This window comes from Ralstonia condita (assembly GCF_958405655.1).
GTDB lineage: Bacteria > Pseudomonadota > Gammaproteobacteria > Burkholderiales > Burkholderiaceae > Ralstonia > Ralstonia condita.
Window position 1 is genome coordinate 114,645 of sequence record NZ_CATYWO010000003.1, and the last position, 55,315, is coordinate 169,959.

Here is a 55,315-nt window from a genome sequence, read left to right on the forward strand (position 1 = left end):
TCGACACCGGCACCGGCGGCCAACAAATCGGCGCACGAACTGGTGCTCTTCAAGGGTGAGGTCCGCATCATTGACGTTCCGGGCACCATCAAGCGCGTCGCCGTGGGCGATGGTGCCCTGGTCAGCAGCACCGTGGCCGACAAGAAGTTGATCCTGCTGGCGGAAAAGGCCGGTGTCACGAACATGGTGATCTGGAACGAAGCCGGCATCGCCATGAATGTGCGGCTGCGCGTCACCGATCAGGACCTGAACGACATTGCCGAACAACTGCGCAGCACGCTTTCGCCGTTCGTACGCAAGCTGGAGGTCACGCAGCGAGGCAACTCGATCGTACTCAACGGCTTCATTCATCCGGATCGGGCTCCCGACCTCAAGCAGGTGACGGACCGCTACCCGATGGTCACCAACCTGATCCGCTCCGAAGATGGCGGGCCTCTCAAGAAGGCGGTGCACTTCAAGGTCCAGATCATGGAGATCACCAAGACAGGGCTGGAGAACATCGGCATTGCGTGGGACCAGCAGATCAATGGCCCACAGGCGTCCTTCGCCAACAGCCTGGCCCGCACGGGCCGCTACGGCACGCTGCCGCCGCTGATCGGCAGCCCTTACGACAGCGTGCCCGGCAGCGTCAATGGTGCCGGCAGCGGATTCTTCGTCGGGATCGCCACGTCGATCTTCTCCAAGATCAACCTCGCCGTGAGCAAGGGCGAAGCCTATGTGCTGGCGGCGCCCGAGCTGAATACGCGCAGCGGTGGCAAGGCCGACTTCCTGGCCGGCGGTGAAGTCCCGATCCCGATTGCTGGCGCATTCGGCTCGCAGACGGTGATCTACAAGCAATACGGCATCAAGCTCGAGGTCAAACCCGCGGTCGATGGCGATAACGTCATCACGACTTCGCTGGGCACCGAGATCAGCCAGATCGATCCGTCCGTCTCGTTCGGCGGTTACCCGGCGTTCCTGACGCGGCGAACCTCGTCTGAGCTCACACTGCGCCCGGGCGAGACGATCGCCATCTCGGGGCTGGTGTCTTCGCAGGCCAGCAACGCGATCGACAAGGTACCGCTGCTCGGCGAGATCCCGGTGCTGGGCCAGCTGTTCAAGTCCACCAACTTCCGCAACAACAAGAGCGATCTGGTCATCTTCGTCACGCCGATGATCTATGACCCGAACCTGCCACCTACCGACAACCTGCTGGACCGTGCGGAAAGCATCAACCGGAACTATCGCCACGAAAACGGCGACCCGAGCCCGCTGGCAGAAATCGACAGCCGCCGCGAGAAGGAAATCGAGCGCCGCGAAAACCACGAGCGTCTGCTGCAGCCGTCGCCCAACAGCCTGAAGAGCGACGTCTACCAGGGCGGCTGAGGAACTTGCCATGCTCAGACTCACCATTACCGGACGCGACGGCAGCAGCGAGGTCCGCCAGATCGGGCAAGCGTGCACGATCGGCAAGGACCCCGGCTGCGACATCGTGCTCAAGGGTTTCCTGATCGGCAAGCGACACGCCCAGATCATCAACCGTGACGGCCGCTACTACCTGGAAGACGAGGGTGGCATTGCATCCACGCTGATCAATGGCAATCCGGTCACGTCCTATGGTCCGCTGACGCCCTCGGACAAGATCGAAATCGGCAGCTACCTCCTGTCGGTCGCGCCGGAGAACGGCCAGCGAGCCGAGTCCGTCCCGCCTCCCGGCAGACCTGCTTCGGCCGATCGCGTCAACGGTATCCACGGCACGAATGGCCGGGGCAATCTGGCCGAGGGTCATGGCGTGCCTGCCGGCCGCACCGAGCAGACGAGCACGCCAGCCGCACCGATACCCGTGCGCCAAGAGCCGGCTGCGCAGGCCATCGCGGTCCCGGCGACGCCATCGGCAAACGCTTCGGCGCCTGCCGTTGCCGACCTTCCGCGGCCGGCGCCGGTTGTGCGCGCCCCGCACCACGCTGCCCGCGAAGACGTGCTTTCCCCGATCAACACCCCCCACGGTGTCGAGCTGCGCAAGGCCGCACACCAGGCGCTCATCAATGCGATGGATCTGCGACGCGTCAATGTGGCTCGCATGGAGGAAGAGGAACTGCGCAAGATCGTGGGTGGCCTGCTCGACGAGATCCTGGCAGACGATCCACGCTACAACACGCCGAGCATTCCGCGCGATGTGCTCAAGAAGAGCGTGTTTGACGAAGTCATCGGGCTCGGGCCGCTTGAAGCCTTGCTGGAAGACGAAGCCGTGACTGAAATCATGGTGAATCGGCATGACGAGATCTTCGTCGAGCGCAGCGGCCGGCTGACCCAGTCCTCGGTCATCTTCACCGATGACCGTGCCGTCCTTGGCGCGATCGAGCGGATTGTCGCGCCGCTCGGACGCCGCATCGATGAGTCATCGCCGATGGTCGACGCCCGCCTCAAGGACGGCTCGCGCGTGAACGCCGTGATTCCGCCGCTGGCGCTCAAGGGCCCCAACATCACCATCCGGAAATTCTCCAAGCGCAAGCTGCAGGCGAGCGACCTGGTGCATTTCGGGTCGATGTCGCCCCAGATGGTCGAGTTTCTTCGTGTGGCCGTGGAGCGCCGCGCCAACATCGTCATCTCCGGCGGTACGGGCTCCGGCAAGACCACGCTGTTGAACGTGCTCTCGAACTTCATTCCCGACGATGAGCGCATCGTCACGGTCGAGGACGCTGCCGAACTGCAGCTCACGCAGCCCAACCTGGTCTCGCTCGAAGCCCGCCCGCCCAACATGGAAGGCAAGGGCGCCGTGACCATTCGCGACCTCGTCAAGAACTGCCTGCGGATGCGCCCCGACCGCATCGTCGTGGGTGAGTGCCGTGGCGGGGAAGCACTCGACATGCTGCAGGCCATGAACACCGGCCATGATGGCTCGCTCACGACGGCACATGCCAACTCTCCGCGAGATTGCCTGTCGCGCCTCGAGGTCATGACGCTGATGGCGGGTCTGGACCTGCCGGTGCAGGCGATCCGCGAACAGGTGTGCTCGGCGGTGGACATCATCGTGCAGCAGACACGGTTCTCTTGCGGCTCACGGCGCGTGACGTACATCACCGAAGTCAGCGGCATGGAAACCGGCGTCGTGCAACTGCAGGATGTCTTCGTCTTCAAGGAAGAGGGCTACGGCAGCGACGGCAGGGTCAAGGGCCGTTTCGTGTCGACCAGTTACATCCCCGACTTCTACCAGGACCTGATTCGGCGCGGCATTCCGGTCGACACCAGCATCTTTGGCGAGCAGCCGTAGGAGCGGGCGATGGAAATCATCGTAGTGATGGCGTTGGTGTTTGCGGTCATGATCTTCCTTGCGTGGGGGGCTCTGCTCCACGGCAGGACCTGGTTCATGAAGCGCACGCAGCGGGTGGCCTCGGAGGTGGAATCCAACCTGGCCGACCTGTTCATCTTCATCAATACGCAGCAGGTTGCCGGGCTGAGTGCATTGGCCGTATTCGTCCTGCCGCTGGTCGTCTACCTGGTGTCGCAGAACGTTCTGTTCACCGTCGTCTCGGTGCCGCTGGCGTTCATGTTGCCGCGCCTGTGGGTAGGACGGATGCGTACCAGACGCCTGCGTGACATCGAAAGCCAATTGCCGGATGCGCTGCTGATGATGTCGGGCGCACTGCGCGCGGGCGCGAGTTTCCCGATCGCGCTGGAGAGCGTCGCACAGGAATCGCGGCCACCGATCTCGCAGGAGTTCGACCTCCTGCTGCGCGAGATCCGGCTGGGCGTGGATCTGCCGGTGGCACTGCGCAACATGGAGCGCCGCATCCCGGTATCCGACTTCCTGATGGTGACCGCAGCCATCTCCATCTCGCGCGAGGTGGGCGGCAACCTGGCGGAGACGCTTGAATCCGTGGCGCGAACGCTGCGCGAGAAGCAGCAGATGGAAGGCAAGATCCGCTCCCTGACCGCGCAGGGAAAGATGCAAGGCTGGGTGATGACGGGGCTACCGATCTTCCTGATCTTCGTGCTGCGTCACATGGAGCCCAAAGCCATGGCGCCATTGTTCGATTCGCCGATCGGCTGGGGCGTCCTGCTGGTCATCGGCGTGATGGAATTCATCGGCTACCAGGCGATCAAGAAGATCACCCACATCGACGTCTAAGAACGAACGGATGAGAACATGCAGGTGTTAATGATCTTCGTGATCTGTCTGGCCACGGTGCTGATGTTGGGTCTGTTGACCCACGCCATGACGCGCCTGACGCGCGCGGTCCCCAGCGAAAACCGCGACTATCTCGACCCGCTGCCCAAATCGCTGCGTACCCTGTGGCCGGCCGTGCAGTTTGTCGAACATCACTTTCTGTGGGTCGTTCCCAAGCCCGTGCTGGCGCGCTCGCAAGAACAACTGCGGCTGACCGGCATGTCGTTCCTGATGTCGGCCCGGCAGTTCATCGCGCTCAGCATGGTGTCAGCGCTCCTGTTCGGGCTGCTGCTGTCGCTGATGATGCTCGGGCTGGACATGTTCTCCATGCCCACCTTGCTGCTGGCGGCGCTGGGCGGATTCTTCTACCCGCGCCTGTGGCTGCGCGAAGTGCGCCGGCGCACCATGACGCAGGTCATCAAGCAACTGCCCGTCTTCCTGGACTTCCTCACGCTCAGCGTGGAGGCCGGCCTCAACATCAACGGCGCCCTGACCCAGGCCGTCGAAAAGGGGCCGGACGGGACCTTGCGCCGCGAGTTCGAGCACGTCCTGCGCGACCTGAAGGCCGGGCTGAACCGGTCCGATGCCCTGCGCCGGATGGACGACCGCCTGCGCATGAAGGAAATCACCAACTTCGTCGGCGCCGTGATCCAGGCGGAACGCATGGGCTCCGGACTGGCGTCCACGCTGCGCTTTCAGTCCGAACAGCGCCGCACAGAGCGTTTTCAGCGCGCCGAGAAGCAGGCGATGGAAGCCCCGGTGAAACTGATCTTCCCGCTGGTGGTGTTCATCTTTCCGGTCACGTTCATCGTGCTTGGCTTTCCGATCGTGATGAAGTTCATGCAGGAGGGCCTGCTGTGAAGCGTGGCACCCTGTTGCGTGAGCGTGAGCTGCTGTGCGCCCGAGCGGAACTGGCGGACCGGCCGCTGGAGCGCCTGCGTGGGCTGCTCGGACGCGACGGCCTGAGCGCGCAGCAGGCGCTCTGGATCGCGCCATGCAACGCTGTGCACACCATCGGGATGCGCATGCCGATCGACGTCGTGTTCCTGTCGCGCAACGGCACGGTGCTGTCGGTGCATGACACCGTCCGGCCGAACCGGTTCCGCCTGCACTGGCGAGCCGCAGCGGTCGTGGAGCTGCGCGCGGGCCTTGCCAGCGGCCTGGGCCTACAGCCAGGACAGCAGCTCCGATTCGAAAGGGAGCATGGATGAAGACGATCGCCCATCGCAGATGGCCTAGCAGGCGCCGCGCGACCGGCGCCAGCATGGTCGAGTTCATCATCGTGCTGCCGATCCTGCTGCTGCTTTGCCTCGGCATCTTGCAGTTCGGTTTGCTGTACCAGGCGAAATCCACGCTCGATTACGCCGCGCTGCAGGCCGCACGTGCCGGCGCGCTCAACAACGGCAAGAGCGCAGCCATGCGCACCGGCCTCGCGCGCGGGCTTGCGCCGCTGTATGCACGCACAGCGAGCCTGGCAGGTCAGCAGCAAGCCTTGCTGGCGACGAACGTCGACCTGCTGAAGCCCGGCGCATACCAGATCGATGTCATCAACCCCACCAGTGCGGCGCTGCAGGATTTCGGCCGCACCGGCGAATATGCCGGCTCGAACGTCATGCAGATTCCCAATGACACGCTGATGTTTCGCAACACGTCGGTTGGCGCGAGCTCAGGCCTCACCATCCAGGATGCCAACCTGCTGAAGATTCGCGTGACGTACTGCTACGAGATGTACGTGCCGTTTGCCAACCGCACCATCTTCTCGCTGATGAACAAGATCAACGACATCTACAGCACCGGCGCGCCCGGCGCCGAGATTCCGCTCGCGCCCAATGCCTGCTACGCGCTGTCGGCTGTTGAGGGCAGCTGGCGGATTCCGCTCGAATCCGAGGCGATCGTGCGGATGCAGACGCCATACCAAGGGGGCTGAATGATGGTGCGCGCGATCTTCATTGCCATGCTTGGCGCGCTGGCGCTGGCGCTTGCGCTGTCGGCTGCGCACGCCGCCATGGACGTGCGGCACAGAGAAGGCGTCGAGATCATCATCGGGCGCCGGACCATGGCGACGCCACCGCCCAGTCGTGCAGCAGGGATAACGGCCAGCGGACCCGGCAACGCGGCCCGCACCGCGGCGCCGCAGTCCTCACCGGCGAGCACGCGCACGGACCCGCCAAGAGACAGCGTGGCGGAAACGGCGCCTGCGCGCCCGCAACCGGACGGGGACCGTGCGGAGAACGGCCGGCTCGATGACCGCCTTCCCGCGCGCGACAACGTCTCGATCCTCCCGGATACGGCGGGAGAGACCGGTGACGACGGCAGGCCCAAGGACGGCGCCGCCCCTGTGCGCAAACGCCTGCGTGTCACCGAAGCGGTGTTGCAGGACCAGATCGCCGCATACAATCGTGCGCTGCTCGGGGCGTCACCGCCCGAGACGCTGGCCCCGCTGGAAGAGGCCATCAGCCGCACGCTCGACCAGATTGACGTGCTGGTACGCAATACGCGTGTGCCGCAGCCATAGCCTGTCAACGGAAATCCGCAGCGCATCGGTATTGGATGCGCTGTCGTATCACTCAAGGAGCCTGTCGTTGTCCATCGCCCGCCCCACCTTGTCCCGTCAGCTCATCGTGCTGGCCGCCATCGCCTTCGCCGCAGCGGGCATGACCGGCTGCAAGAAGAAAACGACGCTGCAACCGGCTGCCGAAGCCAGCGCCCCCGCCGCGGCAGCCCCGTCCGCAGCACCCGCTTCCGCCGCTGCCGCCGCGCCCACGCAATCAGCCTCGACACCTGAGACGCAGCCGCAACTGGTGAACGTCGCCGGGCTGTCGCAAGGCGCGTTCGTCGTCAACAAGCCACGTGATAACTCGGCCTGGGTTCCCATGCTGAATGAAATTCCGGACTCCGTCGGCATGCTGGTCAACGGCGACACCTACGAAGCCATCATCGCCCTCGCGGCACCGGCCACGATCCGGGCGCTGCGCTTTGACAGGCTGCCCGAAGCGGCGTCGGCTCGGCACGCGCAGGTACAGGTTTCGGAGCAGGGCCCGAACGGACCGTGGCAGACGCTATACGACGCCGATCTGCCCCCCGTCAGCGGCAATAACAGCGTGTCGAATGCCGTCAAACTCGACAAACCTGCCGCCGCCGGCTGGATTCGCCTGGTGGTCTCGGGCGGCGGTGGCGGCAGCATCAGCCTGCAGCAGTTCGCGGCACTGGCGGAACCCGCACAGTCCACACCGACGACACGCGACGTGACCGGGGTCTACCAGTTTGGCAATGGCTTCGACGTAAGCGGGTTCGTGGCGATGAAGCAGGAAGGCGCCACCGTGCGCGGCTGCTATGGCGACGGTGACGTCAGCCACGGCAAGTTGAAGGTGCGCCAGGTCAGCGGCACGTTCGAGGGCGGCTTGGAGCCGAATGGCTACTTGCGCTACACGCGCGCCAGCGGCAAGCAATCATGGCGCGGCGTGGTGAGTTTCAATCCCGACGGAGACCGCGCGGCAGTGCTGGAATTTCCGGCCAACGCCACCGCCCAGACAACGGTGTTCAGGAACGCAGTGTCGAGCGTGGGCTGGAAAACGGCCGCCTATCAGAACACCTGCCCGGGCCTCGATCAAGACCCCGTGAGCAGCGCCCTGGAACAGGACAAGCGCGTCACGCTTTATGGCGTGAACTTTGATCTCGATGCCGACACCTTGCGGGCAGACAGCCGACCCGCGCTGGACAACGTGACCAAGGCCGCCAAGGCGCACCCTGACTGGAAGCTCACGATCGAAGGCCATACCGACAGCTCCGGCGGCGATGCGCACAACCAGGACCTCTCGCAACGTCGCGCGGCCAGCGTGCGGCAGTACCTGATCGACGCGGGTATCCCGGCCGATCGCCTGACCGCGCAGGGGTTCGGTGCGAGCCGCCCGGTGGCGCCCAACACCACGCCGGCCGGCCGCGCGCAGAACCGTCGCGTCGAGATCGCGCGCCAATGATGCTGGGCATCGACGTGGCCCCTTGCTCCACCGGTCTGGTGATCCTGGGCGTGTGCCTTGCATGTGGCACGTCGGGGGCGCAGGCTGGAGTCGAAACGGTCCGCGCGGCGGGCGTGGTCTGGCTCAGTGGCGGCGCAGCGGCGACCGGGGTGCAGTCGGGGCCCGGGCGCGCCAGTCTGCAACCGTCACGGGGCCGGTTTCACCGGCGTCAGGACCCGCCCGCGCCCATTGGCCTGACTGAGCTTGCCGCGCGACAACCGGGCGACGCTGCAGTCGATGCGCCCGCCATGCCGTTCGTCGGTACGCCTGCAGCGCTGGCCACGCTCGGCCGCGGGGCCACGTACGGCTGGCGCGACACGCCGCGCCGGCTGCTCGACATGGGCCCCGTATTGCCGGTCGTCGAACAGGCGGCCAAGGCGCATCGCCTCGATCCCGCGCTGCTGCTTGCCGTGATTCATGCCGAGTCTGGATTCAACGCTCAGGCCCTGTCGCCCAAAGGCGCGGTCGGCCTGATGCAACTGATACCGGCCACCGCAAGCCGCTACGGCGCAGGCGATCTGCGTGATCCCAACCAGAACGTACAAGCGGGGGCAGCGCACCTGCGTTATCTGCTCCGCCGCTATGGCGACCTGAGGTTGGCCTTGGCGGCCTATAACGCTGGGGAAGGCGCGGTCGAACGCCATGGCATGCATATCCCGCCCTATGCGGAGACGCAGGACTATGTGCCGCGTGTGCTCGCGCTCTACCAGCAGTATCGGCAGCGTCGCGAAGGAGCGGACACAGGGGAGGCTCCTGTGCCCGACAGCTCCAGAACGTGGCCCGCAGGCTCACGCTCTGCGGCAACGTCGCCGCATGCGGCAGCGGCAAGCCTTCGCGCATACGCCGCAAACCTGAACTGATTCAGGATCCAACACCCATCCGAGGAGAAGACAATGGATTCCAACCGCCTGCGATTGACCTGCGCAGCGCTTGCCCTGGTGGCACTACTGGGTGCCTGCACCAAGAAGGAAGACGTCGCCAACCACGACGTCACGGCCCAGGCCGTCGGGACAGACACCGATCTGCCGAAGGAATGCGTGGAAGCTGAACAGGCTCACCGGGCCTGCACGGAAACCATGGCGGCAAACATTGAACGCGCGGGCCAGCCCGACGCTGCGCAGCGACTGCGTGATGCGCTTCCCAAGGAAATGGAAGGCGTTCGCGCCCGCTGGCGAGCCAACCCGAATCGGGATGGCCTGGCCCAATCGTGCGCCGCCACCCGCGACGCCCTTCGCGCGCAGCCGCAGTGCCGTCAATAAAAGAGAGCAACGCAATCGATTGCCGAGAGCGGCCCGCACAGACAGCAGCGTCGCATCGGCATACAGGCCACACCGCATCATGCGTGGCGCACGTGCCAGCACGGCGGCTTGAAACGCGCAGCGCAGTCGCTCACAAGAGAGGTTGGAATGGGTCATCAGATTCTGCTGATCGATCGAGATCAGGCACAACTCAAGCAACTGGCGCTATGGCTCGAGGCGAGCGGCTACCGCGTACTGCGTGCGGGTGGGTGGGGGCAGGCGCAGGCGTTGATGCGATCCGCATTGCCGGACGTACTGCTGGGGGCCAACTGGCTGGAAGTCCAAGCCTCGTGGCTCACCACGCTGCGTTCCGACCCGCACACGAGCAAATTGCCCGTGATCGTGATGTCGCATCAGGCCGACCCGCTGTTCAAGATCGCTGCACTGGATGCTGGCGCAGACGATTATCTGGTCACGCCTTGCGATACAGGCGAACTGCTGGCGCGCATTCGTGCCGTGATGCGGCGTCAGCAAACCCGGCAAGCGGACGACATGGTGCGAGCTTACGGACTTTGCATGGACCCGCTGACGCTCGGCGTCGAAGCCCAGACCCTGCATGGGCCGCAATCCATCGTGCTCAGCCCGCTCGAGTTCCGTCTGCTGCATTTTCTCGCGTCACACCCTCAGAAGGTGCACTCACGCACCCAACTGCTCGATCGGGTATGGGGCAACAGCGTGTTCGTTGGCGAACGCACCGTGGACGTCCATATCCGTAAGCTGCGGGTGGCGCTGGCAGGCACCCTGTGCGACGGGCTCATCCAGACGGTACGGGGCACCGGTTATCGCTTGATGACGCAGCGAGACAGCGACGGACAGCCCACGACGGCACCCGCCCTTCGAACGGAGCCTGTCGAAGGTCCGCGTCGACACCCCCATTACGGCGCCCTGCGCCCGATGCCCCCGGTGACACCGTCGCGGGAAGGCGCGGCCTCGGCTTAGCGCTTGACGATCGCCACGCGCCAACCTGGGTGACACGCGGGCGGGTTGCGTGCACGGGAGCACCCTCCTGTTCAGCATGACGACCCAGGCGCGCTCAATGCGGTCGACGTTGGGTACGAATGCGCCGGCGGCAAGGCTTGCCAGATGGGTGCCCTTGGGCTGCGCGTAGGGGAAGCGGAAAAGCAGACGCCGCTGATGAGCATCAGCGGCAAGCCCGTGACTTGCCGCAGGGAGGCGACCGGACCGCGCAGGCAGCGCGGCCGTTATTGTTGCCGGCGCCCCGCTCAGCGCTGGCTTTCACGCCACCGGCGGAGCCAGCCAAGCCCCTCGCTCGTCCCCGCGCGAGGACGATACTCGCAGCCAACCCAACCGTCGTAGCCGAGCGTATCGAGCAGCGCAAACAGATACGGATAGTTCACCTCACCCTCGTCCGGCTCATGACGATCGGGCACCCCGGCGATCTGCACGTGGCCGACGCCGCCGATGGACTGCCTGAGCTTGACGGACAGATCACCTTCCATGATCTGCGCGTGGTACAGGTCGAACTGCACCTTCAGGTTGGGCGCGCCGATGTCCTTGCACACCGCGTGGGCCTGCGCCTGATGCGTGAGGAAATAGTCCGGCATGTCGCGCGTGTTGATCGGCTCGAGCACGATGGTGACGCCCGCCCCAGCCGCCTCACGCGCGGCATGGGCGACATTCGCAACGTACGTTGCGTGATGACGAGCACGGTCGGCATCCGCGGGCAGCAGACCGGCCATCACGTGCAGGCGCGCATTGCCCAGCACCCGCGCGTATTCCAGGGCCGTCGCAATGCCGCGCTTGAATTCGTCCTCGCGTCCCGGCAGCGAGGCAATGCCGCGCTCCCCGCTGGCCCAATCGCCCGGTGGGGCATTGAACAGCGCCTGCGTGAGCCCGGCATCGACCAGGCGGGCGCGGATATCCGCCTTGTCGAAGTCGTAGGGGAAGAGGAACTCCACGCCCTCGAAGCCGTCCTTTGCCGCGGCGGCAAAGCGGTCGAGGAACGCGTGCTCCTGGTACATCATGGAGAGATTGGCGGCAAAGCGCGGCATGGCAGATCCTTACGTCGACGGTGTTACTTGTTGACCAGTTGCGCAGGTGTGCGCAGCACGGCAATGCTGCCAAGCACGAGCACAGCCGCCAACGCATACATGCCTGCGGCGTTGCTGCCGGTCAGGTCCTTGAGCGCCCCAATCATATAGGGGCTCACGAAGCCCGCAAGGTTACCCACCGCATTGATGGCGGCGATGCCTGCTGCGGCGGCCGTACCCTGGAGAAACGCGGTCGGCAACGACCAGAACAACGGCGCGCAGGTCAACACGCCCGCAGCGGCCAACGACAGGAACACGATGGACAACGCCACGTTGTGGCCCGCCGTCGCTACCACCGCGAAACCGACGGCGCCCATCAGGGCCGGCACGACCAGGTGCCAGCGGCGCTCGCGGCGCACATCGGCACTGCGGCCGATCAGCACCATCGCGATCGCAGCACACAGATACGGAATCGCCGAGAGCACGCCGATCATGAAGGTATCCTGCACGCCTGCATTCTTCACCAGCGTGGGCATCCAGAAGGTCAATCCATACTGGCCCATCACGAAGGCAAAGTAGATCAGGCTCATCGCCCACACACGCACATCGGAGAACACCTTGCCGATGCCGGGGTGTTCGACCTTGCCGTGGTTGTCGGCGGCGATGTTGGCCTCGAGGATCTGCTTCTCGTCTTCGCCCAGCCATTGGGCTTTGCGGATGCTGTCATCGAATTTCCACAGCACGAGCAGCCCCACCAGCACCGCCGGAATCGCCTCGATCATGAACATCCACTGCCAGCCCTGCCAGCCGGTGCTGTCATGGAACGCGCTCATGATCCAGCCCGACAACGGATTGCCGAAGATGCCCGAGATGGGGATCGCCGCCATGAACAACGCCACGATGCGGGCGCGCCGGTGCGACGGATACCAGTAGGTCAGGTACAGGATGATGCCTGGATAGAAGCCGGCTTCCGCCAGCCCCAGCAGGAAGCGCATCACGTAGAACTGCGTCGGCGTCTGCACAAACGCGAACGCACCCGAGATCAAGCCCCACGTGATCATGATCCGCGCGATCCACACGCGTGCGCCGATCTTGTGCAGCAGCAGGTTGCTCGGCACCTCGAACAGGAAGTAGCCGATAAAGAAGATGCCCGCGCCGAGGCCATACACCGTCTCGGAAAAATTCAGCGCCTGCGACATCTGCAACTTCGCGAAGCCGACGTTCACACGGTCGAGATACGCGACCACGTAGCACAGCATGATGAGCGGGACGATGCGGCGCGACACGCGTGCGTACACGCTGTCTTCCTTCGAAATGGCGCGCGCCGGCAGCGCCGCCGTGGTGGCGGAGGTGTTCATGTGGTCTCCAATCTAGGTTTTATATGGGCCGCAGCGACTTACCAGCGGGCCCCGAACGTCTGGCGCAGTGCGTCGATCTGCGCGTCTGACAGCGGTGCGGGCTTCGGCTCGGTCATCAGCCAAAGCTTGGCGGTCTCTTCCAGTTCTTCCAGCGCATGGGCCGCTTGCGAGACCGAGCCGTGCCAGACGACAGGGCCCAGGCGATCGAGCAGCACAGCACGCACGTCGTTGGCCAGCGCGGCAATCTTCGCAGCCACATCCGGATGCCCCGGACGCTGGTACTCAATCAACGGCACGTGGCCGACCTTCATCACGTAGTACGGCGTGATGGGCGGCAGGACGTCCGTTTCGCGCCAGACGCCGGCCAGCGTGAGCGCCACCAGGTGCGTCGAATGCGTATGCACGACGGCATGCGCCTCTGCGTTGCGATCGTAGATGCCGCGATGCAGGGCGAGCGTCTTTGAAGGCTTGTCGCCGCTCACCCACTCGCCCGTCGCCAGCACCTTGGCGATGCGCGCGGGGTCCAGCGTGCCGAGGCACGCATCGGTGGGCGTGATGAGCCAGCCGTCGGGCAGGCGTGCACTGATGTTGCCCGCGGTGCCGACCGTGTAGCCACGCGCATACAGGCTCTGGCCGACGCGCGCGATCTCTTCGCGCAGGGCGTTTTCGTTGGCGGCGCTCATGCCATCGCCTCCGTCATGGCGTGCGCCAGTTGCGCGAGCGCCTTCTCGAAGAAATCGACCGTGCCGAAGTTGCCCGACTTCAGGGCCAGCGCCACCGGCTCGTTGCCGATAGTCGCCGTCCATGGCACGCCAGGATCAATCTGCGGGCCGATGCGCAGCGCGCGCACGGCCAGGGCTTGCACCACCGCCCCCGACGTCTCCCCACCTGCCACCACGAAGCGGCGCACGCCGTCGGCATGCAGCGCGCGGGCAATGCAGCCCAGCGCATCTTCGACCAGCTTGCCGGCGCGCGCGACGCCCAGGGCCTCCTGGACAAGCGCGACGTGTTCGGGCGCGCTCGTGGCATAGACGAGCACGGGCTGGCCTGCGTGGCGCCGCACAAAGTCCAGCGCTTCCTCCACGACTGGCTTGCCCTGCGCGAGCGCCAGCGGATCGATCTGGAACGCTGGCCGCGATGCGCGCCAGTGCGCCACCTGCGCATTGGTCGCGCGCGAGCAGCTGCCCGACAGCACCACGGCGGCATCGTCCACCCGCGGCAGGTGCGCCGCGTTGCCCTGTTCGATGATCAGCCCCGCGCGGCGGTATTGCGCAGGCAGGCCGAGCGCCAATCCGGAGCCGCCGGTGAGCAAGGGCAGATCGGCAAACGCCTCGCCCAGCACGATCAGATCGTCATTGGAGATGGCGTCGGCAATCGCCAGCTTCACGCCCGCGCGGCGCAACTGCGCGGCCTGATCGCGGCAGGCCTGCACACCGTCCATCACAGCGTCATAGCGCAACAGGCCAACCTTGCCCAAGCTCTGGCGCGCAAGCACCGAGACGAGATTCGGATCGCGCATCGGCGTAAGCGGATGGCGCTCCATGCCCGACGCGTTGAGCAGCACATCACCGACAAACAGATGTCCGCGATACACGGTGCGGCCGTTTTCCGGAAATGCCGGGCACGCGAGCGTGAAGTCGGTGCCCAGTTCTGCCATCAGCGCTTCGGCGACCGGGCCGATGTTGCCGGCATCGGTTGAATCGAAGGTCGAGCAGTACTTGAAGAAGAAGCGCGTGCAACCGCGAGCACGCAGCCAGCGCAGCGCGTCAAGCGACTGCTGCACCGCCTCGGCCGCGGGCATCGTGCGCGACTTGAGCGCGACGACAATCGCATCCGCATCGGCAGCGCTCGCCTCTTCGCCCGCTTGTGGCACGCCGATGGTCTGCACGGTGCGCATGCCGGCACGCACGAGCATGTTGGCCAGGTCCGTTGCGCCGGTGAAGTCGTCGGCAATGCAGCCGAGCACGGGGCGGGATGTCGATACCGTGCTCATGCGGAGGGGCCCTCCGGCAAGGTGATACCCGGGAAGATCTTGATGACGGCGGCGTCGTCTTCCTTCGCATGACCGGCGGTGGACGCCTGCATGAACATCTGGTGCGCGGTGGCCGCCAGCGGCAGTGGGAACTTGGTGGCGCGCGCGGTATCGAGCACGAGCCCCAGGTCCTTGACGAAGATGTCGACGGCCGACAGCGGCGTGTAGTCGCCGGCCAGCACGTGCGCCATGCGGTTCTCGAACATCCAGCTGTTGCCCGCGCTGTGTGTGATGACTTCGTACAGCGACGCGGCATCGACGCCTTCACGCAGGCCGAGCGCCATCGCCTCTGCCGCCACGGCGATGTGCACGCCGGCCAGCAGCTGGTTGATGATCTTGACCTTGCTGCCCGCTCCCGCCTTGTCGCCGAGGCGGTAGACCTTGCCGGCCATCGCCTCGAGCACGTCGCCCGCAGCCGCATACGCGGCGGGCGTGGCCGACGTCATCATCGTCATCTGGCCTGAGGCGGCCTTGGCGGCGCCGCCCGAGATCGGACCGTCCACATACAGGATGCCCTGCTGCGCAAGGCGCGCTTCGAGTGCGATCGACCAGTTCGGATCCACCGTCGAGCACATGACGAACGTGCTGCCCTGTCGCATGGCACCCGCTGCGCCGCCCTCCCCGAACAGCACGGCTTCGGTCTGTGCGGCGTTGACCACCACCGAGACGATGACGTCCACATGGGACGCCACCTCGGCCGGCGCGGCACAGGCCACGCCGCCTTCACAGGCGAACGCTGCCGCGGCCTCCGGGCGCGCATCGCAGGCATACACCGTGTAGCCGTGGTTGCGCAGCGTCTTGGCAATGCCCAGACCCATCGCGCCGAGCCCGATCACGCCGACCTGTCGGTCGGCCGTCGCTTGCGTCATGGAAACTCCTGAAAGTGGTGTCACGCGACGTCGCCCCGGCCTTCGGCCAGGCGACGTGCGGCGTTGAACATGTGGGTCTGTGCGGCGTTGCGTGCGGCAAGCGCGTCGCGGTTGCGGATCGCCTCGACCATCGCGCGGTGTTCGTCACGGACCTGGCGGGCGAAGTCTTCACGGCGGGCTTCGTTGCTGCGCGTCACGCCGATCGCTTCTTCGAGGTACTGGCTGAAGAAGCCAAGCGCCTGCACCAGGAACGGGTTGCCGCTGGCCGCCGCAATCGCGTGATGGAAACGCAGGTCTTCGGCCACGCCATCGCCGCCCGCAGCCACCGCCGCGTCGATGCTGTCGAGCGCCGCGTCGATCTCGACCATCTGTGCATCGGTGCGGCGCTGCGCGGCCAGGGCGGCGCCCTCGGCTTCGAGGGCACGGCGCAGCTCGATGATGTGCAGCACGGCATCGATCGACCCCGCCTGCGCCGCGTCGATGCGCAACGGCTTGAGCCCGGCCTGCTGTGTGACGTACACGCCGCTGCCCTGGCGCGCCTCGACCACGCCTTCATGACGCAGGCGCGAAATCGCCTCGCGGATGACCGTGCGGCTCACGCCGAATTCCTGGCCGAGCACGGTCTCGGACGGCATGCGCTCGCCGCGGCGCAGTTCGCCGGCATCGATCTTGTCCATCAGGGCCTGGGCCACGCGGTCGGACAGGGAGGGCGCGGCGTCGAGTCGTTCAAACATGGTGGGAGGCTTGGCAAGCGTAAATTCGTCGTGTCATCATACAAGTTGAATTCTGTGGATTCATCCACGTTTACCCTAGGCATCGATCAAATCCCCGGCAAACCACGCTGGCGGCAAGGAGGCACCATGAACATCGTCATCACCGGCGGCGCCGGTTTCCTCGGTCAGCGCGTGCTGGCGGAACTGCTCCAGCAGCCCGGCCTGCCCGGTCCGGACGGCACCGCGCAGCCGGTCGAGACCTTCATCGTGCTGGACCAGGTCGCCGGGCAGATTGCCGATGCGCGCGTGCGCTACGTGACGGGCGATGCGTCCGACGCGGCGCTGATCGCGCGGGTGATCGACGACCAGGTGAGCGGCGTCTTCCACCTCGCCGCCGTCGTGAGCGGCACCGCCGAAGCCGACTTCGACCTTGGCATGCGCGTCAACCTCGATGGCACGCGCGCCCTGCTCGAAGCGCTGCGTGCGCAGCAGGCCAAGACCGGCCGCGCGCCGCGCATGCTGTTCGCCAGTTCGGTGGCGGTGTTCGGCGGCCAACTGCCCAGCGTGGTGACGGACGACACGGCGGCCACGCCGCAGGCTTCGTACGGGGTACAGAAGCTGATGGGGGAATTCCTGGTGGGCGAGTATTCGCGCAAGGGCTACATCGACGGGCGCGCGGTGCGCATCCCGACGGTATCGGTGCGCCCCGGCAAGCCGAACGGCGCCGCATCGAGCTTTGCCAGCGGCATCATTCGCGAGCCGCTGGCGGGCGAAGAAGCCATCTGCCCGGTGGAGGCCGAAACCGAGTTGTGGCTGGCCTCGCCGCGCCAGGTGGTGGCATCACTACTGCATGCGTACACGCTGCCCGCATCGGCATGGGGCAACCGCCGCACGCTGAATCTGCCGGGCATCACGGTGCGCGTGGGCGAGATGGTGGAAGCGTTGCGCAACGTGTCGGGTGACGCGCCCGTGAGCCGCATCCGCTGGGAACCGGATGCCCGCATCAAGGCGATCGTGCAGAGCTGGCCTGCGCGCTTTGATACCGCCCGTGCCGACGCCATGGGCTTCGGCCGCGACACCTCGTTCGAGGCGATGGTGCGCGACTACGTTGAGGGCATGAAGGCCGCCTAACGGCCCTTGCCCAGCTCGACCGCAAACTTCACCAGTTCCGCCTGGCCCTCGATGCCGAGCTTGCGCTTGAGGTTGAGGCGGTGCGATTCGACCGTGCGCACCGACAGCCCCAGCTCGTCGGCGATGCGCTTGTTGGCGTAGCCCTTGGCGATCCCGTCGAGAATGTCGCGCTCACGGGGGGTCAGCGCCTCCACTGGGGTCGGCATGATGGCCTGCTCAGCCATGCGCATCGCCAGTTGGGCGCTGTAGAACGGTCGGCCGGCCAACACGGCATCGATGGCTTCGACCAGCTCGCTGGCCGGCGCGTCCTTGAGCACGTAGCCGCGCGCACCGGCCCGCATGACCTGCCGCACATACTCGAGGTTGTCGTGCATCGACAGCACCAGCACGGCAATCTCGGGAAACGATTCGGCAAACCGCTCGGTCAGCGCAATGCCATTCATGCCGCGCATGCCGATGTCCATCAGGACGAGGTCGGGCGACAGCGTGCGCGCCGCTTCGAGCGCGCCCTGGGCATCGCCCGCCTCGCCGACCACCTCGAAATGCGGCACGGCCTCGAGCCGCACACGGACGCCATCCCGCACCAGCGGGTGATCATCAACCAGAAGCAGTTTGACAGGCATATTCATACGGACGGGGTTGACGGGACGGAAGCCAGTTGGGCGATGACGACATGCGGGAAAACGGCCGACACCTCGGTACCGTGCCCACCGGACACAATGGTGCAGGAGCCCCCCAGCGCGGCCATGCGCTCGCGCATGTTCCGCAGCCCGATGCCGTGCTGCGGGTCCACCTGGACGGACTCCACATCGAAGCCGGGGCCGTTGTCCCGAATCGACAGCCGCACGGCGTCGATATCGTTCTCCAGCAGCACGCCGATGCGCGTGGCTTGCGTGGCATGACGTTCGATGTTGGAGATGGCTTCCTGCGCGATGCGGAACAGCGCGGTATTGCAGGCATCCGGCAACTGCACAGGCGGACCCGCCAGCTCGAGCGTGATGGATAGACCCGGCTGGCGATCTTCGTGCGCCTCGCGCGTTTCGCGCACCAGCAACTGCAGTGCTGCGGCCAGGCCGAGGTCATCAAGCAACGCTGGCCGCAGGTTGTGCGACACACGCCGCACCTCGCCCAACGCACTGTTGAGGCGATCCAGTGCGCGGCGCAGCATGCTGGCCGCCTTGTCCGGCGCGGGGGATTTTTCCAGATGCCCGTGGGCAGTCTCCAGCAACAGCTTGGTCGACACCAGGACCTGGCTGATCCCGTCGTGCAGCTCGCGCGAAACGCGCGCACGCTCATCTTCCTGTGACCTCACGACCTGCTGGGCAAGCTGCCGCAGCTTGGCGTCGGCCTCGCGGTGGTCGCTGACGTTCAGCGCCAGGCCGCTGCCGGCCACCAGCAGGATGCTGATCGCGGCAATGCCCACCACCCACGCCAGCGTCAGGTCAATGTTGGCCTGCGCGCGCTGGTCGATCTCGCGCAGCGTCTGTTCGATGTCGTCCAGATACAGGCCGGTACCGACCATCCAGCCCCACTGCGGAATCGGTTCGACGTATCCGAGTTTGGGCACGCTCTGATGCGTGGACGGCTTGTCCCACATGTAGCGCACGAAGCCGCCCCCTGCCTGCGCGGCGGCCACCAGCTTCTGGATGGTGGGCTGGCCGCGGGCATCGGTCAGGCCCCAGAGATCGCGGCCGACGAGCTCGGGCTGGCGCGGGTGCATCAGGTTGCGTCCGCGCAGGTCGTAGAGGAAGAAATAGCCGTCGGTGCCGAAGTCGAGACGGGCGAGGGTCCGCATGGCTTCGTCGCGTGTCGCTTCATCGTCACGGCCCGACGCAAGCAGCGGGGCGATGGCGCTCTGCGCGAGCTTCACGTAGGCGCGCAGCTCGGTCTCCTTGGCCTGCAGGTAGGCTGTTTCCACCAGTTGCCGCTCATGCCGCGCCAGTGCGATCGATTGATGGCGCACGGTCAGCATGATCGCCAGCATGGCGATGGTCAGCGGCGCTACGGCGAGCAGCAGGATTTTCTGTCGAAGCTTCATGGCAGACGCGCGCGTCTTGCGGCACGACGTCGCAAGGGGCGATGCGATCTTGGTTGGGAATGTGCGCCCTGCGTAGTACTACGGGCATGCGCTGCGTAGTCTTCCGCTTGTGGCGCAGGGCAGCGTTGGCAAATACTACACGCCCTTGCCGCCTGCCCGACGGGCACCGCGCAAAGTCTGCCCGTCGGCCCACTCCGACCGGCGATTTCCGACCGCAGGGATGAACCCACATCCCGCAATCCAGCAACTTCGACCAAGGTTCGAGGAGACCGACATGAGCTTCGTCAGGCAACACCTGATCTGGCTGGTCGTCGCCATTCTTGGCGCGTTTGGCTTTGCCACCGTAGCGCTTGCGCGCGGCGAGGCAGTCAGCGCGCTCTGGGTGGTGGTGGCCGCCGTGTGTATCTATCTGATCGCATATCGCTACTACAGCCGCTTCATCGCCGACAAGGTGCTCGGCCTCGACGGCACCCGCAAGACGCCGGCCTGGCGCCACAACGACGGGCTCGATTACGTCCCCACCAACAAGTACGTGCTGTTCGGCCACCACTTCGCAGCCATTGCGGGGGCGGGTCCGCTGGTGGGCCCGGTGCTTGCCGCGCAGATGGGCTATCTGCCGGGCATGCTGTGGATCCTGGCCGGCGTGGTGTTTGCCGGCGCGGTGCAGGACTTCATCGTGCTGTTCATCTCCACCCGCCGCGACGGCCGCTCACTGGGCGACCTGGTGAAGAGCGAAATGGGCACGGTGCCCGGCGTGATCGCGCTGTTCGGCGCGTTCCTCATCATGATCATCATCCTGGCCGTGCTGGCGCTGATCGTGGTGAAGGCGCTGGTGGGTTCGCCGTGGGGCAGCTTCACGGTGGCGGCGACGATTCCGATCGCGCTGTTCATGGGCGTGTATGTGCGCTATATCCGCCCGGGCCGCATTGGCGAAATCTCCATCATCGGCTTCGTGCTGCTGATGCTGGCCATCGTGGGCGGACAGGCCGTCCATGACAGCGCCACGCTCGCGCCGCTGTTCACCTTCGACGGCAAGACGCTGACGTGGATGCTGATCGGCTACGGCTTCGTCGCTTCGGTGTTGCCGGTGTGGCTGCTGCTGGCCCCGCGCGATTACCTGTCGACGTTCCTGAAGATCGGCACCATCATGGCGCTGGCCATCGGCATTTTGATCGTCGCACCCAACATGCAGATGCCTTCGCTCACGCAGTTCGCGGGCGGCGGCGGTCCGGTGTGGTCGGGCAACCTGTTCCCGTTCCTGTTCATCACGATTGCATGCGGCGCGGTGTCGGGGTTCCACTCGCTCATCTCGTCGGGCACCACGCCCAAGCTGCTGGAGAACGAGACGCAGGCCCGCTTCATCGGTTACGGCGCGATGCTGATGGAATCATTCGTCGCCATCATGGCGCTGGTGGCCGCCTCGGTCATCAATCCGGGCGTGTACTTCGCGATGAACAGCCCGGCGGCCCTGGTGGGCGCCACGCCGGACGCCGTTGCGCAGACGCTCTCCACATGGGGCTTCGTCATCACGCCCGACGTGCTGATCCAGACCGCCAAGGACGTGGGTGAGAACACCATCCTCGCCCGGGCAGGCGGCGCGCCGACGCTGGCTGTCGGCATGGCGCACATCCTGCACCAGGTGGTGGGTGGCCAGGCCATGATGGCGTTCTGGTACCACTTCGCGATCCTGTTCGAGGCGCTGTTCATCCTGACCGCCGTGGATGCCGGCACGCGGGCCGGACGCTTCATGCTGCAGGATCTGCTGGGCACCTTCGTGCCGTCGCTCAAGCGCACGGATTCGCTGGTAGCCAACCTGATTGCCACGGCTGCGACTGTCGCGCTGTGGGGCTACTTCCTGTATCAGGGTGTGATCGATCCGCTGGGCGGGATCAACACGCTGTGGCCGCTGTTCGGCATCTCCAACCAGATGCTGGCCGCGATTGCACTCACGCTCGGCACCTGCGTGCTGGTGAAGATGAAGCGCGACCGCTATGTCTGGGTGACGCTGCTGCCGACTGCCTGGCTGCTGATCTGCACGCTCACGGCGGGCTGGCAGAAGCTGTTCGATCCGGACCCGAAGATCGGCTTCCTGGCCCACGCCAACAAGTACGCCGATGCCATCGCAGCCGGCAAGTTGCTGGCCCCGGCCAAGTCGATGGCACAAATGCAGCAGATCGTGCTGAACGACCGCATCGACGCCTTCCTGTGCGGCCTGTTCGTGCTCGTGGTGGTGAGCATCGCCTGGTACGGTCTGCGCACGGTATTCAAGGCGCGTGCGCACGCGCGTCCGACCGTCAACGAAACGCCGTACGAAGCGCTGGGCGCGTAAGGCACGGCAGGCGTGGCGGACGCGATGCGCGCCGCCACGCTGCTGCAAGGAGATCCCCATGCGCGAAGAGATCGAAACCCTCGGCCGCTACCTGGGCCAGGCGATGCGCCTGATGGTCGGCGTGCCGGACTACGACACCTACGTGCGCCACATGCAGGAGACCCACCCCGGCGCGTCGGTCATGACGTACGAAGAATTCTTTCGTGAACGCCAGGACGCGCGCTACAAGGGCCGGGTCGGCCGCTGCTGCTGAACGGCAAGACGCGGTCGCAAAAGCAAAACCGCCAGTGCGTGATGCCTGGCGGTTTTTTTTGTTTGCCTACATGGACGGCCGCGCCGCGGCGGTCGGCGGATCCCCGTGCTTGGCGCGATACGTCTTCTCGACCAGTTCGCGCAGCTTGGCCAGCGCACCCACGTCACCCTGCGCCGCCGCACGCCCGTACCAAGCCTTGGCCTGCTCGATGTTCTGCGGGACCACGCCCGGCTCGCCGCGCTCGTAGTAGCTGGCGACGATGTACTGAGACGGCCCATCGCCAGCCTCGGCCGCCCGCTTGTACCAGAGGAACGCCCTGGCGTAGTCGCGCGGTACGCCCCGGCCGGTGAAGTAGTTCGTGGCCAGCGCGCGCTGGGCTTCGACATGCCCGCCGGTGGCGGCACGCTCGTACCACTTGTTGGCCTCTTCCAATGAGCGCGGCACCAGTTCGCCACGCTCGAACAGCTCGCCGTAGGCGAACTGCGCATGCGTCATCTGGTTGTCGGCGGCGCGACGCAGCCATTTGACCGCCTCGTCGGGCCGCGCGACGGTACCCTCGCCGCGCATCAGCATCATGGCGTAATTGAATTGCGCCAGGCGGTCGCCGCGCTGCGCAGCTTCGGCAAATTCGTCGAAGGCGTGGCCGAAGTCGTTCTGCTCGTAGTGCGCGATGGCGACCTGGGTGAGGGCGGCAGCCTCGCTGTGAGCCTGCGCGGGGGAGGTGGCCGCCAGCGCCGGCAAGATCGCGACGCTGGTCGCGAGGGCAATAGCCCCCCGCAGGATGCGTCGAACTCCACAGCGGCCGAACGGTGTGTCCATGGCGATCTCCTCAAGGGAAGAGCGGCCAGTGTAGCGCGCAGCGCAACTGCGCGTGGACCCCAGGCGAGCCGCCACGCGCGGGCGGTTTGCATGCCCGGGCAATCAGCCCGCGCGCACCCGGTAGACCGCCACGCTGCCGCGCCAGTTGGCGCCCCAGCGGACCACATTCCCCTCGTGCAGCACCACGCGATCGAGAATCACCAGCCCGACCTTGGGCGCCAGCGCCTCGAAATCGCGGATGGTCAGCACGCGCACGTTGGGCGTGTCGTACCACTCATACGGCAGCGCTTCCGACACCGGCATCCGCCCCCGGAAGATCGACAGCCGGTGCGGCCAGTAGCCGAAGTTCGGGAACGACACGATGCACTCGCGGCCCACGCGCAGCATCTCGCGCAGCACCTGCGCGGTGTTGTGGATGGTCTGCAGCGTCTGCGACAGGATGACGGTATCGAAGCTCTTGTCTTCGAACAGCGCGAGGCCGCCCTCGAGGTTCTGCTGGATCACGTGCACGCCCTTCTGCGTACAGGCCAGCACGCCGGCATCGTCGATCTCGATGCCGTAGGCAAGCACGTCGAGCTCGTCCTGCAGCACGCGCAGCAGGCTGCCATCGGCGCAACCGAGGTCGAGCACCGACGAATGCGGTTCGATCCAACGTGCAATCGCACGGAAGTCAGCCCGGTCGGCCAGGATATTGGGCACCGCCCGAGGTGCCACGTTCAGCGTTTGCGTGGTCATGCGCCGATCTCCTGCGCAATACGTTCGTAGTAGGCCCGCACCAGCGCGTGGTAGCGCGCGTCTTCCAGCAGGAAGGCGTCGTGGCCGTGCGGTGCGTCGATCTCGCCGTAGGTGACGGCCCGCTTGTTGTCGAGGAGCGCCTTGACGAGTTCTCGGCTGCGCGCGGGCGCAAAGCGCCAGTCGGTTGCGAAACTGATGACGAGGTAGCTCGCCTGCGTATGCGCCACGGCTTGGGTCAGGTTGCCACCGTAAGCCAGCGCGGGGTCGAAGTAGTCGAGCGCGCGCGTGATGAGCAGATACGTGTTCGCGTCGAAGTATTCGGCAAACTTGTCGCCCTGGTAGCGCAGGTAGCTTTCCACCTGGAACTCGACGTCGAACGAGAACCGGATATCGTCGCTCTTGAGCTCGCGGCCGAATTTCTCGGCCATGTCTTCATCCGACAGATACGTGATGTGGCCGATCATGCGCGCCACGCGCAGGCCGCGCTTGGGCTTGACGTGATGCGCGTAGTAATCGCCGCCATGGAAATCGGGGTCCGACAGGATCGCGCTGCGCGCCACCTCGTTGAAGGCGATGTTCTGTGCCGACAACTTGGGCGTGGATGCCACCACCACGCAGTGCCGCAACCGCTCCGGATACATCAGGCTCCAGGCCAGCGCCTGCATGCCGCCGAGGCTGCCGCCCATCACCGCCGCGAACTGGCGGATACCGAAGCGGTCCGCTACGCGCGCCTGGGCGTTGACCCAGTCTTCCACCGTCACCACCGGAAAGCGCGCACCATACGGCAGGCCGGTCTCGGGGTGCGGGCTCATGGGGCCGGTCGAGCCGAAGCACGAACCCAGGTTGTTCACCCCGATGACGAAGAAGCGGTTGGTATCCACCGGTTTGCCGGGGCCGACCATGTTGTCCCACCAGCCGACCTCGCCCTCGGCGTGCACGCCCGCCACGTGGTGCGAAGCATTCAGCGCATGGCAGATCAGCACCGCGTTTGAGCGATCTGCATTGAGCGTGCCGTAGGTTTCGACCATCAGGTCGTAATCGGCGATCTGCGAGCCGTTGCGCAGGGCAAGCGGCTCGGTAAAGTGCATGCGCGCGGGCACGACCAGGCCGATGGCGTTGGCCGGTTTGCCGGCATGTTCAATGGGAGAAGCCGTGTCGGCCGGGGCCGCATCATCCGCGGGGGCCGCTTGGATATCTGTCATGGCGCCAAAGAAAAAACCCGACCGGCAACGCTGACAACGCAACCAATCGGGCTCTTGTGGCGCACGTGGGGCGCCTGCCCCCGTCCTGACCGAACCTCTTTAGCCGCATTTGTAATGAGAGCCCAGCGGCACACGCCGAGGCTCCCGCGCGCCCGCAAGCCAGTCGTCAAATCGGCGCGCCAGAGTAAAGCGATTATAGAGCAAGCGGCGGCCGGCGCATCACCGCCGTGTGATGCGACCGATCCGCCGCCATGCCTCGGGTCAGAGACCCGCCATGTTGATGTACTTGATCTCCAGGTACTCGTCGATGCCGTACTTCGAGCCTTCTCGCCCGAGCCCCGACTGCTTGACGCCGCCGAAGGGCGCTTCGGCCGTCGAGATCAGCCCCGTGTTGACGCCGACCATGCCGCTCTCCAGCGCCTCGGACACACGCCACGCGCGACCGAGATCGCGCGTGTAGAAGTACGCGGCCAGGCCGAACTCGGTGTTGTTGGCTGCCGCGACGGCCTCGTCTTCAGTGTCGAACGGAATGAGCGCCGCCAGCGGGCCGAACGTTTCTTCGTGCGTCAGCAGCATGCCCGGCCGGGCATCCACCACGACGGTCGGCTCGAAGAACGCGCCGCCTTGCGCGGCCAGCGCATGCGGCTTGCCGCCCACCAGCACCCGCGCGCCTTGCGACACGGCGTCATCCAGATGCTGGCGGACCTTCTCCATGGCGCGCATGTGGATCAGCGGGCCCTGCTGCACGCCGGGCTCGGTGCCGTTGCCCACGCGCAGTGCCCGCACGGCATCGGCCAGCTTGGCGGCGAACGCGTCGTAGATGCCGCGCTGAACATAGAAGCGGTTGGCGCATACGCACGTTTGGCCCGCATTGCGGTACTTGGCGATCATCGCGCCTTCCACGGCCGCGTCGACGTCGGCATCGTCGAACACGATGAACGGCGCGTTGCCGCCCAGTTCCAGCGACAGCTTCTTGATGTCTTCTGCGCACTGGCGCATCAGCAGGCGGCCCACGGCGGTAGAGCCCGTGAAGCTCAGCTTGCGGACGATCGGGTTGGACGTCAGTTCGCCGCCGATGGGCTGTGAGTCGCCGGTCACGATCGAGAGCAGCCCGGCAGGCACGCCGGCCCGCGCTGCAAGCTCGGCAAACGCCAACGCGGAGTAGGGCGTCTCGAGCGCGGGCTTGACCACCATCGCGCAGCCCGCCGCCAATGCCGGCCCAACCTTGCGCGTCATCATCGCGATCGGAAAATTCCACGGTGTGATGGCGGCGGTCACGCCAATCGGCTCTTTCTGCACGACGATGCGGCGGTCGCCCTGCGGCGAGGGAATCGTGTCGCCGTAGATGCGGCGCGCTTCTTCGGCAAACCATTCGATGAAGGACGCGGCGTAGGCGATCTCGCCGGCGGCTTCGGCCAGCGGCTTGCCCTGCTCGGCCGTGAGGATGGCGGCGAGGTCCTGCTGGTGCTCCAGCATCAAATCGGCCAGCTTGCGCAGGATCTTGGCGCGATCGCGTGCGCTGACCTTGCGCCAGGCGCGCTGCGTCGCCTGTGCGGCGTCGATGGCGCGGCGCGTCTCGGCGGCGCCCATGGCGGGCACGGTGCCAATCTTCCGCCCGGTGGCGGGGTCGACCACATCGCGCGTGGTGCCGTCATCGGCATCGGCCCAGGTGCCGGCGAGGAATGCCTGCGTGCACCACAGGCCGGGGTCTTTCAGGGCGATGGGCGCGGCAGGCGCGCCCGGCAGATCGGTGCGGGTCATGGCGTCAAGCCTCCAGGACGCGTTGCAGGATGGCGAGCCCCTCTTCGAACACGGCGTCTTCGATGGTCAGCGGGAACAGGAAGCGGATCACGTTGCCGTAGACGCCGCACGACAGCAGCAGCAAGCCGGCTTCAAGCGCACGCTGCTGCACGAGCTTGGTGAAATCGGCGTCGGGCTTGCCATCCGGTGTATTGAACTCGACAGCAACCATCGCGCCCACGCCGCGCACTTCGGCAATGCGCGGCTGCCTGGCCTGGGCGGCGTTGAGGGCATCGACCAGGCGTGCGCCCAGCGCGGCCGAACGCTCGCATAGCTTTTCATCGGCGATGATGTCGAGCACCGCGTGCGCGGCCGCCACGGCCAGCGGGTTGCCGGCGTAGGTGCCGCCGAGGCCGCCGGGGGCGGGTGCGTCCATGATCTCGGCGCGGCCGGTGACGGCGGACAGCGGCAGCCCACCTGCGAGGCCCTTCGCCATCGTCATCAGGTCGGGCAGCACGCCGGTGTGCTCCATGGCAAACAGCTTGCCGGTGCGGGCGAAGCCGGTCTGTACTTCGTCGGCGATCATCACGATGCCGTGTTCATCGCAGAGCGCACGCACGGCGCGTACAAAATCGGCGGGCATCTGGTAGAAGCCGCCCTCGCCCTGCACCGGCTCGAAGATGATGGCTGCCACCTGGCGCGGATCGATATCGGCCTTGAACAGGCGCTGGATGGCATCGAGCGCATCCTGCGTGCTCACGCCATGCAGCGCGACAGGCGCGGGCACGTGGTAGATGCTGCCCGGGAACGGCCCGAAGCCCGTCTTGTACGGCACCACCTTGCCGGTCAGCGACATGCCCATGAACGTGCGGCCGTGGAACGCGCCCGTGAGCGCGATCACACCCGGGCGGCCCGTGTGCGCCCGTGCGATCTTGATGGCGTTTTCCACGGCCTCGGCGCCGGTGGTGAAGAACGCGGTCTTCTTGGCATAAGTGCCCGGCGTGATCGCGTTCAGGCGCTCGGCCAATTCGACGTACGAGCCGTACGGCACGATCTGGTAGGCGGTGTGCGTGAAGTGATCCAGCTGCTCGCGCACGGCTTGCACCAGGCGCGGGTGGCGGTGACCCGTATTGACCACGGCAATGCCGGCCGCGAAGTCGATGTAGCGGCGGCCTTCCACGTCCCAGAACAGCGCGTTCTCGGCGCGCTCGGCGTAGCGGTCGGTCATCACGCCGACACCGCGCGGCGTGGCGGCCAGGCGGCGGGCATTCCATTGGGCGTTCTGTTGCGGGTCTCGGGCGTTCATGGCGGTCGGGATGTGTGGGGTCAAAAAAGATGCGATGCGGGCCAGTGTCGCAGTCATTGGCCCCGTACAATGAGACCCAATCAGGTTTTTCTTTTAGAACCATTTCCGGCTCCGCAGCCCGCCATGGCAGACCATTCCCCCGCCCACCGTGCCAGCATGCTGGTCGACTACCTGCAGCGGCGCTTCGATCGATCCGACGGTTCCGGTCCCGGTGGAGAGCCCGACCACCGCCGCCTGTACCGCGTGCTGCAGGAGGGCATCCTGCGCGATGAGCTGCAGCCCGGCACACGCCTGCCGTCATCGCGGCAACTGGCGTCGGAACTGGGCATCGCGCGCAACACGGTGATCCATGTTTACGAGCAACTGGGCGTGGAAGGCTATGTCTCGGCCGGTGTCGGCAGCGGCACGTTCGTCGCCGATACCGCGCCGGACCGGCTCGACGCGGCGCCACCGGCGGTCGCTGCCGCCGCTGCGCCGATCACCGAAGCGGCAATGCCGTCTGCGCCGATGCTGTCCACGCGCGGCCGTGCGCTGGTGCGCGATGCGGGTGCGAGTTCGCGCCAATGGGGCGCCTTCATGCCGGGTGTGCCGGAGGTGCGGATGTTTCCGGCGCGCATCTGGTCGCGGCTGCACAACCGGCTGCTGCGCAAGCCGTCGCCCGCGCTGTTGACGTACCCGGTGGGCGCCGGCTACCTGCCACTGCGCACTGCGCTGGCAGACTACCTGCGCACGGCGCGTGGGGTGCGTTGCGAACCCGAGCAGATCATCATCACCGCGGGCATCCACCCCTCGCTGCAGCTCATCGCCCAGTTGCTGTGCGACGCCGGCGACAGCGCGTGGATCGAAGACCCCGGCTATTGGGGCGTGCGCAGCGTACTCACCGCTGCCGGCATCCGAACCGTGCCGCTGCCGGTGGATGACGAAGGCATGCGCTTCGACGCGCCCACGCGCACGCGTCAACGCGACAAGCCCCCCAAGCTGATGGTCGTGTCGCCTTCGCATCAGTATCCGCTCGGCTCGGTGATGAGCCTGGCGCGGCGCCGCGCGCTGCTGGCCACGGCGCACGCCACCAACGCATGGATCGCCGAAGACGACTACGACAGCGAATTCCGCTACGGCAGCCGTCCGCTGCCGTCGCTGCAGGGCCTGGACGAGGGCGGCCGCGTGCTCTACATGGGCACGTTCTCCAAGGTGCTGTTCCCGAGCCTGCGGATTGGCTACCTGGTCGTGCCGCCGGCGCTCGCCGATGCCTTTGCGACAGGGCTGTCGGAGATGTTCCGCGGCGGGCAGATCCTCACGCAGGCCGTGCTCGCGGATTTCATTGCGGAAGGACATTTCGTTTCACACATCCGCCGCATGCGGGGCATCTATGCGGAACGGCGCGAGACGCTGCTGGCGTCCATCGCCGATGCATTCGGCGACGCGCTGCCCGTACATGACGGCGCCTCGGGACTGCACCTGGTGCTCGGCCTGCCGCCTGGCACCAACGATGTGGCCGTGGCCGAGCGGGCGCTGGCCAATGACGTCGTCACGCGGCCGCTCTCGCGCTATTACCAGGACGATGCACGCAGGCAACCTGGCTTGCTGCTGGGCTATGGACACGTTGAAACGGAGGCGATTGCCGCGCGGTTTCATACCTTGGCGCAGGCCGTGCGCAGCGTCGTTTGACACGTGCGCCGAAACACAAAAGCCCCGCATGTGCGGGGCTTCCTGCCGCAAGCGCTGTGCTCAGGCCAGCAGCACGCGCAGTTGCGCGTCCGCGCCTTCCACCGGCGATTTGCGGAAACCACTCTTGGCGTAGCGATGCCAGCGGCCCAGCACGGCACAGACGATGAGGTTCGCGCGTGAGGCGATATCGCTGTCGGCCGGCCATGCGCCTTGCGTCACGGCCATGCGCAGACTCTGCTTGAGCGACGCCTCGATGCGATCGAGACACTGCGCCATGCGCTCGGGCAGGCGCTCATCTTCGCCGACCAACGCATCGCCCACCAGCACGCGCGTCATGCCCGGATTCTTGTCGGCAAACGAGAGCAGCATGTGCGCGATCGCATGGGCCTGGCGCAGGCCGTGTTCTTCGCGCAGCGTGATCTGGTTGATGAGGCCGAAGACGGTCTGCTCGATGAATTCGATCAGCCCCTCGAACATCTGCGCCTTGCTGGCGAAATGGCGATAGAGCGCCGCCTCGGACACATCGAGCCTGGCTGCGAGCCCGGCCGTAGTGATCTTCTCACCACGCGGATGCTCGAGCATGCCGGCCAGCGTTTGCAGGATTTGCACCCGGCGCTCGCCGGGGCGCGGCCGCTTGCGGGCCGGTGGTGGTGCTTCGATGACGGCTTCCGAGGCCGACTCGGCCGCAGAAAACCGCGTTTGCGCGTTGCTCATGACGTCCTGGCCCCTCTCCCGTCCTGACTGCGGAGACTACCTGCCTGTCTAGCCGCGTCGAACAAGCCTTCGTTGTAGTTGAAGCACCGATTTTACTTTCACGCCCACATAGCCGGGCCGGTTGGCGAACAAAATCGGGGCGGCGGCCGGTTGATGTGGTGAATTTGCACGCGCGCCAACGGCTGCCGCTTGCATGGGATGCAAGGCATCGGCCGCAGCGGCCGGCTGCACGCCGGGCGCGACGCGCGGCAAGTAGCCCGTCACCCACACCGTGCCGATCCCAAGACGCCGATAGCGCTTGAGGTGAGAAAGCGTGTCTTCGACGAGGATGGCGCGCGATGGCGCAATCCGCTCGCGTGCCAGCAAGCGGCGCAGCATCAGCGGATCAGGCTTCGGGCGCAGACGACGATGCACCCACATGTGCTCGACGGCAATCTCACGCATGAACGCGCGCTTGAGGCCGATGTGCCGTAGCACCTCGCGCGCATAGGCGACCGGCGCGTTGGTCAGCAGGATCTTGCGTCCGGGCAGCGCGCGCAGCAACTGGGCGAGACCGCGCTCCGCGCGCACCATGGCGCGCAGGTCGTCAAAGCGATGGGCCTCGGCCAGGAAATCGTCCGGATCGACGCCATGGTGGCGCACCATGCCAAGAATGGTGGCGCCATAGCGGCGCCAGTAGTCGACGCGCACCTGGCTGGCGGTGGCTTCGTCGGTGCCGAGCACGCGGGCCACGTAGGCCGTCATCAGCCGGTTGATCTGCGGAAAGATCGCGTGCGAGGCGTGGTGGAGGGTGTTGTCGAGGTCGAACAGCCAGACGGGCTGTTGCACGGGCCGCGTGGGCGCCGCCACCTCGCGCGGCCAGGCGCGCGTACGGCGCGCCCGGGCCACCCGGGTGGTCTGCATCAGTGCGAGCGGATCATGGTGCCGAACGCCTGTTCGGTCAGGATTTCCAGCAGCAGCGAGTGCTCGATACGGCCATCGACGATGTGCACCGAATTGACGCCGCTCTTGGCCGCATCCAGTGCCGACGAGATCTTCGGCAGCATGCCGCCGGAAATCGTGCCGTCGGCGAACAGCTCGTCGATCTCGCGGGCGGAAAGATCGGTCAGCAGGTTGCCCTGCTTGTCCATCACGCCGGGAATGTTGGTCATCATGACCAGCTTCTCGGCCTTGAGGATTTCGGCCATCTTGCCGGCCACCACGTCGGCATTGATGTTGTAGGCCTGGCCGTCATCGGAGAAGCCGATGGGCGAGATGACGGGAATGAACGCGTCGTCCTGCAGCGCCTTGACCACCGCCGGGTTGATCGCCTCGATGTCGCCCACGAAGCCGATATCGAGAAATTGCCCGGGGTTTTCACGGTCCGGCATCTTGAGCTTCTTGGCGCGGATCAGGCCGCCGTCCTTGCCGGTCAGGCCGACCGCCTGGCCGCCGTACTGGTTGATCAGCATGACGATGTCCTGTTGGACTTCGCCGCCGAGCACCCACTCGACCACTTCCATGGTCTCTTCGTCGGTCACGCGCATGCCCTGGATGAAGGTGCCGGTCTTGCCGATCTTCTTCAGGGCTTCGTCAATCTGCGGGCCGCCGCCGTGGACTACCACCGGGTTCATGCCGACCAGCTTGAGCAGGATCACGTCACGCGCGAAGCCGTGCTTGAGCTTCTCTTCGGTCATGGCATTGCCACCGTACTTGATGACGATGGTCTTGCCGTGGAACTTGCGAATGTAGGGCAGCGCTTGCGCAAGAATTTCAGCCTTGAGCGCCGGCGCGATATGCGCGAGTTCGGGGGCGAGGCCAGCAGGGTCGGGGGCAGCAGCAGCGGTCATGACGGTGACATCCGGTTGGGCGGGTATGATGGAGCGCCGAATGTCGCGTGCTACACAAACGGAGCAGCCCATTTTCGGCAGGCGCGATTTTACAAGAAAAGCATCTCCGGTCTGACCGCGCACCTTGCGTGCCTGCCGCACCGTTGCCGCGAAAGAACACCTCTGGGGAAACATGGCCATCGCACCCGATCAGCTCGACGCCTTGCGCCCGCATCTGCTGCGCTTTGCGCAACTGCAGTTGCGCGACACGGCGCTGGCCGAAGACGTCGTCGCCGACAGCATCCTTGCCGTGCTGGAACACCCCGAGCGCTTTGCCGGCAACGCGTCGCTCAAGACGTACGTGATCGGCATCCTGAAGCACAAGATCATCGATGCGATCCGATCGGGACGGCGCGAAGTGCGTGTCTCGCTGCTTGCAGGCGCCGCCGCGGACGACGCCGACCAGCGCTCTGATGAGGCCGTCTTCGACACGCTGTTCGCTGCCGATGGCCATTACGTCCGCCCGCCTTCCGACTGGGGCGACCCCGACGCGGCGCTGTCACGGCGCGAATTCTTCGATGTGCTGCAGATGTGCGTCGACCGCCTGCCCCCACGGGTGGGCCGCGTCTTCATGATGCGTGAGTGGCTGGAGCTGGAGACGGACGAGATCTGTCAGGAACTGCAAATCACCGCGACCAATGCCTGGGCACTGCTTTACCGTGCCCGCATGCGCTTGCGCGAGTGCCTGGATCTGCACTGGTTCGGCAATCAGCCGACCGCCACCTGAGTCGCATGTCAGACGCATCACCGAGAAGAACCATGCCGAACCGCTGGGGATTGCCCACCTGCCAGGAAGCCCACCGCATGCTGGTGGCCAAGATGGATCGAGAACTGCCCGCCAGCGAGCGCCTGCGCCTGCGTCTTCACCTGTTCGCATGTGATGCGTGCACGCGGTTTTCGCAGCAGATGGGATTCCTGCGCCAGGCCATGCACCGGCTGGGCCAGGACGATGCCGGCAACGACCGCCCATGAAGACATCGATGCCGGTACGCCCGGCCAACACCACGTGCGGCAACTGCGGAACCACGCTGCGTTGCGGCGCCATCGGTGACGGGACCCAACCCGATCCGGCGTGCTGGTGCGCGGCGGAAGCGGCGCTACCCGCCCATGCCCGGCTTCCGGGACAGGGCTGTCTCTGCCCGCGCTGCCTGCGTGAGGCGATCGCACGCGCGCGCGCAGTTGCCGCGTCGGACTGATCAGTCCTGGCTGTCTTCGTTCAGCGTGCGCAGCGCGCGGCGGACGTCGGCCCGGCCGCGCTGGCGTTCGGCGTGACCGCCTTGGGTGTGGGCGCCCGCCTTGCGGCCACGGGCGAGCGGCACCAGGAAATTGCGTGGGCGCGCGATGCCGGCCTGGGTGGACGGCTCGATGCGGAAGGTCAGTTTCTGGCGGGTGCCCAGCGTCTTGTTAGCCATGAGGAATGCACTCCTTTGCCCTGTGCAGCCCGCAGCGACGCCCGCCGCAGACCATCAGTGCATGTGTTCGCCGCCGTGGCCCATGGCGGGCATGTTGCCTGCGGTCAGGTCGCGTACCTTGGCCTCGACCTTCTGCTCGACGACGCGCTTGTCGGCCAGTTCCACCTTGAGCGTGATCGGCACGGTGGTGTCCTTGACCAGAGGCTGCTTCAGATCCATCAGCATCACATGGTAGCCGCCCGGCTTGAGTTGCACGGTTTGGCCCTTTGGCAGGTCAAGCGATGGCATGGCGCGCATGCGCATGACATTGCCCTCCATCTTCATCTCGTGGATTTCAGCCGTACCCGCCACCGGCGTGGACACGCCCACCACCCTCGCGCCATCGGCCGATTGCAGCGTCATGAACGCCCCGCTCGCGGTCTGGCCGGGCACGGTGCCGCGCACCCAGGCGTCCTGCACCGTCACCTGTGCGAAAGCGGTAGCGCCGGCAAGCAGGCCAGCAGCCAGCGCAGCCACGCGAACGGAGTAACGCATCGATCGGGACATCTTCATGAAAGGCTCCTGTCGGGACAAATGTGCTGCGCATTAAAGCACAGCGCTTGTGGGGGGATACGTTAGGTGCACAATTGTGCGGCCGATTGACGCATCGCGCCGGCCAGAACCGCGCGGCGCGCACGTTTACACTTACCCGCCATGCTTTCCACACTGTCCCTTGCCGCTCCACTGCTGGATATATCCAGTCTACGCCGCCTGTTCTGGCTGCGATGGAGCCTGCTTGCCACGCAGTTGATCCTGATGCTGCTGGCACCGATGGTGTTTGCGGTGCAGTTGCCGGTGCTGCCGCTGCTGGGCGTGATGGGCCTGCATGCGTTGTTCAACCTGGTGACCGGCTTGCGCATGCGCAGCAACCCGCCGGTGCGCCATATCGAGATCACCATCCAGTTGCTGGTGGATTTGAGCGCCCTGTCTGCCCTGCTGTATTTCACGGGCGGGGCGACCAATCCCTTTGTTTCGTTTTACCTGCCCGCGCTGGCGATTGCCGCGGCCATGCTGCCGATTGCACATGTCGTGGGCCTCACGCTGTATGCGCTGGCCGCCTACAGCATGATGCTCGGCAACTACATCCCGCTGAAGCTGCTGAACGAGGCCGATGCGGTGCCGTACCACCTTGCGGGCATGTGGATCGATTTTGTGGCCAGCAGTGCGATGATCGCCGGCTTTACGGCGCGGCTGTCGGCCGCACTGCGCGAGCGTGACGCGCAACTGACCGAGGCGCGCGAGCGCCTGCTGCGCGACCAGCGTATCGAGGCGCTGATGTCGCAGGGCGCCAGCGTGGCGCACGAGATGGGGACGCCGCTGTCGACGGTGGCCGTCATCGCGGGCGAGCTGCAGCACGACGCGCGCCTGCCCAACTCTCCGCTCGCGCCATACCAGGAAGACCTGCGTGCGATTGAACAGCAACTGGAACTGTGCCGCGCCGCACTTGCGCGCCTGCAGCGCAAACCCAGCGACGGCGCGCCTGAGCCGCTGGGCCAATGGCTGCCGGAATTCACGCAGACCTGGCAGCTGCGCCATCCGGACATTCGCCTGCACACGGAGACCTCCCCGGCGGCGCAGGCCGTGGCATTGGACGGCGTCAACGTGGGCCAGATCCTCACCATCCTGCTCGACAACGCCGCGCGCAGCCAGCAGCAGGCCGGGCGCGACCTGGTACCGCTGTTGCTGACCGCCAGGATCGATGCCAACCCGGACGCGCAGCGCGCGCTTGGCGGCCAGAGCATGCCGCCGCAGATCGTGCTATCCGTGGTCGACACGGGCCTGGGCCTGCCGGAAGACCTGCGCACCTCGCTGGGCCGCACGCCCGTGCCCAGCCGGCACGGCGGGCACGGCATCGGCGTGTATCTTGCCGCGACCACGGCGCGCCGCCTGGGCGGCGTCGTGGTGCTGCGGCCCAACCCGCCGCAAGGCGCCATTGCCGAACTCCGGCTGCCCCTTGGCGGTCCGAAGGAACAATCGGCGCCGCCCATCATTGGGGCGCCCACCCTCTTCACATAACGCGACCGCCTCGATGCGGCTCCGGAGAAAGCCATGCAGCAACCCGCCCCCTTCCTCATCCTCGACGACGACGATGTCTTTGCGCAGACGCTGTCACGCGCGCTCACGCGCCGCGGCTTTGCCCCGCAGATCGCCCACACGGGAGGTGAGGCGCTCGCGCTCGCGCGCCAGAATCGCTTTGCCTACGTGACCGTCGACCTGCATCTGGCCGCCAGCGACAAGGGCTTGATGCCGCATGGCGGCACGGATTCCGGCCTGCACTGGATTGCCCCGCTGCGCCAGGCGCTACCCGATGCGCGAATGCTGATCCTCACGGGCTACGCGAGCATCGCCACCGCGGTCCAGGCCGTCAAGCTGGGGGCGGACGAATACCTGGCCAAGCCGGCCAATGTGGATTCCATCCTGCTGGCGCTGCAGGTGGGCGTGTCGGAAGCGGTGGCGGAGCAAACCATGGAAAACCCCGCCCCGCTGTCGGTTGCACGGTTGGAGTGGGAACACATCCAGCGCGTGCTGGCCGAGCACAACGGCAACATCTCGGCCACCGCGCGCGCCCTGAACATGCACCGACGCACGCTCCAGCGCAAGCTGGGGAAGCGTCCGGTTGCAAAGTGACGGCGCCTACCAGCGCGTATCGCGCTCCCACGCCTTGAGCTCGTCTTCGGCACGCTCCTTCGTGTAGCCGTAGCGCTCCTGGATCTTGCCGGCAAGCTGATCGCGCTTGCCGCGGATCACGGTCAGGTCATCGTCGGTCAGTTGCCCCCACTTTTCCTTGACCTTGCCCTTGGCCTGATCCCATTTGCCTTCGATCTGATCCCAGTTCATCACGTCCTCCGTTGCGATTGAGACAACGCGGCGGCCACCCGCAGCCGCCGCTGAGAAAAACCCGCCAGACTTACTTCTTGTACTTGGCGGCCACGTCGTTCTGGCATTTCGTCTTGGCGTCGCCCGACATGGCGTCGCAGCGCTCCTTGGCCGCCTTGTAGTCGGCATCGTTGCGGTCCTTGACGGCATCGCGACGCGCTTCGCTGACGTCCTTGGCGTTGCCCGTGGCCTTCGCGTGGCTCACCTCTTCGCCGCTCTTGGCTCGCGTGTAGGCGGCCTTCGCGTCCTTCATGCAAGTGTCCTTGTCGTTGCCTTTGAGCGCATCGCACTTGGTCTTGGCAACGTCGTAATCGGCTTCCGCCTTTTCCTTGGCGGCGCGGTTGCGTGCAGCCTCGGTGCCGTCGCGCTCCACCCTTGCATTGGCCTTGGCGACGTTGTAATCGCCCTTGGCCTGCGCACGGCAAACGTCGCGGTCGTTGCCCTTCATGGCGTCGCATTTGTCCTTGGCGGCTTTGTAGTCGGAATCGGCCTGCTTGACGGCGTTGTCATACGCAGTGCGCTTGGCGTCGTTGGGAGCGGACGCGGTCGGCGCGGGCGTCAACTGGGCATGGGCCAGCCCCAGCGGGGCGCACGCAAGCACGCAACAAATAGCCAGGCGTCGGATCGGTTTCATACGCTTCTCTCCTTGTCGTGGTGTTGGGGTCGCGCACACGAAGTACGCGGCGCGCATGTGTTCTTGCGGCACCACCTCTTCAGCAGATAACGGGCCCGCCCCGCCTCGATACGGAACAAACCCTTGTGCGCACTGGCCTGGCGGGGCTCCAAACAAAACGGGCCGCATCGTCTCCGATGCGGCCCGCTGGGCGTGCGCAATGTCGTCGTTACAACACGTAGCGCGAGAGGTCTTCGTTGCCGGACAGTTCGTTCAGGCGTTCATCGACATAGGCCGCATCGATCGTCACGGTCTCACCCGACGATTTGTGCGCGTGGAACGACAGGTCTTCGAGCAGGCGCTCCATCACCGTGTACAAACGGCGGGCGCCGATGTTCTCGACCTTCTCGTTCACCGAGCAGGCAATCTCGGCCAGGCGGCGGATGCCATCCTCGGCAAAGACAAGGTCAACGCCTTCCGTCTTCAGCAGTGCCTGATATTGCTTGGTGAGGCTGGCGTCGGTTTGCGTGAGGATGGCGCGGAAGTCGTCCACCGACAGCGAATCCAGCTCGACGCGGATCGGGAACCGGCCCTGCAACTCAGGAATCAGGTCGCTCGGCTTGGACAGGTGAAACGCGCCCGAAGCAATGAACAGGATGTGATCGGTCTTGATCATCCCGTACTTGGTGTTGACCGTCGTGCCTTCCACCAGCGGCAGCAGATCGCGCTGCACGCCCTGGCGCGACACCTCGCCGCCGCCGACTTCGCTGCGGCTGGCGATCTTGTCGATTTCATCCAGGAACACGATCCCGTTCTGCTCGACGTTGGCGATGGCCTTGTGCTTGAGTTCGTCCTCATTGACGAGCTTGGCCGCCTCTTCGTCGATCAGCAGCTTGAACGCCTCGGCCACCTTCATCTTGCGGCGGTGCTTCTTGCCCTGGCCCAGGCCCGCGAACATCGAACGGATCTGCTCGGTCATGTCTTCCATGCCGGGCGGCCCCATGATGTCCATGCTCGGCACGCCGGCCGACACCTCGAGTTCGATCTCCTTGTCGTCGAGCTGGCCTTCACGCAGCTTCTTGCGAAAGGTCTGACGCGCGGTGGAGTCCTTCTCTTCGGGCTGTGCGAAGCCGATGTCGCGCGGCGGCGGGATCAGCACGTCGAGCAGGCGATCTTCCGCCGCATCTTCGGCCTTGGCGCGCACCTTCTTCATCTCGGATTCGCGCGTCTGCTTGACGGCCATCTCGGCCAGGTCACGCACGATGGTGTCGACATCGCGGCCGACGTAGCCCACCTCGGTAAACTTGGTGGCCTCGATCTTGATGAACGGCGCGTCGGCCAGCTTGGCCAGGCGGCGGGCAATCTCGGTCTTGCCCACGCCGGTCGGGCCGATCATGAGAATGTTCTTGGGCGTGATCTCCTGGCGCAGCGGCTCGCCCACCTGCTGGCGGCGCCAGCGGTTGCGCAGCGCCACGGCGACGGCCTTCTTGGCGTTCTGCTGGCCGATGATGTGCTTGTCGAGTTCGGAGACGATTTCCGACGGTGTCATGGTCTCAGACATGGGGAATCCTGTCAGTGCGTGCGGCGAGTTTGCGCGGCGCGGTCAGCCCGCTTATTCCAGCGTCTCGATCACGAAATTGGTGTTGGTGTAGATGCAGAGTTCGCCGGCGATCCTGAGCGACTTCTCCACCACGTCGCGCGGCGCGAGATCCGTGTTCTCCATCAGCGCCTTGGCGGCCGATTGCGCATATGCGCCGCCCGAGCCGATTGCAGCGATGCCGCCTTCGGGGTCGAGCACATCGCCGTTGCCCGTGATGATGAGCGTGGATTCGCGGTCGGCGACGATCAGCATCGCTTCCAGGTGACGCAGGGCGCGGTCGGTGCGCCAGTCCTTGGCAAGGTCGACGGCGGAACGCAGCAGGTTGCCCTGATGCTTCTGCAACTTGGCCTCGAAGCGGTCGAGCAGAGAAAAGGCGTCGGCGGTGGCACCGGCAAAACCGACCAGCACCTTGCCGTCATAGATGGGACGGACTTTGCGGGCCGAGCCTTTCATGACGATATTGCCCAGCGTGACCTGGCCGTCGCCGCCCAGCGCAACCTGGTTGCCGCGCCGCACGCTGACGATGGTGGTGCCGTGATACTGTTCCATGCGCTTGTTCCTAGGGTCCGGCCGGCCCGACGCGAGCCGGCCAAAGAATTCCATACTTGGCGCCAGCCCCTAGGATTTCAAGCGCGACTTCGGCGGAGGCGCAGGATTTTTGTGGCCCGAAGCTCGCTTCCGACAGGTTCAGTGGGTGACGTCGAAGGCGTACGTGCGCTCATCCAGACGCGGCACGAGCCTGTAGCCCTTGCGCGCCGCCCACACATTGATGTTGAAGTACAGCGGAATCACACCGTAGTCGCGCATCCCGATCTCCGTGGCCTCCTGCAGCAGCTTTTCGCGCTTGGCATCGTCGATGGTCTGGAGGGCCTCGGCCAGCTTGGCATCCAGCGCGGGGTTGGAATAGCGCCCCCGGTTGGAGGCGCCCCAGCCGCGCGCCGGGTCGTAGGTGGCCAGCAACGCCTTCAGGCTGGAGCTGGCTTCGCCCGTGTCGGCACCCCAGCCCGCCTGCAGGAACGAAAACTCCAGCTTGTTGGCGCGCGTGAAGAACGTCGCCGAGGGCATCGCTTCGACCTTGGTCGCAATGCCCACGCGCGAGAGCATCGAGGCGATGACTTGGGCGACGCGATCGTCGTTCACGTAGCGATTATTGGTCGCGTGCAATGTGATTGCGAAGCCTTCTGGGTAGCCGGCCTGCGCGAGCAGCTTCCTGGCCGCCGCTGGGTCGGCCACCGGCGCTTTCAGGTCGGGCACATGGCCGAACAGCGCACTGTTGACGAGCTGGCCGGTCGGCTCGGCGGCGCCTTCCATGACCCGATCGACGATGGCCTGGCGCGAGATGGCCCGCGAGATCGCCTCGCGCACGCGCGGGTCCTTGAGCGGATTCTTGGCCAGCGGCTTGCCCGCCTTGTCGGTCACGAACGGCGAGACGTCGCGGTTCGAATCCAGGTGCAGATACATCATGCGAAACACCGGCATCCTGAACACCGAGACGGCCGGGTCCGACGACAGCTTCTTGATGTCGGACGTCGGCACGTTTTCGATGACCTGCACGTCGCCGGCCAGCAGCGCGGCCACGCGCGGGGCGTCCGCGGTCAGGATGCGCAGCGTCACATGTTCCCATTGCGGCTTCTTGCCCCAATAGCCATCAAACCGGGCAAGTTCGAGGCGGTCGCCCTTGGCGAAGGAGACAAACTTGAACGGCCCCGTACCGATCAGAGCGCGGCCGTTGTTGAAGTCGTCCGGGCCGGCTTTCTCAGCCGCCTTCTTCGAGACGATGTAGATGGTCGACAGGTCGTTCGGCACCAGCGGGTACGGGCCATTCGTGGTGATGCGCACGGTCAGCTTGTCGACTGCCGTCACATCCTTGAAGCCGCGCGTGTAGATCGTATACGGCGACGGGCTGTTCTTGATGGTGGCCGGGCGTGCCAGCGAGTAGACGACGTCGGCCGAGGTGAACTCGCTGCCGTCATGAAAATGCACGCCGGGGCGCAGCTTGATTTCCCACACCGTATCGCTCACGGCCTTCCACGAGGTGGCCAGCCCGGGCTTCAGGCGCATCTTCTCGTCCTTGGCGACCAGCGTCTCGAACATGTGCTCGGCGGCATTGGCGTTGGGCGTGACGTTATGGAAGTGCGGATCGAGCGAGGTGACGTCGCCCGAGAGTCCGATGACCAGCGTCGATGGACCGGCGGACGACTGGGCAAACGAGACGACCGGCGCAAGCGCCGTGGCAAGAGACAGCGCGGCGACGACACTCGCGGCGCGCAGCAGACGCAGAACCGGCATGACGATCCCCCGAAGTTCGTGACGGAAACAACACGTTCGGCGATTGTCGGGACCCGATGACACCGGTGTCAACGGCTGCTTGGCAGGGTATGCGCAGGCTCAGTGATGCTGCCCGCAATCGCAGTCGTCACCATGCTGGTGATCGTGGTCGCCGTCCCAGTCCTCGTCGTGATCGTCGACGGCCCAGGCCGGGAACGGATCCGGCAGGGCGGCCCAGGCATCCGGGCCGGCAGCCATCTCGGCAGCGCTCAGCAGGCAGGCGTCGAGCTGCGCGACCAGCGCGGCCTCGTCCAGGTCGGTGCCGATGAAGACGAGCTCCTGACGACGGTCGCCCCACGGCGCGGCCGCACCGTTGTCGTGCATCTTGTCGATGATGTCCGCGCGGGCTTCCTCCTCATCGGGCCATTCGGCTGCATCGATAGCGGCCCACCACGCGCCTGCTCCGCCATGGCGCATTACGCCGCCGGCCTGGCCCCAGCTCCCGGCAATGTCCATGCGCGAGGCCAGCCAGAAATAGCCCTTCGAGCGCAGCACGCGGCCGTGTTCGCGCAGCCAATCGGTGTGCATCAGGTCCCACAGGCGCTGCGGGTGGAACGGCACGCGGCAGCGATAGACGAAGCTGCGGATGCCGAGCGCCTCCGTTTCGGGCACGTGCTCGCCGCGCAGCTCCGCCAGCCATGCCGGCGCGGCGGCGGCGGCATCGAAATCAAACCGGTGCGTGTTGAGAATCTCGTCCAGCGGCACCTTGCCGAACGATGCCGGCACGATGTGCGCACGCGGGTTCAGCGAATGGAGGATGCCGCCCAGGCGTGCGCGCTCGGCGTCGCTCACGAGATCGATCTTGTTGAGCACGATCACGTCGCAGAACTCGACCTGTTCGATCAGCAGGTCGACGACGGTGCGGTCGTCGTCTTCGTCGCGCGCCTGGCCGCGGTCAGACAGAAAATCGGCAGCGTCGTAGTCGGCAAGGAAATGCTGGGCATCGACCACGGTGACCATGGTGTCCAGGCGCGCGAGGTCGGACAGCACATCGCCTTGCTCGTCTTCAAACGTAAACGTCTCGGCAATCGGCAGCGGCTCGGCGACGCCGGTCGACTCGATCAGCAGATAGTCGAAGCGGTCTTCGCGCGCGAGACGGGCAATCTCTTCAAGCAGGTCTTCTCGCAGCGTGCAGCAGATGCAGCCGTTGGAAAGCTCGACCATGCGCTCGTCGGTGCGCGAGAGCTGCGCGCTGGTGGCGGTGCCGTCGCCGACGAGCTGGGCGTCGATATTGACGTCCGACAGGTCATTGACGATCACGGCCACACGCTTGCCCTCGCGGTTGGCGAGCACGTGGTTGAGCAGCGTGGTCTTGCCGGCGCCCAGAAAGCCGGACAGCACGGTGACGGGAAGCGGACGGGACATGATCGTGACCTATAAAGCAAAACAGCCCGGCTCTACACCGGGCTGCCAATTCAAACAAGCACTGCGCGCGCCTCAATCGCCCTGCAACTTCTGGCGCTTTTCGCGGCGCTCCTGCGCCTCCAGCGACAGGTTGGCGGTCGGGCGGGCCAACAGACGCGGCACGCCGATCGGCTCGCCGGTTTCATCACAGTAGCCGTAGTCGCCGGCATCGATGCGGGCGATCGACTGCTCGACCTTCTTGAGCAGCTTGCGCTCGCGGTCACGCGTGCGCAGTTCCAGCGCGTGCTCTTCCTCGATGGTGGCACGGTCGGCCGGGTCCGGCACAACGACGGTCTCGCGCAGATCGCTGACGGTCTGGTCGGCATTCTTGAGAATGTCGTCGCGCATTTTTACAAGCCGGTCTTTGAAGAAGGCGAGCTGCGCCTCGTTCATGTAATCCTTCTCGCCCATCTTCAGGATTTCGGCTTCGGTGAGTAGTTTCTTGCTGCTCATGGTTGCTGCAGATGATCCTGGTAAATCGCGCGCCGTGTCGGCTGTCGCGTCGTCCTTGCGCGGGGATGCGCCGGACTCGTTCTCGCTGGCGGCGGACTTGCCGCCCCGCGCGCCTCCCATTGCCTCTCCCGCAGCGGCGCCCCCTGCCGCTTTTTTTCGGGTGGCTGGCGCAGCCTGGGCTGCTGCCGACTCCACTTCAGACCGTCCGGCACCGCCATCGGCGCCGCGCCTGTCCTTGGTCTTTGTCACCATCGCCTGCTCCTCCTGCCGGACATGCTTCGGACGACGTGCTTCAAAATCGACCTATTGTATCTGAACGATATTAACTGAACTATCGGAGAAACACGGACAGGAAATCGGCCCCGGACCGCCCGCCGGTGCCACCAGAACGAGGGGGGAGACCGTTCGGATCAGGCCAGGCAGTTCTCCAATCCTTTCAGAATCGTTTCGCGCGGCAGGTCTACGCCGATAAACACCATCCGGTTGGAAGGGGTCTCGCCGTCCCATTCCCCCCCCACGTCGCTGCCCATGAGCTGGTGCACGCCCTGAAACACAACCTTGCGGTCGACGCCTTCCATATACAGCACGCCCTTGTACCGCAGCAGCTTCTCGCCGTAGATATTCAGCACGCCCGAGAGGAATTCCTCCAGCTTGGTGTAATTGAACGGCCGTTCGCTGCGGAAGACGAACGAGGCAATGCGGTCGGTATGGTGCGCATGCCCGTGATGATGGTGATGGCCGTGGCCGTGGTGGTGCTCATGATCATGGTCGTGATCACAATCGGTCGAGCAGGCGTGGTCATGATCGTGATCGTGGTTGTGATCATGATCGTCTTCGCGCAGGAAGTCGGGATCGATCTCGAGCTTGGCGTTCAGATTGAAGCCGCGCAGGTCGAAGATCGTGTCGATCGGCGTCTCACCAAAATTGGCGGTGCGGATCGGGGCGCGCGGGTTCATGTGCAGCAGGCGGTGGCGCAGTGCCTCCACATCGTCGGCGGACACCAGATCGCTCTTGGTGATGAAGATGGCGTCGGCAAAACCCACCTGGCGCTGCGCTTCTTCCTGCTTGTCGAGCTGCATGTTGCCGTGCTTGGCGTCGACCAGCGTGATGACGGCATCCAGCAGGTAGCGGCTCGCGATCTCGTCGTCCATGAAGAACGTCTGGGCCACGGGGCCGGGGTTGGCGACACCGGTGGTCTCGATGACCACGCGGTCGAACTGGATCTGGCCGTTGTCGCGGCGCGTGAGCAGGTCGGACAACCCCTGCACCAGGTCGCCGCGGATCGTGCAGCAGATGCAGCCGTTGCTCATCTGCACGATCTGCTCGTTGCCGTCTTGCACGAGGATGTCGTTGTCGATGTTCTCTTCGCCGAACTCGTTTTCGATCACGGCGATCTTCATGCCGTGCTGTTCGGTCAGGATGCGCTTGAGCAGCGTGGTCTTACCGCTGCCGAGAAAGCCCGTCAGGATGGTGACCGGGATCATTTTGGACATGGTGCGTTTCCTGTCTTGTGATGGGCCGCTGGATGCGCGCAATCCGCGCAGGCGCCCTTGATGGTGAGTTCGGCATGGTCGGCTGCGAAGCCGGCGGGCAAGGCGGCCTTCGGCATGGCCGGCGGCTCGGCGCCTTCCAGACAGAAGTCGCGCCCGCATTGCGTGCAGTGGAAGTGGCTATGCGAGCGGTGCGCTGCTTCGCGCGCGGCGTCATGCTCTGCCAGGCTGAAGCGAAAAACCCGATCGGCCCCAGCCGTCTTGTGGACGATGCCGCCGGCCACGAGCCAGTCGAGCACGCGGTAGACCGTCACGCGGTCAATGCCGGAATCGTCCGGCAGCGCGTCGCACACGGCCTGGTGCGAAAGCGGATCGGCGCCCTGCATCAGCACGGCCAGCACGCGCACGCGGGGCTCGGTCACACGGCTGCCCAGGCCGCGCAGGCGCGCGCGGGCAGCCTCTTCAGGCGAATGGGATTGCGAAGTGGCGAGATCGTCGCGCGGGGCCGGGGTGTTCATGCGCGGAATTGTCCCACGGGGCGCGGGTTGCTGCAATTGAGTTGCAATTGGGCGGCCTTGCGCCGCCCAGGGTTTCTTTTCGCGCTTCGCTACCGCTTACGCCGCAAACATCAGACACACGGGCGTCGGCACCTTCGCCACGACCGTGGGCTGGTCCAGCTTGCCGGTTTGTCCGTCGATGCGCAGCCGCAGGATCGTATCGCCCTTCTGGTTGAGCACGTAGACATACCTGCCGTCGGGCGCCATCGTCATCGCGCGCGGGAAGTGCACACCTTCGCTCCAGTACTGAAGCGGCGCGAGCTTGCCCGAGGCGTCAATGCTGAACGCGGCCACGCTGTCGGCCAGCGGGTGGTCGGACTTCAGCTTCCGGTTGCTGGCGTAGAGGAAGCGCCCTGACGGATGCATCAGCAGCTCGGCGCCGCTCTTCTGGCCGGTGTAGTCGGCGGGGGTGGTGGAGATGCGCTGGCGCTCTTCCAGCACGTGGCCGGTGGCGGGGTCGTAACCGTGGCAGGCGACCGAGCCTTCGAGTTCATTGATGACGTAGAGCAGCTTGCCTTGCGGATGCAGCGCCAGATGGCGCGGACCGCTGCCGGGCTTGAGCTGCGCGCGATCCCGCGGGGCAAGCTTGCCGCCCTCAATGGCGAACACGTTGATGCGATCGGTACCCAGGTCGGTGCCGATCACGTGGCCGCCGGTGGTGTCGAACAGCATCATGTGCGCGTGCGGCGCTTCCTGTTCGGGGCGGGGGCCGGAACCGGTGTCCTTGAAGATGCCGGACACAGTGCCGAGCTTGCCGTCCTCGCCAATCGGCAGGAGGTTGTACGCGCCACCGCTGTAGATCGACACGCACAGGTGCTTGCCGTCCGGCGACACGACCACATGCGCGGGGTTCGTGCCCGACAGCGACAGCGGCTGGCGGTTCAGCAGCGTCAGCTTGCCGTCGTGCGGATCAATCGCATAGGCCTCGGCGCTACCGTTCGGGCGGCCCTCGTAGACCTCCAGTTCGTTGATGGCGTACAGGAACCGCTGATTCGGGTGCACGGCCAGAAACGACGGATTGGCACTCTCGACCACCTGCACCTGCGTCCACGCATCGCCGCGCGGCGCCAGCACGTAGATGCCGCGTGCGGCCGGGCCACCGGCAGTGCCGCCGGGCGCATTGAACGTGTAGGTACCGACATAGGCAAAGCGGGGAGGGCGTGCATTGCCTGCGGGCTGCGCGCCCGCCGCGGCGGATTGCTCGCCCGCCTGGGCCATGACGGTTTTGGGAAGAGCGCCCAGCAAAGGCAGGCTACCGGTCCACTGCATGAAAGTTCGACGAAGACGATTGGTCATGGGATGGCTCCATCAAACACGCACGGACATGGCGTGGTGGAAGATGTTGTTCGGATCATACCGGTGCTTCACATCCTGCAGAAACGCGTACAGGTCGCCGCTGCCGTAATAGAGTTGCGGCCAGAACGGGTAGGCGAGCATGTCGACGTCGGGGTAGTTGATGTAGCAGCCCTCGTACCGGTCGCCGGGGTATGGCGTGCCGCTGTGCGGTGCGGGCACATCGGGCGCACCATAGACATCGCGGTAAAAATCGCTGATCCAGCGCAGGTGGCCGGCATCGTCGGCAGCGGCGCCCCAATACGTCTGGTACTGCAGCTTCATGATCGACGCCCGCTGCGGCACGGCGGTGTCGCCAATGCGCTCGGTCTTGTTGACGGCGCCGCCGTACGAATCGACTTGCAGCAGCGACTGGCTCAGGTCGACACCCGGCATCGTCCGCGTGAGGTGGGCGTAGATGCGCTGCGCCTCACGCGCCGTGAAGCCGCGTTTCATATAGGCCGACTTGTATTTGCCGCGTTGATTGGCCCCCGAGCCGTTCAGATACTGCGTGGCCGTCAGCCAGTCGTACTGCACGATGGTGTGCGGCTTGGAGCAGAGCAGTTGCCCCACGCCTTGCCTGTGCGCGGGGCCATAGCCGGGCGGGCGCCCTTTGACCGGCGTCGGCGCGCAGGCCTGGAAGCGGTTCAGAAAATCATTGAGGACATAGAGATCGCGGCACGTGCCGTCTGGGTTGCAGAACTGCGTGAGCAGCACGATCTGCCCCGACGATTTGTGCGTGAGCTTGAGCAGGGAGAACATGCCCCACGTGTCCGGGTCCTTGCCGCGCGTCTCCCAGTATTCGCCGTAGATGCGCAGCAATTCGGCAAAGCGCTGCGGCGTCATGGTCGCCCAGTCGAAGGCCACGGTGGCGAGTGCCACTTCCTGCGGCGCCTCGGGCAGCTTGGCGAACGTGTAGCCGGTGATGACGCCGAAGTTGCCGCCGCCCGCGCCGCGGCATGCACGGAACAGATCCGGATCGTGCGCTGCATCCACCATGCGCGCAGCCGCCTTGCCGGTTTTATCCACGGTGACGATGTCCACGGCCGAAAGCCAATCCACCGTCAGCCCCTGCAGCCGCGAGAGCAGCCCATACCCGCCGCCGCAGATATGTCCGCCCGCGCCCACCGAATAGCACGAGCCGCCGGGCAGCGTCACGTTGTGGCGCTTGTACAGCTCAAGGTAGCCGTTCCAGTTTTGCGTGCCGGCCGGAATGCGCACCGAGCCGTCGGCGCGCACCTCGGGCGTGGCGAGCAGGCTCAGGTCGACAATCGTGCCGTCGGGGTTGTTGGAGACGAAATCCTCGTAGCAATGCCCGCCGCTGCGCACGGTCGGGCGCTGGCCTGCGTTGATGATGCGCTGCACGGCGGGCGCCACATCGTCGGGCTTTTCTATGAGCGCGATGCGGCTGGCGGCCTGCGCATCCGTCGCCGGCCAGCGCAGGTTGAAGCCATGTTTGAGCGTGTTGTAGCGAGGGTCTTGGCGCGTCACATCCAGTGTCATCGACGACTCCGGTGAGGGCGTTTGCGCAAGCGTCGCGCAAACGAAGTGGGATTCGGACGCGTGGCGTCCGGCGGTTCCAACTTAGTCGTTCGCGGGCCCGGCTTCCATCAGACAATGCCGAGCCGGCAGGCTCATCGCGCTTGGTGGGCAAACCAACCCACCACCCGCGTGGCCGTCGCCACCCACAGCGGCCGCACCAGCCAGCATGCGGCGACCCACGCCAGCGTCACCACGATCAGGTCGCAGCGGCCGCTCTTCCACCAGTTCAGGGAATGGCGCCCCCAGATCCAGGGCACGCCCAACGGATTGGGCCAATCCGCCAGCAGATGCATCAGCCCGCCACAGGCGAAGCCGAACAGCAGCGGCGCCCACAGGTGCGCATGGCCCAACGCGTGATACGACAGCACAAGCACCGCGATCCAGCCAATGCCCCAATGGGTGGCGGTGCGGTGCGTGATCCAGAGGCGGCGCGCACGGGTCCACCAGGCCACCTCCATCCAGTCAGGCGCGGTGCTGCCCGCAACCGCCGCGCAAAACGCCAGGAGGCTGCCAAGATGTTCGAGAGATGTATGGGAAGCCTGTGCGACGGCGGCGGCGGCAATCAGACCGGCCGCCCAGCCCGTCGCGTGATGGGCTGCATTGGATGCCATCGACGTGATGCGGAAAACGAAGGACCGCATCTTCGCAATGCAGGCTTGCCGGGACAAGCCAAAAATTGCGACAAATTGCTAGCCGACTTGCAGCAGTAGGCCCTTGAGGTATTCGCCTTCCGGAAAGCTCGTCAGCAGCGGGTGGTCCAAGCCGCCGGCCAGCCTGCGTTGGATGCGCGCCGTCACCTTGGCATCGGCCGCCGCACCCGCGACGATTTTCTGAAACAGGTCGGCGTCGATCGCGCCCGAGCACGAATACGTGAACAGCAGGCCGCCCGGGCGCAGCAACTGCATGCCGACCAGGTTGATCTCCTTGTATGCCCGCGCCGCGCGATCGACCTGCTGCGCCGACGCCGCAAACTTGGGCGGATCCAGCACGATCAGGTCAAACTGGCGGCCTTCCGCGCGGAAATTGCGCAGCGACTTGAAGACGTCCGCATCCAACCACTCGGCGCGCGCCGGATCGAAGCCGTTGAGCGTGACGTTGCGCTCGGCCACCGCCAGCGCCTCGCCCGACGAGTCGATCGACACCACCGAACGCGCCCCGCCCTTGAGCGCCGCCAGCGAAAACCCGCCGGTATAGCAGAAGCAGTTCAGCACATCGCGATCGCGCGCCAAGGCGCCGACCAGCGCGCGGTTGTCGCGCTGATCGATGTAGAAGCCCGTCTTGTGGCCTTCACGCACATCCACGTAATAACGCACGCCGTGCTCGGTAGCAGACAGGTCTGCAGCAGGCTCGGCGCCGGCCAGCACACCGGTCATCTGCTCCAGGCCTTCGCGCTCGCGCACGCTCACGTCCGACCGTTCGTAGACGTTCGGGCAACCCGTCTCTTTGATGAGCGCGGCGACGATCGCCTGCTTCCAGTGCTCCACGCCCGCGGCGCTGAACTGGCAGACGAGCTGGCCCGCGTCCCCGGTGCCGTACTGATCGACGATCAGGCCGGGCAGGCCGTCGGCTTCGCCCATGACGAGGCGCACGGCGTCGGTGTCGTGCACCCACGCGCGGCGGTACGCCACGGCGGCGGCAATGCGGCGTTTGAAGAACGCGTGGTCGACGGGCTCGGCTTCATCAAAGCTCCACGCGCGCGCGCGAATCTGCGAGACGGGGCTGAACGCGGCGCGCGCCAGAAACTGGCCATTGTGTGCGCGCACGATGACGGTCGCACCGGAGGCCGGCTTGCCCTCCACGCGATCGATGGCGTTGGCGAAAATCCACGGGTGCCGGCGCAGCAGCGAGCGCTCCTTGCCGGGCTTCAGAATCAGGGTTTGCATACGACTGGGGATGGGGCGCCCGAAGGCTCGGGCAATGCGCTACTTCTTTTTTGCGCGGGGATGCGCCTGATCGTAGATCTTGGCCAGGTGCTGAAAATCGAGCGAAGTATAAACCTGCGTGCTCGCAATGCTGGCGTGGCCGAGCAGTTCCTGCACCGCGCGCAAATCGCCCGACGACTGCAGCATGTGCGTGGCAAACGAATGCCGCAGCACGTGCGGATGCACATCCGCCGGCACACCCGCCGCGATGGCGTTGCGCTTCATGCGCAATTGGATCTGCCGCTGCGCCAGCCGCTTGCCGCGTGGGGAGAGAAACAGCGCGTGCGCGTCTTCGGGTGCCGCGTCCGGCTTGGCCAGTTGCTCGCGCACCGCCAGCCATGCGGCCAGCGCCTCGGCCGCCTTGGTGCCGACCGGCACCGTGCGCCGCTTGCTGCCCTTGCCGAGCACCTGCACCTCGCGCGCCTCCAGATCGAGCCAGCTCAAAGATTCATACGCGCCGGCCTTCACGTGGCGCATATCCAGGCTGACGAGTTCGGAGAGCCGCAGTCCGCACGAATAGAACAGCTCGTTGACGGCACGGTCGCGGACGGTCTCGGCATCGTCGCCGGGCAGTTGCTCCATCAGCGCGACAGCTTGCTCGACGGACAACGCTTTCGGCAACCGCTTCGGGCTCTTCGGCGCGCGCACACCGTCGACGGGATTGGCGGTGACGGCGGCATCGCGCAGCGCCATCCATTTGAACCAGCCGCGCCACGCCGACAGCGCCCGCGCAATGCTGCGGCCGGACAAACCGTCGCCATGCAGCTGCGCCATCATGCGGCGGATATGGTGCGACTGCAGTTGCGTGAGATCGACGTTGGCAGCGTGCTGCGCGCCCAGGCGCTGCAGCACGGCCAGCTCGCGGGTGTAGCTCTCGAGGGTGTGCGGCGAGAGCTGCCGCTCGAACTTCAGTGCGTCAAGGTACGCCGCAATCTGCGGATGTGGCGGCTGTGCGCCATGGTCATCGGCGGATGCAGAGTGCGGCATACGGTGGGCTGCGCTCAGTCGCGCAGGCGATTGAGCGCGGCAGCGGCCAGTTCGCCGATCTGCGCGAGGTAGGTCGTGCCCATGCCGTCATGGAAGCGGCGGGCGTCCGGCGAGCCGAGCACCAGCAGGCCGAATGCCGGCGCAGCGCTGGCATCGGCATCGCCCCGCACCGGCACGCGCAGCGTCACAATCGCGAGCGATTCGATGGGCTCGCCGCTGTCCGACGTATCCAACCAGCCGGCGGCTTCAAAACCCGCATTGGCGCCGCAATACGGCGCACGCAGGCCCGCAGCAAACAGGCGCACTTCCTCGCTCACACCCTGCGCAACTTCCAGGTGCGCGAATTCTTCGCCGACCTGCCACACGCGCAGCGCCACAGCCGGCACGTCGAAGATTTCCCGCAGGCCATCCTGCACGGCATACGGCAGCGCATGCGTGTCGGCCTCGCCCAGCAGGCGCGTCGTCCACGCGTGCACGCGCTGCTGCGTGCGGTCGTTCTCGTTGCCGTGGCGCATCAGGTCCGACAGCTTGAGCTCGAGGTGCTTGTTCTTGTCGCGCAGGATTTCCATCTGGCGCTCCTGCAGTGACACGGCGCGGTGGCTGTGCGGGCTGGTGAGCTGGATGGCGGCCAGCAGCTCGGCGTGCTCTTCAAAGAAGGCCGGATGCGCCTGCAGGTAGTTGGCGACGTCTTGTGCGTTCATCGTGGAGGTGCTCATCAGGCTGCGCCCAGTTTCTTCTTCAGCAGATCATTGACTTGCGCGGGGTTGGCCTTGCCGCGCGTGGCCTTCATGGCCTGGCCGACCAGCGCGTTGAATGCCTTCTCCTTGCCGGCGCGGAATTCCTCGACCGACTTGGCGTTGGCCGCCAGCACGTCGTCGATGATCTTCTCCAGCTCGCCCGAATCGGACATCTGCTTCAGGCCCTTCTCGGCGATGAGCGCGTCGGCATCGCCACCGTGTTCGCCGGCCCACATGGCGGGGAAGACGTCCTTCTTCGCGGTGTTGTTGCTGATCGTGCCGTCGGCAATGCGGGCGAGCAGCTTGGCCAGTTGCGCAGGCTTGACCGGTGCGGCGTCGATGTCCAGGTCGGCGCGATTCAGGTTCGAGGCAACCTCGCCCATGATCCAGTTGGCCGCGGCCTTGGCGTTCGCGGCGCCCGCATCCGCCACGACGGCTTCGAAATACGCAGCCGTCGCCTTGGTGGCGGTGAGGATGCTGGCGTCGTACTTCGGCAGGCCATAGGCCGACTCGAAGCGTGCGGCCATGGCGGCCGGCAGCTCGGGCAACGTGGCGCGCACACGCTCGATCCAGTCGTCGCCGATGACGAGCGGCAGCAGGTCGGGATCGGGGAAGTAGCGGTAATCCTGCGCGTCTTCCTTGCTGCGCATCGAGCGCGTTTCCTTGCGGTCCGGATCGTACAGGCGGGTTTCCTGCACCACGGTGCCGCCGTCCTCGATCAGCTCGATCTGGCGGCGCACTTCGTAGTTGATCGCCTCTTCCAGGAAGCGGAACGAGTTGAGGTTCTTGATTTCGCAGCGCGTGCCGAACGGCGCATCCGGCCCCGGGCGCACCGACACGTTCGCGTCGCAGCGGAAGCTGCCTTCCTGCATGTTGCCGTCGCAGATGCCCAGCCACATTACCAGTGCGTGCAGCGCCTTGGCGTAAGCAACGGCCTCGGCCGCGCTGCGCATGTCGGGCTCGGTCACGATTTCCAGCAGCGGCGTGCCGGCGCGGTTCAGGTCGATGCCGGTCATGCCGGCAAAGTCTTCGTGCAGCGATTTGCCCGCATCTTCTTCCAGGTGCGCTCGCGTAAGCTGCACGGTCTTCTCATAGCCGGGCTGGCCGTTCTTGCCTTCCACCTGGATGGTCAGCGTGCCGCCCTGCACCACCGGAATCTCGTATTGGCTGATCTGGTAGCCCTTGGGCAGATCGGGGTAGAAGTAATTCTTGCGCGCGAAGATGCTCTTGGGCGCGATCTTGGCCCCAATGGCCAGGCCGAACACGATGGCACGCTCGACGGCGCCCTTGTTCAGCACCGGGAGCACGCCCGGCAGCGCCAGGTCAACCGGCGCCGCTTGCGTGTTGGGCGCCGCGCCAAAGGCGGTGGACGCGCCGGAGAAAATCTTCGAGACCGTCGAGAGCTGCGTGTGCGTCTCGAGGCCGATCACCACTTCCCATTGCATGTTGCGTGTGTCCTGTCGATTGTTGTGGTGTGAATGTCTAGGTACTCAGGTATTCAGGTGTTCTTGCGTCGCTGCGATCAGGGGTGCGGCGCATCGAGCCACGCCGCGAGTTTGGCAAAGGCCGCTTCGCGCGCTGCCGGATCGCCGCCGACCGTGACCGTTCCGTAGCGACGCCCCTTCGGGATGCCATTGCGCTCCTTGACTGCAGCCGTGCCGTCAAAGCCGTGATACGCGCCGCCAAACATGTCCAGCTCGAAACGCGCCTGCGGCTGCCGGGCCAGCACGGCGGTCTGCAGCGCCTGGCAGTGATCGGCCGGGGTCCAGTCGTCGTTGCCGCCGGCCAGCAGCAGCAACGGCGCGTTGAGCCGATAGTCCGGCCGCTTCTGCGCCGACGCGCACCCAGGGTAAAACGCCACGGCGCGATCCACCAGCGGGGTACCCGCCGGCCACGCTCGGCTTGCGTCCACTGCGTCGAGCACGGCCTGCGCGCCGTTAGACCACCCCAGCAGTACGATACGGCGGGCGTCCACCTCCGGCTGCGCGACGACCCAGCGAATCGCAGCGAGGATGTCCGCGCGCCGGACCGCGCCATTGATGCCGCGCGCAGCATAGCGCTCCGTGCAAATGCCGTGCGGCTTGCCGCGCGGGCCAAAGCTGTCCGGAAACAACACCGCATAGCCACGCGCGCTCAGCCACTGCGCATAACCCCGGTAACGCGAGCCCAGCGCCCTCGCATCGGCGCCGGCAGGCGTGTACAGCCCGCTGCAGCCATGCAGTGCAATCACGGCCGGCGCGCCGCCAGCGGGTGCCTTGGCATGCGGCGCAAACCAATAGGCCGTCAGCGTTTGCGGAGCGCCCTCCGCATCCTTGGCCGACGCGCGCGGAATTTCCACCGTCCGCACGCCCAATTCCGCCCCCGAGGGCGCAGGCGCAGCCGGCATTTCAGGCAGCGCGTCGGGCGCCGGCTGGGCGGCGACATGCAGCGCCAGGGCGCCTGCGAACACCGCCAGCACGCGAAGCGATGCGCGGATCACCGGGCGTTGCGGGCGCACTGGCCCGTTTGCGGGTCGAACATGACCGGCCATGCCTCGTCGTAGATGCCGGGCGTGCAATGCGCTTCGCAATTGGCGTGCGCCAGCGTCACGCGGCGCGGGTCCTGCCAGACCATCAGCTCGCAATTGCCGCCACGCTCGTGCAACTCGATGCTCGGCCTGCGCTTGGTCTGCTGGAGGGTCGACAGATCAAACTGGCACGAACCACGCCGGCCCACCCACAGTTGCCAGTGCAAGGCGCTGACGTTGTTGTCGGCCACGGTGAGCGTCGCCTGCTCGCGGAAGCCGTCTTCTTCGGTCTGGCTGCAGTAGCCGTTGATGTCGATGCGTCGGTCGGAGATCGGCGGCGGCTTCGACGGGCGGCTGATGCCCGGAATCGAAGGCAGCGGAATCGGCACGCACGCCGCCAGCAGGCCGGCGGCAAGCGCCAGCCCGAATGCGTTGCGGATGCGAAGGTTCATGCGTGCCTCCTGCCGTGCTGCGAATGCGCCGGTGCGCCAGATCAGGCGGCGGGCTGGCGGCTGTGCCAGTCGGTCGCCTGCTGGAACGCATGCGCGATCTGCAGCATGCGTGCCTCTTCAAAATAGTTGCCGATGATCTGCAAGCCAACCGGCAGACCGTTGGCGCCAAAGCCGGCCGGCACGCTCATGCCCGGCAGGCCCGCCAGGCTGGTCGACAGCGTGAAGATGTCTTCGAGGTACATCTGCACCGGATCATCGCTCTTCTCGCCGATCTTCCAGGCAACGGTCGGGGCGACGGGGCCCATGATCACGTCGCACTGCGCGAATGCGTTCTGGAAATCCTGCGCGATGATGCGGCGGATCTTCTGCGCCTGGAGGTAATAAGCGTCGTAATAGCCGTGCGACAGCACATAGGCACCGACCAGGATGCGCCGCTTGACCTCCCAGCCGAAGCCCTCCGCTCGCGTCTTCCGGTACATGTCGGCCAGGTCGCGATACTCGGCTGCGCGGTGGCCGTAACGCACACCGTCAAAGCGCGACAGGTTCGACGAAGCCTCGGCCGGGGCGATCACGTAATACGTCGGGATCGACAGCTCGGTCTTGGGCAGGCTGATGTCGACCAGCGTGGCGCCGAGCTTTTCCATTTCTGCCAGCGAGGCGCGCACGGCGGCGCGCACGTCGTCGGCCAAGCCTTCGCCAAAATACTCTCTGGGCAGACCGATACGCAGGCCGGCCAGCGGGCGCGCGGCATCGGCGCCCTGCAGCGGCTGGCCGAGCAGGCGGCTGAAATCTTCCACGTCGCCACCGCGGCCGGGTTCCAGGCTGGTGGAATCGCGC

At 65.9% G+C, this 55,315-nt stretch carries 57 protein-coding genes (2 of these 57 only partly in view); 19 read left to right on the forward strand and 38 right to left on the reverse strand.

Annotation, left to right across the window (positions count from 1 at the left end):
* The 9 genes from R2N03_RS12230 to R2N03_RS12270 all read left to right on the forward strand — a co-directional run.
* On the forward strand, positions 1-1,365 hold the 3' portion of the coding sequence (locus R2N03_RS12230; RefSeq protein ID WP_316657911.1) for a type II and III secretion system protein family protein. Its footprint begins 120 nt before the window's first position; 1,365 of the gene's 1,485 nt are visible here — the last part of the coding sequence; its start codon lies beyond the left edge, outside the window; the stop codon is at positions 1,363-1,365.
* Between the two features lie 10 nt (positions 1,366-1,375).
* Complete coding sequence (locus R2N03_RS12235; protein ID WP_316657912.1) at positions 1,376-3,250, forward strand: ATPase, T2SS/T4P/T4SS family; 1,875 nt, start codon at positions 1,376-1,378, stop codon at positions 3,248-3,250.
* A 9-nt stretch (positions 3,251-3,259) separates the two neighbouring features.
* Positions 3,260-4,108 carry a type II secretion system F family protein gene (locus R2N03_RS12240; protein WP_316657913.1) on the forward strand — a complete coding sequence of 283 codons (849 nt, stop codon included), beginning with the start codon at positions 3,260-3,262 and terminating at the stop codon, positions 4,106-4,108.
* An 18-nt stretch (positions 4,109-4,126) separates the two neighbouring features.
* Positions 4,127-5,008 carry a type II secretion system F family protein gene (locus R2N03_RS12245; RefSeq protein ID WP_316657915.1) on the forward strand — a complete coding sequence of 294 codons (882 nt, stop codon included), beginning with the start codon at positions 4,127-4,129 and terminating at the stop codon, positions 5,006-5,008.
* Positions 5,005-5,358 carry a DUF192 domain-containing protein gene (locus R2N03_RS12250; protein ID WP_316657917.1) on the forward strand — a complete coding sequence of 118 codons (354 nt, stop codon included), beginning with the start codon at positions 5,005-5,007 and terminating at the stop codon, positions 5,356-5,358. Before R2N03_RS12245 ends, R2N03_RS12250 begins: the two co-directional genes overlap by 4 nt.
* 53 nt (positions 5,359-5,411) lie before the next feature.
* Positions 5,412-6,074 (forward strand): TadE/TadG family type IV pilus assembly protein, encoded by a 663-nt coding sequence (locus tag R2N03_RS12255; protein WP_316657918.1) that lies wholly within the window; start codon positions 5,412-5,414, stop codon positions 6,072-6,074.
* The gene (locus R2N03_RS12260) at positions 6,075-6,662 is read left to right on the forward strand and encodes a hypothetical protein (RefSeq protein ID WP_316657919.1); all 588 of its coding nucleotides are present in this window, start codon (positions 6,075-6,077) and stop codon (positions 6,660-6,662) included.
* A gap of 67 nt (positions 6,663-6,729) precedes the next feature.
* Positions 6,730-8,124 carry an OmpA family protein gene (locus R2N03_RS12265; protein WP_316657920.1) on the forward strand — a complete coding sequence of 465 codons (1,395 nt, stop codon included), beginning with the start codon at positions 6,730-6,732 and terminating at the stop codon, positions 8,122-8,124.
* A complete protein-coding gene (locus R2N03_RS12270) occupies positions 8,121-9,023 on the forward strand; it encodes a lytic transglycosylase domain-containing protein (protein WP_316657921.1) in 903 nt (300 codons plus the stop codon). The genes R2N03_RS12265 and R2N03_RS12270 overlap by 4 nt, the downstream gene beginning before the upstream one ends.
* Positions 9,024-9,107: 84 nt before the next feature.
* Here R2N03_RS12270 and R2N03_RS12275 read toward each other — a convergent pair whose 3' ends face one another.
* Complete coding sequence (locus tag R2N03_RS12275; protein ID WP_316657922.1) at positions 9,108-9,578, reverse strand: hypothetical protein; 471 nt, start codon at positions 9,576-9,578, stop codon at positions 9,108-9,110.
* Here R2N03_RS12275 and R2N03_RS12280 point away from each other — a divergent pair.
* Positions 9,570-10,400 carry a winged helix-turn-helix domain-containing protein gene (locus R2N03_RS12280; protein WP_316657924.1) on the forward strand — a complete coding sequence of 277 codons (831 nt, stop codon included), beginning with the start codon at positions 9,570-9,572 and terminating at the stop codon, positions 10,398-10,400. The two genes, R2N03_RS12275 and R2N03_RS12280, sit on opposite strands and share 9 nt — an antisense overlap.
* 284 nt (positions 10,401-10,684) lie before the next feature.
* Here the strand turns inward: R2N03_RS12280 and otnI are convergent, their stop codons facing one another.
* Genes otnI through R2N03_RS12310 form a run of 6 tightly spaced genes read right to left on the reverse strand, consistent with a single transcriptional unit; the run spans position 10,685 to position 16,445 of the window.
* Complete coding sequence (otnI, locus tag R2N03_RS12285) at positions 10,685-11,473, reverse strand: 2-oxo-tetronate isomerase (protein ID WP_316657925.1); 789 nt, start codon at positions 11,471-11,473, stop codon at positions 10,685-10,687.
* Between the two features lie 23 nt (positions 11,474-11,496).
* Positions 11,497-12,810: an MFS transporter gene (locus R2N03_RS12290; protein WP_316657926.1), complete on the reverse strand. Its 1,314-nt coding sequence runs from the start codon at positions 12,808-12,810 to the stop codon at positions 11,497-11,499.
* A 38-nt stretch (positions 12,811-12,848) separates the two neighbouring features.
* On the reverse strand, positions 12,849-13,493 hold the full coding sequence (gene otnC / locus R2N03_RS12295; protein WP_316657928.1) for a 3-oxo-tetronate 4-phosphate decarboxylase: 645 nt from the start codon (positions 13,491-13,493) through the stop codon (positions 12,849-12,851).
* Entirely contained in the window at positions 13,490-14,803 is a 1,314-nt protein-coding gene (otnK, locus tag R2N03_RS12300; protein WP_316657929.1) for a 3-oxo-tetronate kinase, read from the reverse strand. Before otnK ends, otnC begins: the two co-directional genes overlap by 4 nt.
* On the reverse strand, positions 14,800-15,711 hold the full coding sequence (gene ltnD, locus R2N03_RS12305; RefSeq protein WP_316657931.1) for an L-threonate dehydrogenase: 912 nt from the start codon (positions 15,709-15,711) through the stop codon (positions 14,800-14,802). The genes otnK and ltnD overlap by 4 nt, the downstream gene beginning before the upstream one ends.
* A 20-nt stretch (positions 15,712-15,731) precedes the next feature.
* Positions 15,732-16,445: a FadR/GntR family transcriptional regulator gene (locus R2N03_RS12310; protein ID WP_316657933.1), complete on the reverse strand. Its 714-nt coding sequence runs from the start codon at positions 16,443-16,445 to the stop codon at positions 15,732-15,734.
* Positions 16,446-16,571: 126 nt separating this feature from the next.
* On the opposite strand from R2N03_RS12310, the gene denD reads away from it, so the two are divergent.
* The gene (denD, locus tag R2N03_RS12315; RefSeq protein ID WP_316657934.1) at positions 16,572-17,555 is read left to right on the forward strand and encodes a D-erythronate dehydrogenase; all 984 of its coding nucleotides are present in this window, start codon (positions 16,572-16,574) and stop codon (positions 17,553-17,555) included.
* Here denD and R2N03_RS12320 read toward each other — a convergent pair.
* Together R2N03_RS12320 and R2N03_RS12325 are read right to left on the reverse strand one after the other, a co-directional pair.
* On the reverse strand, positions 17,552-18,184 hold the full coding sequence (locus tag R2N03_RS12320) for a response regulator (RefSeq protein ID WP_316657936.1): 633 nt from the start codon (positions 18,182-18,184) through the stop codon (positions 17,552-17,554). The genes denD and R2N03_RS12320 overlap by 4 nt on opposite strands.
* On the reverse strand, positions 18,181-19,593 hold the full coding sequence (locus R2N03_RS12325; protein WP_316657938.1) for a cache domain-containing protein: 1,413 nt from the start codon (positions 19,591-19,593) through the stop codon (positions 18,181-18,183). The genes R2N03_RS12320 and R2N03_RS12325 overlap by 4 nt, the downstream gene beginning before the upstream one ends.
* A gap of 274 nt (positions 19,594-19,867) precedes the next feature.
* Between R2N03_RS12325 and R2N03_RS12330 the strand changes: the two genes are divergently transcribed.
* Positions 19,868-21,922 carry a carbon starvation CstA family protein gene (locus R2N03_RS12330; RefSeq protein ID WP_316657939.1) on the forward strand — a complete coding sequence of 685 codons (2,055 nt, stop codon included), beginning with the start codon at positions 19,868-19,870 and terminating at the stop codon, positions 21,920-21,922.
* Positions 21,923-21,980: 58 nt separating this feature from the next.
* Positions 21,981-22,175 (forward strand): YbdD/YjiX family protein, encoded by a 195-nt coding sequence (locus R2N03_RS12335; protein WP_316657940.1) that lies wholly within the window; start codon positions 21,981-21,983, stop codon positions 22,173-22,175.
* 66 nt (positions 22,176-22,241) lie between these two features.
* Here the strand turns inward: R2N03_RS12335 and R2N03_RS12340 are convergent, their stop codons facing one another.
* From R2N03_RS12340 to gabT, 5 genes are all read right to left on the reverse strand, one after another.
* Complete coding sequence (locus R2N03_RS12340; RefSeq protein WP_316657942.1) at positions 22,242-22,994, reverse strand: tetratricopeptide repeat protein; 753 nt, start codon at positions 22,992-22,994, stop codon at positions 22,242-22,244.
* Positions 22,995-23,096: 102 nt separating this feature from the next.
* Positions 23,097-23,729 carry a methionine biosynthesis protein MetW gene (gene metW, locus R2N03_RS12345; protein WP_316657943.1) on the reverse strand — a complete coding sequence of 211 codons (633 nt, stop codon included), beginning with the start codon at positions 23,727-23,729 and terminating at the stop codon, positions 23,097-23,099.
* A complete protein-coding gene (gene metX / locus R2N03_RS12350) occupies positions 23,726-24,931 on the reverse strand; it encodes a homoserine O-succinyltransferase MetX (protein WP_316657944.1) in 1,206 nt (401 codons plus the stop codon). Before metX ends, metW begins: the two co-directional genes overlap by 4 nt.
* Before the next feature lie 261 nt (positions 24,932-25,192).
* Entirely contained in the window at positions 25,193-26,692 is a 1,500-nt protein-coding gene (locus R2N03_RS12355; RefSeq protein WP_316657945.1) for an NAD-dependent succinate-semialdehyde dehydrogenase, read from the reverse strand.
* Positions 26,693-26,696: 4 nt separating this feature from the next.
* Entirely contained in the window at positions 26,697-27,977 is a 1,281-nt protein-coding gene (gene gabT / locus R2N03_RS12360; RefSeq protein WP_316657946.1) for a 4-aminobutyrate--2-oxoglutarate transaminase, read from the reverse strand.
* Between the two features lie 156 nt (positions 27,978-28,133).
* Here gabT and pdxR point away from each other — a divergent pair, with 156 nt between their 5' ends.
* Positions 28,134-29,645: a MocR-like pyridoxine biosynthesis transcription factor PdxR gene (gene pdxR, locus R2N03_RS12365; protein WP_316658189.1), complete on the forward strand. Its 1,512-nt coding sequence runs from the start codon at positions 28,134-28,136 to the stop codon at positions 29,643-29,645.
* A 60-nt stretch (positions 29,646-29,705) separates the two neighbouring features.
* Here the strand turns inward: pdxR and slmA are convergent, their stop codons facing one another.
* The 3 genes from slmA to argB are packed head-to-tail and all read right to left on the reverse strand — an operon-like array spanning position 29,706 to position 32,188.
* Complete coding sequence (slmA, locus tag R2N03_RS12370) at positions 29,706-30,359, reverse strand: nucleoid occlusion factor SlmA (RefSeq protein WP_316657947.1); 654 nt, start codon at positions 30,357-30,359, stop codon at positions 29,706-29,708.
* Positions 30,360-30,407: 48 nt separating this feature from the next.
* A complete protein-coding gene (locus R2N03_RS12375) occupies positions 30,408-31,262 on the reverse strand; it encodes a pyrimidine 5'-nucleotidase (protein ID WP_316657948.1) in 855 nt (284 codons plus the stop codon).
* On the reverse strand, positions 31,262-32,188 hold the full coding sequence (gene argB / locus R2N03_RS12380) for an acetylglutamate kinase (protein WP_316657949.1): 927 nt from the start codon (positions 32,186-32,188) through the stop codon (positions 31,262-31,264). Before argB ends, R2N03_RS12375 begins: the two co-directional genes overlap by 1 nt.
* Before the next feature lie 172 nt (positions 32,189-32,360).
* On the opposite strand from argB, the gene R2N03_RS12385 reads away from it, so the two are divergent.
* The 3 genes from R2N03_RS12385 to R2N03_RS12395 are packed head-to-tail and all read left to right on the forward strand — an operon-like array spanning position 32,361 to position 33,423.
* The gene (locus tag R2N03_RS12385) at positions 32,361-32,954 is read left to right on the forward strand and encodes a sigma-70 family RNA polymerase sigma factor (protein ID WP_316657950.1); all 594 of its coding nucleotides are present in this window, start codon (positions 32,361-32,363) and stop codon (positions 32,952-32,954) included.
* Between the two features lie 32 nt (positions 32,955-32,986).
* Positions 32,987-33,199, forward strand: a complete 213-nt coding sequence (locus R2N03_RS12390; protein WP_316657951.1) for a zf-HC2 domain-containing protein — start codon at positions 32,987-32,989, stop codon at positions 33,197-33,199.
* A complete protein-coding gene (locus R2N03_RS12395) occupies positions 33,196-33,423 on the forward strand; it encodes a cysteine-rich CWC family protein (protein WP_316657952.1) in 228 nt (75 codons plus the stop codon). Before R2N03_RS12390 ends, R2N03_RS12395 begins: the two co-directional genes overlap by 4 nt.
* Here the strand turns inward: R2N03_RS12395 and R2N03_RS12400 are convergent, their stop codons facing one another.
* Both R2N03_RS12400 and R2N03_RS12405 read right to left on the reverse strand, forming a co-directional pair.
* Positions 33,424-33,639 carry a hypothetical protein gene (locus R2N03_RS12400; RefSeq protein ID WP_316657953.1) on the reverse strand — a complete coding sequence of 72 codons (216 nt, stop codon included), beginning with the start codon at positions 33,637-33,639 and terminating at the stop codon, positions 33,424-33,426. It abuts the gene before it with no gap.
* A 54-nt stretch (positions 33,640-33,693) separates the two neighbouring features.
* A complete protein-coding gene (locus tag R2N03_RS12405) occupies positions 33,694-34,191 on the reverse strand; it encodes a copper chaperone PCu(A)C (protein WP_316657954.1) in 498 nt (165 codons plus the stop codon).
* A 141-nt stretch (positions 34,192-34,332) separates the two neighbouring features.
* On the opposite strand from R2N03_RS12405, the gene R2N03_RS12410 reads away from it, so the two are divergent.
* Entirely contained in the window at positions 34,333-35,694 is a 1,362-nt protein-coding gene (locus R2N03_RS12410) for an ATP-binding protein (RefSeq protein ID WP_316657955.1), read from the forward strand.
* A 33-nt stretch (positions 35,695-35,727) separates the two neighbouring features.
* On the forward strand, positions 35,728-36,306 hold the full coding sequence (locus R2N03_RS12415) for a response regulator transcription factor (RefSeq protein ID WP_316657956.1): 579 nt from the start codon (positions 35,728-35,730) through the stop codon (positions 36,304-36,306).
* Between the two features lie 6 nt (positions 36,307-36,312).
* Here R2N03_RS12415 and R2N03_RS12420 read toward each other — a convergent pair whose 3' ends face one another.
* From R2N03_RS12420 to gatA, 19 genes are all read right to left on the reverse strand, one after another.
* Positions 36,313-36,516, reverse strand: coding sequence for a CsbD family protein (locus R2N03_RS12420; RefSeq protein WP_024977038.1), 204 nt, complete (start codon positions 36,514-36,516; stop codon positions 36,313-36,315).
* A gap of 70 nt (positions 36,517-36,586) precedes the next feature.
* Complete coding sequence (locus tag R2N03_RS12425; RefSeq protein ID WP_316657957.1) at positions 36,587-37,189, reverse strand: hypothetical protein; 603 nt, start codon at positions 37,187-37,189, stop codon at positions 36,587-36,589.
* Positions 37,190-37,397: 208 nt separating this feature from the next.
* Positions 37,398-38,729: an ATP-dependent protease ATPase subunit HslU gene (gene hslU, locus R2N03_RS12430; protein WP_316657958.1), complete on the reverse strand. Its 1,332-nt coding sequence runs from the start codon at positions 38,727-38,729 to the stop codon at positions 37,398-37,400.
* Between the two features lie 51 nt (positions 38,730-38,780).
* The gene (gene hslV / locus R2N03_RS12435; RefSeq protein ID WP_316657959.1) at positions 38,781-39,317 is read right to left on the reverse strand and encodes an ATP-dependent protease subunit HslV; all 537 of its coding nucleotides are present in this window, start codon (positions 39,315-39,317) and stop codon (positions 38,781-38,783) included.
* A 138-nt stretch (positions 39,318-39,455) separates the two neighbouring features.
* Complete coding sequence (locus R2N03_RS12440; protein ID WP_316657960.1) at positions 39,456-41,057, reverse strand: ABC transporter substrate-binding protein; 1,602 nt, start codon at positions 41,055-41,057, stop codon at positions 39,456-39,458.
* 99 nt (positions 41,058-41,156) lie between these two features.
* A complete protein-coding gene (gene zigA / locus R2N03_RS12445; protein WP_316657961.1) occupies positions 41,157-42,461 on the reverse strand; it encodes a zinc metallochaperone GTPase ZigA in 1,305 nt (434 codons plus the stop codon).
* A gap of 72 nt (positions 42,462-42,533) precedes the next feature.
* On the reverse strand, positions 42,534-42,953 hold the full coding sequence (gene dksA / locus R2N03_RS12450; protein WP_316657962.1) for an RNA polymerase-binding protein DksA: 420 nt from the start codon (positions 42,951-42,953) through the stop codon (positions 42,534-42,536).
* Positions 42,954-43,363: 410 nt separating this feature from the next.
* Positions 43,364-44,446: a CobW family GTP-binding protein gene (locus tag R2N03_RS12455; protein ID WP_316657963.1), complete on the reverse strand. Its 1,083-nt coding sequence runs from the start codon at positions 44,444-44,446 to the stop codon at positions 43,364-43,366.
* A complete protein-coding gene (locus R2N03_RS12460; RefSeq protein ID WP_260803728.1) occupies positions 44,434-44,961 on the reverse strand; it encodes a Fur family transcriptional regulator in 528 nt (175 codons plus the stop codon). The genes R2N03_RS12455 and R2N03_RS12460 overlap by 13 nt, the downstream gene beginning before the upstream one ends.
* Before the next feature lie 96 nt (positions 44,962-45,057).
* The gene (locus tag R2N03_RS12465; RefSeq protein WP_316657964.1) at positions 45,058-46,296 is read right to left on the reverse strand and encodes a lactonase family protein; all 1,239 of its coding nucleotides are present in this window, start codon (positions 46,294-46,296) and stop codon (positions 45,058-45,060) included.
* Between the two features lie 12 nt (positions 46,297-46,308).
* Positions 46,309-47,835 carry an FAD-binding oxidoreductase gene (locus R2N03_RS12470; protein WP_316657965.1) on the reverse strand — a complete coding sequence of 509 codons (1,527 nt, stop codon included), beginning with the start codon at positions 47,833-47,835 and terminating at the stop codon, positions 46,309-46,311.
* Between the two features lie 131 nt (positions 47,836-47,966).
* Positions 47,967-48,485: a metal-dependent hydrolase gene (locus tag R2N03_RS12475; RefSeq protein WP_316658190.1), complete on the reverse strand. Its 519-nt coding sequence runs from the start codon at positions 48,483-48,485 to the stop codon at positions 47,967-47,969.
* Positions 48,486-48,563: 78 nt separating this feature from the next.
* Entirely contained in the window at positions 48,564-49,757 is a 1,194-nt protein-coding gene (locus tag R2N03_RS12480) for a class I SAM-dependent rRNA methyltransferase (protein ID WP_316657966.1), read from the reverse strand.
* 39 nt (positions 49,758-49,796) lie between these two features.
* Positions 49,797-50,783 (reverse strand): tyrosine recombinase XerC, encoded by a 987-nt coding sequence (xerC, locus tag R2N03_RS12485; RefSeq protein ID WP_232041571.1) that lies wholly within the window; start codon positions 50,781-50,783, stop codon positions 49,797-49,799.
* Between the two features lie 14 nt (positions 50,784-50,797).
* Entirely contained in the window at positions 50,798-51,484 is a 687-nt protein-coding gene (locus R2N03_RS12490; RefSeq protein ID WP_260803820.1) for a DUF484 family protein, read from the reverse strand.
* A 14-nt stretch (positions 51,485-51,498) separates the two neighbouring features.
* Complete coding sequence (gene gatB, locus R2N03_RS12495) at positions 51,499-52,965, reverse strand: Asp-tRNA(Asn)/Glu-tRNA(Gln) amidotransferase subunit GatB (RefSeq protein ID WP_316657967.1); 1,467 nt, start codon at positions 52,963-52,965, stop codon at positions 51,499-51,501.
* A gap of 77 nt (positions 52,966-53,042) precedes the next feature.
* Positions 53,043-54,050, reverse strand: a complete 1,008-nt coding sequence (locus tag R2N03_RS12500; protein WP_428984402.1) for a dienelactone hydrolase family protein — start codon at positions 54,048-54,050, stop codon at positions 53,043-53,045.
* The gene (locus tag R2N03_RS12505; protein WP_316657968.1) at positions 53,996-54,478 is read right to left on the reverse strand and encodes a hypothetical protein; all 483 of its coding nucleotides are present in this window, start codon (positions 54,476-54,478) and stop codon (positions 53,996-53,998) included. Before R2N03_RS12505 ends, R2N03_RS12500 begins: the two co-directional genes overlap by 55 nt.
* A gap of 41 nt (positions 54,479-54,519) precedes the next feature.
* Positions 54,520-55,315, reverse strand: partial view of an Asp-tRNA(Asn)/Glu-tRNA(Gln) amidotransferase subunit GatA gene (gene gatA, locus R2N03_RS12510; protein WP_316657969.1) — the 3' portion only. It continues 692 nt past the right edge of the window; the window shows 796 of its 1,488 coding nt (coding positions 693-1,488); its start codon lies beyond the right edge, outside the window; its stop codon occupies positions 54,520-54,522.

Excerpts from the sequence above, each read along its gene's own strand:
- R2N03_RS12235 (WP_316657912.1), top strand. The coding sequence starts at position 1,376 with ATGCTCAGACTCACCATTACCGGACGCGACGGCAGCAGCGAGGTCCGC.
- R2N03_RS12240 (WP_316657913.1), top strand. The coding sequence starts at position 3,260 with ATGGAAATCATCGTAGTGATGGCGTTGGTGTTTGCGGTCATGATCTTC.
- R2N03_RS12245 (WP_316657915.1), top strand. The coding sequence starts at position 4,127 with ATGCAGGTGTTAATGATCTTCGTGATCTGTCTGGCCACGGTGCTGATG.
- R2N03_RS12255 (WP_316657918.1), top strand. The coding sequence starts at position 5,412 with ATGGTCGAGTTCATCATCGTGCTGCCGATCCTGCTGCTGCTTTGCCTC.
- R2N03_RS12260 (WP_316657919.1), top strand. The coding sequence starts at position 6,075 with ATGATGGTGCGCGCGATCTTCATTGCCATGCTTGGCGCGCTGGCGCTG.
- R2N03_RS12270 (WP_316657921.1), top strand. The coding sequence starts at position 8,121 with ATGATGCTGGGCATCGACGTGGCCCCTTGCTCCACCGGTCTGGTGATC.
- R2N03_RS12280 (WP_316657924.1), top strand. The coding sequence starts at position 9,570 with ATGGGTCATCAGATTCTGCTGATCGATCGAGATCAGGCACAACTCAAG.
- R2N03_RS12275 (WP_316657922.1), bottom strand. The coding sequence starts at position 9,578 with ATGACCCATTCCAACCTCTCTTGTGAGCGACTGCGCTGCGCGTTTCAA.
- otnI (WP_316657925.1), bottom strand. The coding sequence starts at position 11,473 with ATGCCGCGCTTTGCCGCCAATCTCTCCATGATGTACCAGGAGCACGCG.
- R2N03_RS12290 (WP_316657926.1), bottom strand. The coding sequence starts at position 12,810 with ATGAACACCTCCGCCACCACGGCGGCGCTGCCGGCGCGCGCCATTTCG.
- otnC (WP_316657928.1), bottom strand. The coding sequence starts at position 13,493 with ATGAGCGCCGCCAACGAAAACGCCCTGCGCGAAGAGATCGCGCGCGTC.
- otnK (WP_316657929.1), bottom strand. The coding sequence starts at position 14,803 with ATGAGCACGGTATCGACATCCCGCCCCGTGCTCGGCTGCATTGCCGAC.
- ltnD (WP_316657931.1), bottom strand. The coding sequence starts at position 15,711 with ATGACGCAAGCGACGGCCGACCGACAGGTCGGCGTGATCGGGCTCGGC.
- R2N03_RS12310 (WP_316657933.1), bottom strand. The coding sequence starts at position 16,445 with ATGTTTGAACGACTCGACGCCGCGCCCTCCCTGTCCGACCGCGTGGCC.
- denD (WP_316657934.1), top strand. The coding sequence starts at position 16,572 with ATGAACATCGTCATCACCGGCGGCGCCGGTTTCCTCGGTCAGCGCGTG.
- R2N03_RS12320 (WP_316657936.1), bottom strand. The coding sequence starts at position 18,184 with ATGAATATGCCTGTCAAACTGCTTCTGGTTGATGATCACCCGCTGGTG.
- R2N03_RS12325 (WP_316657938.1), bottom strand. The coding sequence starts at position 19,593 with ATGAAGCTTCGACAGAAAATCCTGCTGCTCGCCGTAGCGCCGCTGACC.
- R2N03_RS12330 (WP_316657939.1), top strand. The coding sequence starts at position 19,868 with ATGAGCTTCGTCAGGCAACACCTGATCTGGCTGGTCGTCGCCATTCTT.
- R2N03_RS12335 (WP_316657940.1), top strand. The coding sequence starts at position 21,981 with ATGCGCGAAGAGATCGAAACCCTCGGCCGCTACCTGGGCCAGGCGATG.
- R2N03_RS12340 (WP_316657942.1), bottom strand. The coding sequence starts at position 22,994 with ATGGACACACCGTTCGGCCGCTGTGGAGTTCGACGCATCCTGCGGGGG.
- metW (WP_316657943.1), bottom strand. The coding sequence starts at position 23,729 with ATGACCACGCAAACGCTGAACGTGGCACCTCGGGCGGTGCCCAATATC.
- metX (WP_316657944.1), bottom strand. The coding sequence starts at position 24,931 with ATGACAGATATCCAAGCGGCCCCCGCGGATGATGCGGCCCCGGCCGAC.
- R2N03_RS12355 (WP_316657945.1), bottom strand. The coding sequence starts at position 26,692 with ATGACCCGCACCGATCTGCCGGGCGCGCCTGCCGCGCCCATCGCCCTG.
- gabT (WP_316657946.1), bottom strand. The coding sequence starts at position 27,977 with ATGAACGCCCGAGACCCGCAACAGAACGCCCAATGGAATGCCCGCCGC.
- pdxR (WP_316658189.1), top strand. The coding sequence starts at position 28,134 with ATGCTGGTCGACTACCTGCAGCGGCGCTTCGATCGATCCGACGGTTCC.
- slmA (WP_316657947.1), bottom strand. The coding sequence starts at position 30,359 with ATGAGCAACGCGCAAACGCGGTTTTCTGCGGCCGAGTCGGCCTCGGAA.
- R2N03_RS12375 (WP_316657948.1), bottom strand. The coding sequence starts at position 31,262 with ATGCAGACCACCCGGGTGGCCCGGGCGCGCCGTACGCGCGCCTGGCCG.
- argB (WP_316657949.1), bottom strand. The coding sequence starts at position 32,188 with ATGACCGCTGCTGCTGCCCCCGACCCTGCTGGCCTCGCCCCCGAACTC.
- R2N03_RS12385 (WP_316657950.1), top strand. The coding sequence starts at position 32,361 with ATGGCCATCGCACCCGATCAGCTCGACGCCTTGCGCCCGCATCTGCTG.
- R2N03_RS12390 (WP_316657951.1), top strand. The coding sequence starts at position 32,987 with ATGCCGAACCGCTGGGGATTGCCCACCTGCCAGGAAGCCCACCGCATG.
- R2N03_RS12395 (WP_316657952.1), top strand. The coding sequence starts at position 33,196 with ATGAAGACATCGATGCCGGTACGCCCGGCCAACACCACGTGCGGCAAC.
- R2N03_RS12400 (WP_316657953.1), bottom strand. The coding sequence starts at position 33,639 with ATGGCTAACAAGACGCTGGGCACCCGCCAGAAACTGACCTTCCGCATC.
- R2N03_RS12405 (WP_316657954.1), bottom strand. The coding sequence starts at position 34,191 with ATGAAGATGTCCCGATCGATGCGTTACTCCGTTCGCGTGGCTGCGCTG.
- R2N03_RS12410 (WP_316657955.1), top strand. The coding sequence starts at position 34,333 with ATGCTTTCCACACTGTCCCTTGCCGCTCCACTGCTGGATATATCCAGT.
- R2N03_RS12415 (WP_316657956.1), top strand. The coding sequence starts at position 35,728 with ATGCAGCAACCCGCCCCCTTCCTCATCCTCGACGACGACGATGTCTTT.
- R2N03_RS12420 (WP_024977038.1), bottom strand. The coding sequence starts at position 36,516 with ATGAACTGGGATCAGATCGAAGGCAAATGGGATCAGGCCAAGGGCAAG.
- R2N03_RS12425 (WP_316657957.1), bottom strand. The coding sequence starts at position 37,189 with ATGAAACCGATCCGACGCCTGGCTATTTGTTGCGTGCTTGCGTGCGCC.
- hslU (WP_316657958.1), bottom strand. The coding sequence starts at position 38,729 with ATGTCTGAGACCATGACACCGTCGGAAATCGTCTCCGAACTCGACAAG.
- hslV (WP_316657959.1), bottom strand. The coding sequence starts at position 39,317 with ATGGAACAGTATCACGGCACCACCATCGTCAGCGTGCGGCGCGGCAAC.
- R2N03_RS12440 (WP_316657960.1), bottom strand. The coding sequence starts at position 41,057 with ATGCCGGTTCTGCGTCTGCTGCGCGCCGCGAGTGTCGTCGCCGCGCTG.
- zigA (WP_316657961.1), bottom strand. The coding sequence starts at position 42,461 with ATGTCCCGTCCGCTTCCCGTCACCGTGCTGTCCGGCTTTCTGGGCGCC.
- dksA (WP_316657962.1), bottom strand. The coding sequence starts at position 42,953 with ATGAGCAGCAAGAAACTACTCACCGAAGCCGAAATCCTGAAGATGGGC.
- R2N03_RS12455 (WP_316657963.1), bottom strand. The coding sequence starts at position 44,446 with ATGTCCAAAATGATCCCGGTCACCATCCTGACGGGCTTTCTCGGCAGC.
- R2N03_RS12460 (WP_260803728.1), bottom strand. The coding sequence starts at position 44,961 with ATGAACACCCCGGCCCCGCGCGACGATCTCGCCACTTCGCAATCCCAT.
- R2N03_RS12465 (WP_316657964.1), bottom strand. The coding sequence starts at position 46,296 with ATGACCAATCGTCTTCGTCGAACTTTCATGCAGTGGACCGGTAGCCTG.
- R2N03_RS12470 (WP_316657965.1), bottom strand. The coding sequence starts at position 47,835 with ATGACACTGGATGTGACGCGCCAAGACCCTCGCTACAACACGCTCAAA.
- R2N03_RS12475 (WP_316658190.1), bottom strand. The coding sequence starts at position 48,485 with ATGGCATCCAATGCAGCCCATCACGCGACGGGCTGGGCGGCCGGTCTG.
- R2N03_RS12480 (WP_316657966.1), bottom strand. The coding sequence starts at position 49,757 with ATGCAAACCCTGATTCTGAAGCCCGGCAAGGAGCGCTCGCTGCTGCGC.
- xerC (WP_232041571.1), bottom strand. The coding sequence starts at position 50,783 with ATGCCGCACTCTGCATCCGCCGATGACCATGGCGCACAGCCGCCACAT.
- R2N03_RS12490 (WP_260803820.1), bottom strand. The coding sequence starts at position 51,484 with ATGAACGCACAAGACGTCGCCAACTACCTGCAGGCGCATCCGGCCTTC.
- gatB (WP_316657967.1), bottom strand. The coding sequence starts at position 52,965 with ATGCAATGGGAAGTGGTGATCGGCCTCGAGACGCACACGCAGCTCTCG.
- R2N03_RS12500 (WP_428984402.1), bottom strand. The coding sequence starts at position 54,050 with ATGGCCGGTCATGTTCGACCCGCAAACGGGCCAGTGCGCCCGCAACGC.
- R2N03_RS12505 (WP_316657968.1), bottom strand. The coding sequence starts at position 54,478 with ATGAACCTTCGCATCCGCAACGCATTCGGGCTGGCGCTTGCCGCCGGC.